We start from the raw sequence: 57,671 nt of genomic DNA, 5'->3' as shown, positions 1-57,671 counted from the left end.
TTTCCATTCAAATTATCCCCCCGAAACCGGAATGGCGAGTCACCACTTCACTCCCCTCCAAGTCTGGACGTCCCCACACCTTTACCGCCCCGGATTTCGATACCTTGGTGGATAGCCCCTTTGAAATTGGCACGCACCAATCCTATTATTTTGAAGTCGAACATAAACCCCATGAATTAGCCATTTGGGGCCAGGGAAATCTCCAAGCTGAACGGCTGATTTCTGATATTGAAAAAATCATCGAAACCGAAAGTCGGCTATTTGGGGGTTTACCTTACGATCGCTATTTATTTATCCTCCATCTCTCTTCCCAAGGCTATGGTGGATTGGAACATAAAAATAGCTGTTCTTTAAACTATCCCCGCTTTGGCTTTAGAAATACTGAAAAATACAACCGCTTCATCCAATTAGTCGCCCACGAGTTCTTCCACTTGTGGAATGTCAAACGCATTCGTCCCAAACCCTTGGAAGTGTTTAACTATGAAGGGGAAACCTACATAAATTCTCTCTGGTTTTGTGAAGGAACCACCAGTTATTATGATATTTTGCTGCCATTGTGGGCGGGAATTTATGATGCGAAAGTCGCCTTACAAGGGTTAAGTAAAGATATTACTCGGTTGCAAACGCTTCCGGGACGACGTTATCAACCCCTGAGTGAATCCAGTTGGGATGCTTGGATTAAACTGTATCGCCGGGATGCGAATAGCGATAATTCCCAAATTTCCTATTATTTGAAAGGAGAATTAGTCTCCCTGTTGTTGGATTTGCGGATTCGGGCAAACTCAGGCAACGCGCGATCGCTGGATCAGGTGATGCAGCAAATGTGGCAACGGTTTGGTCCCGAAGAAATTGGCTTCACCGACGAGGAACTCAAAGAAATTATCGAATCCGTTGCAGAAGAAGATTTAACCGACTTCTTTAACGACTACATCCACGGAACTGCTGAATTACCTCTGGATGAATATCTGCAACCCTTTGGGTTAAAAGTGCAACCTGTTGAAAATAATGATGCAGCACCGTTTTTGGGCTTGACAGTTAAGACAGAAAATGGTAAAGCGGTGATTAAATTTGTAGAAATGGGCTCACCGGCACAACGGGCGGGAATCGATGCCGAGGATGAGTTACTGGCGATCGATGGAATGCGCGTTACTGCCGAAGATTTGGGCGATCGCCTGAAAGACTATCAAACCGGGTCCAAAATCCAAATTACTGTCTTCCATCAAGAACAATTACGAACCGTTGAGGCAGTGCTCACCCAACCCCGTCCTACGACTTACAATATCGTCCCCATTCAGAATCCCACCGCGACTCAACAGAATAATCTCAAAGGTTGGTTAGGGACTTCGGTGACGCAACTGAAAGGGTAAATTGGCGAAGAGGAGATAACGCCTGAAGGCGTTACTACGAACAAGAGGCGCAAGTTTTCTGTTTTTGTTCGTAGTGACGCCTTCAGGCGTCTCTTCCGGCACCCCATTTCCTAAGATAACCTTACGTTAGAGGGCGAACCCGGCGATCGCATGATAAGGTTTTGCCACAACTTCCCATCGTTTGAGGAAACAACAATGGTAATGCAACCCCCACCTCCACCTTCCATCACCCCGCGTCAGATGAACCTGTTACGAGTTGTCACAGCAATGGCATGGGCGGATGGTGAACTCGCAGCAGAAGAAGTCGATATCATGCTCGATCGCTTTAGTCGGTTATTTTCCGTCAGTCCCCAACAACAAGACAAACTCAAAGAAGAACTGCGGGACTACATGATGCAAAACATCCCCCTTGAAGAATTAATCCCTAAACTCGCCACCCAACCGGAACGGGAACTGGTTCTGCAACTCGGCTATGAAGTCATCGCTTCCAGTGCTCGCACTCCCGATGAACCTAATATTAATGCTGACGAAGCTGAAGCCTACAAAAAACTCGTGTCCCTCCTGAATTTGCCCGAGGATGTCATTCCGCGCATCGAAGCCGAAGCTGAAAAAAGTTTACAAAATGAGGAAGGAGTTATCGAGAACCTTGCATCTCATCTTCAAGCCTTTTTGAATCAATAATAAGTAGCAACAACCGCTGGGGGTTAAAACCCCCAGCTAATAGCTAAAGTCGGTTAAAACCGACTGCTCATCATTATCCCGTGGTGTTTTGAGTCAGACAACCGCTGGGGGTTAAAACCCCCAGCTAATAGCTAAAGTCGGTTAAAACCGACTGCTCATCATTATCCCGTGGTATTTTGAGTCAGTTTTAATCCGGGCCTTGCCACTCATACAAAATTTGGGTTCCAACCGACAACTAAAAATCTTATCCGATGGTGTTTGCAGTCGGTTTTAACCGACTTTAGCTATTAGGCGGGGGTTTTAACCCCCGCCGGTTGTCTTGATTATGCGCTCATTTCTAGCATTCGTTGAATCGGGCGCAAGGCTGCCATGCGCGTGTCCTCCGGTAAGGTAATCTCCGGGGCACGATTTTTCATTGCTAGATATAATTTCTCTAACGTATTCAGCCTCATGTGAGGGCATTCATTACAAGCACAACTATTCATCGGTGGCGCAGGAATAAACAGTTTATCTGGCGCTTGTTTTTGCATTTGATGAATGATTCCCGGTTCCGTGGCCACAATAAACACGCTGCTGTCACTATTTTGAACATAATTTAACAACGCACTGGTTGAACCCACATAATTAGCATGGCGCAACACCGGGGGTTCACACTCGGGATGAGCAATGATTTCCGCTGCGGGATGTTGAATTTTGAGCTGAACAATTTTCTTTTCAGAAAAGGTTTCATGCACCATGCAACTGCCTTGCCAAAGGACCATATCCCGGCCCGTTTGCTCCATCACATACCGGCCTAAATTGCGGTCGGGGGCAAAAATAATCGGCTGATTTTCGGGAATTTGGAGCACCAGTTTGACGGCATTAGAACTGGTGCAAATAATGTCGCTCATGGCTTTAATCGCCGCCGAGCAGTTAATGTAAGAGATGACTATATGATCCGGATGAGCGGCTTTAAATTCCCCAAAGGCATCGGGAGGACAACTATCAGCGAGGGAACAACCGGCATCCAAATCTGGCAGCAACACCAGTTTATTGGGATTGAGGATTTTGGCCGTTTCTGCCATGAAGTGAACTCCGGCAAAGACGATGACATCGGCGTTGGTATTAGCGGCTTTGCGCGCTAGTTCCAGGGAGTCACCGATATAGTCTGCAATATCCTGAATGTCCGGTTCTTGGTAGTAGTGGGCGAGAATCACGGCATTGAGTTCCTGCTTGAGGTCTTCAATGGCGGCAAATAAATCGTCTGGAATCGCGGAGGTTTGGGCAGAATTGGGCGGGGATAAAGTAGCAGTAAACACAGTTTTCAGGGGGTGAACTTGCCGTTCTTTAGGGTGTTATTCCTAATTATAGTATTTTTTACCAAAAAGAGGAACAAGGGCCTAGAGCAACAACCGGCGGGGGATAAATCCCCCGCCTCATAGCTAAAGTCGGTTAAAACCGACTAAATAGATCAGGCGATCGGACTTTCTATGGGGTGAAAAAAGCCTGAAAACACCACCAGGCAAGATTTTCAGTCGGTTTCAACCGACTTGAGCTGTTAGGCGGGGGATTTATCCCCCGCCGGTTGTTGTTGGAGTTTCCTCGCATTCAGGCGCTTGATTGCCTATCCTAGATAAAGAGCAGCGAGAGAAACAGGGATGTTCGGACACAATTATCAGAAAAGTCAGATTAAAATTGCCATTGTTGGAGATGTACATGAACAATGGGAGGCCGCCGATGGGGAAGCGCTAACCCAGCTAGGGGTTGATTTAGCGCTGTTTGTGGGGGATTTTGGCAATGAGTCGGTCCCGATTGTTCGGGCGATCGCCGCCTTGGACATTCCCAAAGCGGTGACGTTTGGAAACCATGACGCTTGGTTCACCGCGACGGACTGGGGTCGCAAAACCTGCCCTTACAATCGCCGGAGTGAGGATTGGGTCCAGTCCCAACTGGATATCCTCGGCGAGACTCATGTGGGGTATGGCAAGTTAGATTTTCCCCAGTTTGGACTCACGGTGGTGGGGTCCCGGCCCTTTAGCTGGGGAGGGTCGGAATGGAAATATGCAGATTTTTATAGCGATCGCTGCGATGTCAGCAGTTTTGTGGAGTCTACCGATCGCATTATGGCAGCCGTCAAACGCGCCAGCTTCGATACGATCATTTTTCTAGGACATAATGGACCTAAAGGCTTAGGCGATCGCCCAGAAGACCCCTGCGGCAAAGACTGGAAACCCCTAGGCGGCGACTTTGGAGACCCCGATTTTGCCGATGCGATCGCCCAAACCCGCAAAATGGGCAAAACCATCCCCCTAGTCACCTTCGGACATATGCACCACCGCCTCCGCCACACGAAAACCGAGTTGCGGAAATCCCTGCATACCACCAGCGATGGCACCGTTTACCTGAATGCGGCCCGCGTCCCCCGGATTGTCCCCACAGAAAAGGGGCAATTACGCAATTTCTCCCTTGTTGAATTACAAGGGAACACCGTAACTCGCGCCTCCCTGGTTTGGGTAGATCAAAATTTTGCCATCGCCTCCGAAGAGGTGCTGTATCAACAACACCCAGAATCGGTTGCCACCCTTGCCTAGAGGCGATCGGATTTTTTCCCAAATTGACTCTTTCAATTCCAGACAACTCGGGGTAAGATAAAACAGAGCCGCACTGGAGAGGTGGCAGAGTGGTCGATTGCGTCTGACTTGAAATCAGATGAATCCGCAAGGGTTCCGGGAGTTCGAATCTCCCCCTCTCCGTTGATTAATCCTCAAGAGAAGCCCACACCGTAAACGCTGGGGCTACAGGAACAAAGCCCGCCTACGCGGGCTAAAGAGAAACTAAACTTTTAAGCGCTGGACTTAGGATCAGTCGTTCTTCTTCGTTCTTAGTAACGACTTCAGTCGTTAATCCCCCATCCAAATCAAACTCTACTGCTTCCCTTAACATTCCTCACCAGTTGGGGTCAATTTTGCCCTACCATAAAAAGAGTAAAATCATAAAAAAACCCGATGACTGATAACCGGATCAGGGCTTATATCCAACTCATTCAAAAATTATTAGATTGTCCCGAAGGAGAAGAAGTCGAGATTCTCCGACAGAATGAAGATTTAGTTGATGCTCAATTTATCTACATTTTAGAACAAGCAGCCGCCCGAGCAGAAAAAGAAGGGGAAGAAGACGCGGCTAGTTTTTTAGGGGATTTAGCCCAACAGTTACAACTCGCCTTTGGACAAGCGACAGAAATGATGAACCCCGATCGCAGCGATCGGACCCAAGCTTATATTCAACTCATTGAAGGAATCTTAGCCTGTGAACGTGGGGAAGATGTCGCCCTACTTTTAGATAATAATTCTGATTTAGTAGACCGAGGATTTGTACAAGTTTTGGCCCAAATTGCTCAAATGCTAACCGAAAATGGAAAACCTGATTCCGCTGCATTTCTAATCAATATGGCAACGGAAATCTCCGCCGTCATCGAGGAAGGTTAACATCATTCAACGGTCAAAGGCTGTAAGGAGTACGAGCATCTTGCTCGCTTTTTTAACAATAGCGAGCAAGATGCTCGCACTCCCAAGAATGTGCGCGAATAACTGTAGAAATTGTATTAAGAGTATTAAGAGGCGATCGCTCGCACCCTGCCACCCCTAGCCCCAAACCGTTACAAAAATTTATTAAACCCCTCACCCTTTCATGATAAATTATTAAAATCGGAGTAGGTGTGGACATATAGGCTCATGCGTTGTTTAAACTGTCATGCCGACGGCATCCCGTCAACCCATCAATATTGCCCCAAATGCGGCGCTCACTTCCCCGCACTCCAGCAAAACCTCCTCCCGGAAAAGACCCGCTTAAAAGCCGACACCTACGAAATCGAATATGCCCTAGGACGCGGTGGATTTGGCATCACCTATCTCGCGCATCATATTGGCTTAGAACAACCCGTCGCCATCAAAGAATACTATCCCCAAGAACTCGCCCATCGCCACAGCAACAATGGGGGATTAACCGTCCCCCAAAACAAAACAGAAATGTATCAGCGTTGGTTAACGCGATTTTTGCGAGAAGGGCAGATTTTAGCCAAACTGAATCATCCCAGTTTAGTGCGAGTGCAAGACTTATTTCAAGAAAGAAACACCGCCTATTTGGTGATGGAACTGTTATCGGGAAAAACCCTAGGGCAAGAGTTGGACGAGCAGCCCGGGAAAAAATTAGACCCGCAACGAGTTAGGGAAATCATGACCGCTTTAGTGAGTGCCTTAGTGGTAACTCATCAATCTGGAGTCTATCATCTCGACCTCAAACCGGACAATATTCTCCTAACCCCAGAAGGGCGAATCGTCTTAATCGATTTTGGGGCAGCTAAACAAGAAAGCGCCGCGATCGGGCCCACCCGGAGTACCCGAGCATTTACACCGGATTATGCCCCACCGGAACTGATTGGCAACCAGGCGATCGGGCCAGAAAGCGATATTTTTGAACTGGGGATGCTCTTACATCAAATGCTTACCGGGACCCTACCGCCCCCTGCTTTGAGTCGCCTCATCGGAGAACCCTGGGAACCCCAATTAGAGGAACCCTGGCAGAGTTTAGTCGCTTCTGCCTTACCGCTACAGAAAAATCAGCGACCTAACCATATCAATGAGTGGTGGAAAACAGGGGCATCTCAGGTAAATAGCTCTCCAAATATTTCTGCTACAAAACACCCACTCCCCAAAAGTCAGCTTTCACCCTCAGTTTTAAAGCCCCAACCAACAAGTACATCAGGTACAGGCAAAGGCGCAGTAGATCTACGCGGCTATTTTATCTTGCCCGAGCTGCAAGCACAGGGCATGGTGCGGCGTTTTGGGCGTGGAACAATTAAAAATGTAATCCTGCTGAATCAGGAATTGGCGGTTGTCTGTGCCGGGGGTGGCGGGGCATTGTTTAATCTGAGTAGTGGGGAGACACTCTGGGAAATCGACTGCCCTACTACTGTTATAGACTCCTATGGTAATTCGAGTGCCGTGAGTCGGGACGGAAAACTGTTAGCTTTAGGGGGGGAACAAGCTATTTACCTCTGGGATTTAACGACGGGGCAATTCCTACGTCAACTTAAGGGAGATACTCATAAAGTGAAAAGCGTGGCCTTCAGTCCCGATGCCAAATTCCTCGCTTCTGGGAGTTCGGATAATACTGTGCGGCTCTGGGATACGGCTATGGGAAGAGAACTGCTTCAACTCTCTGGACATACCCGCTTGGTGTATAGCGTGGCCTTCAGTCCCGATGGTAAATTCCTCGCTTCTGGGAGTCATGATAAAACCGTGCGGCTGTGGGATCCGGCTACGGGAAGAGAACTGCTTCAACTCTGTGGACATACCTGCTCGGTATATAGCGTTGCTTTTAGTCCCGATGCCAAATTCCTCGCTTCTGGGAGTTCGGATAATACTGTGCGGCTGTGGGATCCGGCTACGGGAAGGGAACTGCATCAACTCTGTGGACATACCTCCTCAGTATATAGCGTGGCCTTCAGTCTCGATGGCAAATTCCTCGCTTCTGGGAGTGGAAATTATACCGTGCGGCTGTGGGATTCGGCTACGGGAAGGGACCTGCGCCAACTCTACGGACATAGCAGCCGGGTGAATAGCGTGGCCTTCAGTCCCGATAGCAAATTCCTGGTTTCTGGGAGTGGGGATAATACCGTGCGGCTGTGGGATCCGGCTACGGGAAGGGACCTGCGCCAACTCTCTGGACATACCGGCTGGGTGAATAGCGTAGCCTTCAGTCTTGATGGCAAATTCCTCGCTTCTGGGAATGGGGATTATACCGTGCGTTTGTGGGATACAGCTACGGGAAGGGAACTGCTCCAACTCTCTGGACATAAGGCCCGGGTGAATAGCGTGGCCTTCAGTCCTGATGGCAAATTCCTGGCTTCTGGGAGTTCGGATAATACTGTGCAGTTATGGGATACGGCTACGGGAAGGAAACTGCGCCAACTCTCTGGACATACCGGCTGGGTGAATAGTGTAGCCTTCAGTCTTGATGGCAAATTCCTCGCTTCTGGAAGTTCGGATAAGACCGTGCGGCTGTGGGATACGGCTACGGGAAGGGAACTGCGCCAACTCTGTGGAGATACCTACTCGGTGGAAAGCGTAGCCTTCAGTGTTGATGGCAAATTCCTCGCTTCTGGGAGTGGGGATTATACCGGGCGGCTGTGGGATACGGCTACGGGAAGGGTACTACGCCAATTCTATGGAGATATTAGCTTGATTAAAAATAGCTTGGCCTTTAGTCCCGATGGCAAATTCCTAGCTTCTGGGGGTTGTGGGAATACCGTACAGTTATGGGATACGGCTACGGGAAGGGGACTGCGCCAACTGAAGGGGCATACAAGCGAGGTGAATAGCGTCGCCTTTAGTCCCGATGGCAAATTCCTCGCTTCTGGAAGTTCGGATAATACTGTGCAGTTATGGGATACGGCTACGGGAAGGGAACTGCGCCAACTCTCTGGACATACCGGCTGGGTGAAGAGCGTAGCCTTCAGTGCCGATCGCAAATATCTCGCCTCCGCAGGTCGTGATGGTGTAGTGCGCTTGTGGGATCTTAGAGATCTCCAGAGTTAAAGAGAACCCGGAAAACTCATCCCATCACTGGCTTAAATTCAAACATCAGCCGGTGATGAAACAATAGATTTAATCTTCCTTCCCCTTCGTCAACAGGGTTACTTTCTCAACTAACTCTAACGGCAATTCCACCGTCTGGGCAATCTCTTCTAAACTGACCCCTTTCCGAATCAAGTGTTTGATCAACACAATCTGGCCTTGCTTCCACCCGTCAAACCAACCTTCAATCCAGCCTTCTGCAAAACATTCTTGATAGGAGCGATTGTCTTTCCAACTTCCTAGTTCAAACATGGGGGATATCTCCTTTTAACCTTAAATCTGGGATAAAACCCCCTCGATTCATTGCATGAGGACTTACACTTTACCCCTAAATGTAGAGGCGATTCGCGAATCGCTTCTACATTTATAAGGGGTTCTCAAAATAGGCGGAAGTCCTGTTAATGATGCAGGCATGACAACAGAGGGGTCATGGATTGGAGGGGGTCGAGTGGTTTATGTGACCCTACGGATTTCTCCCGGCATTGAGTGGGGTTAATTCTCCGGACTATTGCTATCTTCGGCAGCTTCCCGAACTAAATTTAGTGGCAATTCTAACGATTCAGCAATAGCTTCTAAACTTAAGCCATGACGCATTAAAGGTTTAACAGCCTTAATTCTGGCCTGCATCTGACCCTCTGCAACGCTTTCTTGATAGAAGCGATTGTCTTTCCAACTTCCTAGTTCTAACATAGCGGCTATCTCCTCTCGACTTTTGGTGGTTAGCTTGTAAATAATGATGGTTTCAATGAGTTCGATGAGGTCCCGTTGGTGGTTGGGATTGATGAGTTCGATCGCGGCTTGGGCGATTAGGCGTTTGGCTGTTTCTACCGCAGCCGTTTCCGGTTCTACGATTAGTTTAACAACTCCGAGACCTAATGTGCTTTCCCCTGCCGGTTCGAGTTCCTCCAGGTAGATGCGGGTGACCCGATCGCAGTTGAGCAGTTCTTGAAATTGTAACTGGTCTTTGGGCTCGATGCGCCGATTGGGGTAAATGATGACGACTTGCCAGGGATTTGCCGGTTTGTATTGCCGCAGGTAGATAAAGAGTTCCGCAAAAATCCGATAGTAAAGCTCATCATCGGGTTGAAATTGCACTTCGGTGAGGTAAAAGGGTCGGTTGGGTTCCTCATCGGTGGGCATGAATACCCCATCAATCCGAAAAGCCAATTGTTTGACTTCAATGGAGGTGAAATCATAAGCACTGGCTTCTTCAATCGGACGATGGAGTAATTCAAAGAAGATAGAGGGATATTTTTGGAATATGGTATAAAAAATTGTGTCGGTTCTCATCGGCAGTGAAACAAGGGTGGATTGGACATATAACGGCTTTTAAACTTAGGAATAACAGATATTGAAGGAGTGCGAGCATCTTGCTCGCTTTCTTCAAAAATAGCGAGCAAGATGCTCGCACTCCTCCAAGGTACGGTACAACTAGAGTACCCTCTAGGGTTGGGTTTTTGGGTTTAAATTTATTCTTGTTTATTTTATCATCATTATTTTTTAAAACCTATTAAATATTTTTATGTGCTAGTTAAACTTAGATTGAAAAGTTAGGAATTACCCGCAGCAACCGAGGGACCCTTTTGAGGGCAGGGTGTTGTACGTTAGACTGAGGTTATGGAGTCGGGAACACCTGTGGATTGGGGGGATTCAATCCCATTGACGATCGCTCGTAATTGAGAGGGTAAAACTTGTGAAACGTACTCAAATAATCGGCTGGGATTCATCAGGAAAATTCTCGGTAAATTTTGGGCTTAATCGCCGGTTTAGACGGTGGCATCACCGGGCGATCGCACCCCTGATTGCTGCAATGCTGGCAGTCGCATCGGGTGCAAATGTGGCGACTCTGGCGGCTGAAAGTTTGACCTTTCGTCTCGGTCCTTGGCAAGGCTCGATCGCCATTTCTGATTTAGAACAGTATGCCAGAACCGGCAAACTTCCCGGCAACCTCGCCCCCATAGGTCCCTTTTTACCTGCCGGATTGCAAGAGGTGTTGGCGCAACGGGTGGAAATTGACCCCGACATTGGCGATCGCGCCCTGGATCGCCTTATCAAATCTCCCCAAGGAAACCGCTTTGTTCGCGCTATTTTCTTACTCGTTCCTGATAGCACCATTGAGCAAATTAAAGATGCCATTAAACTCGTTGCCACCCAAGGCAATGGTTTGAGTTTATTAGGCATTTTAAAAGCCTTACCCGGGGATAATATTGTCTTTGATGCCACCTCCGCTATTGGCGTCGCATCTCGGCTGAATCTTCCCTATTTAGAAGGGCAAATTTTGCGATCGCGCTTAGAAAGTGACCTAGAACTCGAAACCGAACCCTTTTACTCTAGTTTCGACCCCGCCTTACCCGGTTCGCAAATGGTTTCTCAGCAAACCCTCACCTTTCGCGATCGCCAACGCAATCGAGAGATTACTGCTGAACTTTATTTTGGGACCAATCCTCAAGGACCTCTAGCCGTTCTTTCCCACGGATTAGGGTCCGATCGCTTCTTATTGAACTATTTATCTCAACATCTCGCCTCCCACGGCATCACCGTCGTTGCCATTGAACATCCTGACATTAATGAGGCATCGGTTGAAAATCTCCCGGTTACCTTAGATCCAACTAATTTAATCCCCGCTTCCGTCTTCTTAGAACTCCCCAAAGATATCAGTTTCGTGCTGGATGAACTCGCCGAAATGAATCGTCAACCGGGTTCTCTCACGGGGAAATTAAACACCCAAGAAACGGTAATTATTGGACATTCTTTAGGCGGATATGCAGCATTAGCGGTAGCGGGAGGCGAGTTAAATTTAAACGAGTTGCGAGACTTTTGTAGCGAGGGTCGTAAATTAGGCCGATCGCCTGCGGATTTATTGCAATGTTCCGCCACCGAATTACCGGGAAATCAAATCACCTTGCGCGATCGCAGGATTAAACAGGCAGTCGCCCTCAATCCCAATATTGGGAGTTTATTCGGGGAAAAAGGACTGAGTAAAATTGAAATTCCGATTCTGTTAGTGGCAGGGAGTGACGATGCTTGGGCCCCTGCGGTTACCCATCAATTGCGACCCTTTACCCAACTGGGAAACCCGAAATATCTCCTCACGGCGATCGGGGGGACTCATTTTAGCGTCACCGACCCCGACTATCCCAGTTTGTTAGAACGTCAAACCGCCTTACCCGATGACCCCACTCGGGAACAGACGGAAAACCTGCGGCAATTACTGCGCGGGGTCACCTTGGCATTTGTCAAACAGCAGACCCCGGAAGCGAGCACTTATGCCCCATTTTTAAGCGCTGCCTACGCCCAATCCCTGGGAACGGAAGAAACAGCCCTGCGCCTGAATGAAACCCTTCCCACGCGCTTGGCGCGGTGGTTGGCAACCAGTGAAGCGGCCCTCGGGCGGTTGGATTGAGGCATGGGTAAAGGCGATCGCATCTTCAACTCATGATGCGATCGCCCTTCTACGGATGCTGAACCTTCACAAACCGATTAAACTAGAGGTAATACCTTTCTAAAAGATTTTTGCGTACTATTCCTGAACCCAAAGAGTCGGTTTGGGTTCAGGAATGAAATTCCGGCAAGGATTCTCTAAGCGGGGGATAAAATTTCAGCCGGTTTCGAGATTATTTTTTGCAGTTATCATGAATTATGAATACATTTTTTGCCTTCATCGTTCCCCTAATTTTTGGCATTCTCGGTTATACCGTTAGCGCGGTTAAAGTCATTAATGAAGGAAACGAAGCCTTAGTCGAACGGTTGGGCCGATTTAATCGAAAATTGAGTCCCGGTCCTAATTTTGTGTTTCCTTATGTGGAAAGTATTGTAGTAGAAGATACCACTCGGGAACAGGTTTTAGATGTCCCCCCTCAAAATGCCATTACCAAAGATAACGTCGCCATTAAATTAGATGCGGTGGTCTATTGGAAAATTATGGATTTACAAAAAGCTTATTATGAAATTAATAATATTAATTTAGCGATTAAAAACCTGGTTTTAACGACTTTACGCTCTACCATTGGTCACATGGAATTAGAGCAAACTTTTTATTCCACTGAAGAAATTAATCGACGGGTGTTAAAAAGTTTAGATGAAGCTACGTTTAGTTGGGGAATTAAAGTGTTGCGAGTGGAAGTGCAAGACCTTGACCCGCCCAAAACGGTTTTAGAATCGATGGAAATGCAACGGGCTTCCGAGATTCGCAAACGGGCCACAATTGTTGATGCAGAAGCAACTGCGGAGTCTGTGCAACTGATTTTAGACTTGCTGCAACCGCAGATGACTACCACAGAAGTGATGAAATATTTACTGGCTAAACGCTATGTGGATGCAAATGAAAAATTGAGCGAAAGTCCTAACTCTAAGGTGATTTTCATGGATCCGAAGGCGTTAAATGATACCCTGTCGGAGCTAATTTATATGCCGGAAATCGGCCAACACCTGAATAACCTGAATAATCCTCCCCCAGGTGGAAATCCTCCCCCAAATCAGCCGGGAAAGGGCTCGAATCCCCCTTAAGTTTTGGGTCGATAAAGGGCATCGGCAACTCGACAAACGTCGTGCATTTCGGCCACGTCATGGATGCGGAGGATGTCGGTACTGCCGGTGGCGATCGCAGCACAACAAGCAGCGGCAGTTCCCCAGACGCGCTGTTTGGGGTCCGGTTGGTTGAGCAGATGTCCGATAAAACTTTTGCGGGAAGGGCCGACTAAGAGGGGACAGCCTAATGTTTGAAATTGGGACAGGTTTCTAATGAGGTCCAGATTTTGCTCATAGGTTTTAGCAAACCCAATCCCCGGATCGAGAATAATCTGATGGGGTTGAATCCCGGCAGCGGTTGCCTTCTGAATTTGAACGGTGAAAAATTCGGTGATGTCGCCGATTAAATCCTGATAATCGGTGAGTTTTTGCATGGTTTCGGGAGTGCCTCGACTATGCATGAGGATGAAGGGGACGCCTAATGCGGCGACGACGGAGAACATTTCGGGGTCCCCGGTTCCCCCGGTGACATCGTTGATGAGATCTGCACCCGCTTCTACGGCAGCTTTTGCGACAGGCGATCGCGAGGTATCGATGGAAATGGGACAGGTGGCAAAAGTGGGGTTTTTGCGGAGCGATCGCACTACCGGAACCACACGATTGAGTTCTTCTGTTAGGGAGACTTCTAAGGCCCCGGGTCTTGTGGACTGGCCCCCAATATCGAGGATATCGGCACCGGCGTTGATTAATGCCTTGGCATGAGTAACGGCTGTTTCAAGGGTGTTGAAGTCACCGCCATCACTAAAACTATCCGGGGTGACGTTAAGGACCGCCATCAAATAGGTGCGCTGACCCCAGATAAACGGGCGATCGCGAATTGTCAGCGGCAAGGGTTGATGATTCATCCGGGATTAAGGACTTTTGAGAGTTAGGGATTGACTATGAATGGGGGATAACGACTGAAGTCGTTACTACGAACATGAGAAACGACTGAAGTCGTTACTACGAACATGAGAAACGACTGAAGTCGTTACTACGAACATTAGAAACGACTGAAGTCGTTACTACGAACATGAGAAACGACTGAAGTCGTTACTACGAACATTAGAAACGACTGATAACTACCAACATTAGAAATGACTGATACGCAATTTGGTTTTTAAAATTTTTCTCTTTAGCCCGCACAGGCGGGCTTCGTTCGTGTAGCCCCACCCTTCTAGGGTGCGGGCTTCTTGATTTTAGCCCGCCTGCTTAGAATGGATTCCGGTTCGCAAATGAACCGTTATCCGTTCCACCTAAGCGCGATAATTGACAATTTTGCCCCAGCTTTCCGGGGTGAGACTGGCCCCACCGACCAACACCCCATCAATTTCTGGCTTTGCCATCAATTCATCGATATTGTCCGGTTTGACCGATCCGCCATACTGAATCGTGATATCTTTATTGTCCAATTTCGAGCGAATCAAACCGATGACGCGGTTTGCTTCGTCGGATTCACAGGTTTCCCCGGTCCCGATCGCCCAAATCGGTTCGTAGGCAATCACCAACTGGGTTTGGTCGATATCTACCAGGTCTTTTTCCAGTTGACCTAAAATGTGAGATTCCGTCTCCTTAGCGGCGCGTTGTTCCTTCGTTTCACCCACACAGAGGATGGGAATCAGTCCATATTTCTGGGCTGCTTTCAGGCGCAGGTTGACCGTTTCATCGGTTTCCCCAAAATATTGACGGCGTTCGCTATGCCCGATAATCACATAGCGCACGCCGATTTCCGTCAGCATCGGGCCAGAAATTTCACCTGTATAGGCACCGGCTTCTTCCCAATGAATATTTTGGGCACCGAGGCGAATACGACTCCCGTGCAAATTCTTGGACAGAGCACTTAAAGCAGTGAATGGCACGCACAGAACCACTTCCCGATTCTCCGGGGCGTCCTCTGCGTTGGGTTTGAACCCCTCTAAAAACTCCAGGGCTTCTGCCTGGGTTTTGTACATTTTCCAATTACCGGCCAGAATGATTTTTCGCACGGTTAACTCAGTCAGATACAGAATTCGACAAAATACTGACTATGAGTGTAAAGCGAATTGGGATCGTTTCACGCCAATTTTGCTAAAAAGTCGCAAAAACTCTGCGGGGGGCCGTCGGCTGTTTAGGGCCTCCCGGGTGATTCCCCACTCTGGGTCTGGAGTTTTCTGTTAATAATCCTGGATGATCCATATTAATTTTAATGAAGAGAGGGTGGAAGTGGTCACTACAAAAACCGGGGAGAACCGCTGAAGTCATTTCTCTGAAATTGGAAAACTCATGGAGTCGTCCTTCCCGGTTATCCCTCTTTTGTGGTAACGACTTCAGTCGTTCTGCGGTCCTCAAAAGTGAAGGAGTATGACCCAAGCTAAACCCTACTTTCACAGGAAGCTAGGGATCTTAAGTCCTGATTCAAATTGATAAAAGGCTATAGAAATTGTTATGGTTCGGGGATGATTTGCGGGGGCAATCTGTAGCCGAAACCGCCTTTTTAACTATAAAATTAAGGGACTCTCCTACCGCCCTGAAGGGGATAGCGGTTTTCAATATGGTTCAAGCTACGATCTCATATACCATAGGCTTTATCAAACAAGAAGCGCGTCAACTCGTCAAAAAAGGCATTCTTAGCCGTCAGCAACCGATTTATACCCTTTGCAAGTACATTCCGGCTCGCGAATGGGGAAACATCGAGCTAGAGTTAGAACACAATGACTTTTTGCTGCGCGATCGCATTTGTGATTTGTTAGGTCGGGAAGATTGGTTCGACGACTAACATTAAATTAGGTCCACCCTCACCGTTGTGGTTTGATTTGCTTTCTTAGCATGAACCCCACCGCCTGGGTACATCCTGGGTGGGGTTTCTGTTCTGCCATCAGAACGGCGATCGCCTGCTTGAAATGCAAAAAGCTTCTGATTCCAGAAGCTTTCTATCACCCATTCTCACTTATAACCGATAATAAATCCCTGTAGGCAGGCCATGAGCGACCCCTCCAGGTCAAATTGGAGGGATAAAGCTAGACTTTTCTAGGCGAGTCCCGCTGCTTCCCGCGCAGCCTGTGCCTCATCGGGATGAATGTTCAGACGAGTGAGATTGATCCGCCCTTTGTTATCAATATCGCGCACTTTAATCACGACTTGATCACCCACGGCGAGTTCATCTTCTACCTTGCCGACTCGATAATCCGCAATTTGAGAAATATGAACCATCCCTTCTTTTCCAGGGAGGAATTCCACAAACGCACCAATCGGAATAATCCGCGTAACGGTCCCCAGATAAACATCTCCCGCTGATAACTTGCGGGTCATGTTTTGGATAATCGTTACCGCACGCTGTGCCTTTTCACTTTCGATCGCCGAAACTGTGACGGTTCCATCATCCTGGATATCGATCTTGGCCCCGGTTTCCTCGGTAATGCTCTTGATCATCTTACCGCCCGGTCCAATCACCATGCCAATGAATTCCGGATCAATCTTGATCGTCAACAGGCGTGGCGCGTAGGGTGAGAGTTCGTCACGAGGCGTATCAATCGTCTCTAGCATTTTTTCCAGGATATGCAGTCGCGCGGGTTTCGCTTGCTGAATCGCCAGGGCGATCGTCTCCATCGACAACCCAGAGATTTTCATATCCATCTGCAAAGCCGTGATCCCCGTGTCGGTTCCGGCTACCTTGAAGTCCATATCTCCTAGGAAATCTTCGATCCCTTGGATATCGGTCAAAATCCGAACTTCATCCCCTTCTTTGATTAAACCCATTGCTGCACCGGAAACGGGTTTTTTGATGGGGACACCGGCATCCATGAGACCCAAAGTCGAACCGCACACCGAACCCATCGAGGTAGAACCGTTGGACGAGAGGACCTCAGAGACGACGCGAATCACATAGGGGAATTTGTCATAATCCGGTAACACCGGCAATAAGGCGCGTTCTGCTAAAGCGCCATGACCAATTTCCCGGCGTCCAGGCGATCGCATCGGTCGAGTCTCTCCCACGGAAAATGGCGGGAAGTTGTAATGGTGCAGATACCGCTTTTCATCTTCGGGATGCAAGTCATCGGCTAAATCTTGGGCATCTCCTGGCGTTCCCAAGGTGACCAACGATAACACCTGAGTTAATCCTCGGTTGAATAACGCGCTACCATGAACCCGTTGGGGCAACAGTCCGACGCGACAAGAAACGGGCCGTACTTCGTCGAGTTTACGACCATCGACGCGCACCCCATCTTCGACAATCTGCCGCCGCATCAGTTTCTTGGTCACTTCTTTAAAGACTTTCCCCACCGCTTTGCTATCAGAAGTTGCCGCAACCCTCACAGGTTCTTCCTCGGGCATCTGAGCAATTTGTCCTTGAATGGTGTCTTTAATCTCATCTAAGCGCGTATCCCGGAGGTTTTTGTCTAAATGCTGAGACAAAATCTCTTTAATCCCTTCCGTCGTCCGTTCCTGAATGAACGTTTCCAGGGTTTGATCCATCTCAGGCGGTGGTTCAATCACCTGCTCAATTCCTAATTCTTCCATGATTTCCCGCTGCGCTTGAATCAAGTCGCAGGTGGCTTCATAGCCGAAATCAATGGCTTCGATGATATCCTGTTCTGGAAGCTGATTTGCACCGGCTTCCACCATGATCACCCCATCGGGACTCCCGGCTACGACGAGATCCAAATCTCCCGAGGTGATTTCTTTATAGGTGGGATTAATGATAAAATCATCGCCCACCAAACCGACGCGCACGGCTGCCATTGGACCATAGAAGGGAATTCCGGCTAACTGCACGGCCACTGAAGCACCCGTCACCGCTAATACATCCGGGGGTACTTGGGGGTCCATTGACCAGGTTGTAGCGACAATTTGAATATCATCCCGAATCCACTGGGGAATCAAAGGCCGCAACGGACGGTCAATCAATCGACAGGTTAGGGTGACCTTTTCCGGTGGTCTTCCTTCACGTCTTAAGAAGCCCCCGGGAATTTTTCCCCCTGCATAGAGGCGTTCTTCGTAATCGACCAACAAGGGGAGAAAATCAATCCCCTCTCTGCCCTGAGAACGGGTCGCTGTCACGAATACAGCCGTATCTCCCGACTGAATCAATACCGCACCACCTGCCTGGGGTGCAAACAACCCAATAGTGAGTCGAATATCCCGTCCATCAAAGGATATTGACTTTTCAATTTCTTTCATGCAGTCCTTTTTCCTTCTAATTCGCTCTCTTTTCTTTTCTGTGGCAATCGTAACACTTCTAAAGTGCGATCGCGTCAGACACAATCAGGGGTTCGGATTGATCCGCCAACAGCAATCTCTTCGCCACTTTCCCTGATGATGTCGCCCGGTATGAGCGCAGCGGTTTTGGCTTGAGTGCTTCTCTCCTACTTTGGGTCCGCCGCCCCTGCTTGTTGGATGCTTTCTTTGGGTACTCGTCCCCTTGAGCAAGCCTTTTGATCCATTTTAGCCCACGATCGCAGCTTTAAAACCCAGACATCCTCCCGGGAATCCCCTAAAATCTTCACCGAATCCGACTAAATTTTTCACGCCTAACTGCACCTCCAGTCCCCTCCCCTTGGCAAGGGGAGGGTTAGGGTGGGGTCCTCTTGGTCCTCTTGACAAGGCGATCGCCCCCAGTCCCAAGGCCGATCGCCTCCTGCCGTTCCCACCTGAAGCGGTTCTCCGGATTCACCCTGGTTGACCCCCATCCCTGACCGATTCCTGACCCGAGGGGCGATCGACCTAAATCCGATGTTTGGGTTGCGCGAAAAATGTTAAATTGAGTCCAGTCTCCTTCCAGGGCATTGAAATTTAGGCGGAAAAGTACAACTTGTTCTATGTAATCGTCCGGGTCCAACTATTATCAATTCCCTCTTTTTCAACCTAAAATTTAACGCAAACGTTTTAAACCAACCCATTTTACAATAACTAATCAATCAGAGGATTTTTCACGCGCATGGCAATTTTACATGGCAGTTGGATTCAATCAGGGGATTCAACGGAAGGCAAATCAGTCGGTGAATATTTACTAATTTGGGGAGAAACTTGGCGGCGCTTGATACCCGATGAAATGGCAAATTTGGAAAAGGCACTCGCCCATCCTTTAGCCATGAATTCCCTAGAATTAATCGAATTTATTAACAGATTAACTGCACAAAATCGGTTGTCCTGGGAATTACCCGACTGGGCGAACCCGACTCCGGCAAAAAGCAAAAAACAAAAGAAGACCGACAAAAAACTAGAAATTGCACCTTGGCAGAAGGTGGCGATCGCCCTACCAACGGATCTCAGTTCCACTCAGGGTCCCATTCCCCTCCATTCTGGGAGTCAACCCTCAGAAGAAGAGGTGGCATTATATCCGTGGCAAGTTGAGGGACTCTGCCTCAACCCCGCAGATGCGATCGCCTTTTTATCCGCCCTCCCCTTGGGAACCCTCGACCCTGCGGACAATTTTATTGGGTCTGACTTGCGTTTTTGGTCCCACATTGCCCGGTGGAGTTTGGACCTCCAGGCGCGATGTAAGTTTCTTCCCCAAATCCAACGCCCTCTCACCGGGGGGGCGATCGCCCATTGGCAACCCCTCTTGGATAGCGACACCGATCGCAAACGCCTCAACCGCTTCACCAAACAGATGCCAGTCGCCTGCCGGACCTACCAACTCGGGGACCCTGAAGCATTGGCGGTCCAATTCCCTTTAGAACCGCAGGAGTTGTTACAAGGATTTCTCTCTCAGGCCCTAGATATTCGTATCCGCAAGGCGAGTGGGGAGGATTCGATACCAAATTTGGTCTCGCCGGTGAAAGAATGGCTGCAAGGGTTAGTTTCTGAGGCGGGGATGATTTCCGGGGAACCGGATGCGATCGCCAAAATCGAATCGGCGATCGCCTCCTGGACTGCCCCAGTGGCCCCCCATCTCGCCGGACAGCAACCCTTTCGCGCCGCTTTTGAACTCGTCCCGCCAGAATACGGCGATAATCGTTGGACGTTGCAATATTTCTTGCAATCTGTGGATGATGCTTACTGTTTAGTTGATGCAAAAACTATCTGGAATAATCCAGTGGAACAGTTTGTATATCAAGGTCGCACCATTGAACAACCCCAGGAAACGTTATTGCGGGGATTAGGATTAGCTTCTCGCCTATTTCCTCCCTTGGAAACCAGTTTAGATACTCAATGTCCTCAATCCTGTGCGATCGCGCCACTACAAGCCTATCACTTTATTAAATCCGTCACTTGGCGCTTTGAAGATAGTGGATTAGGGGTCATTTTACCCGACAGTTTGTCTCCTCGGGACGGATGGGCGACTCGCTTAGGATTATCCGTTCGCGCCGATAGTCCAACTCGTCCCCAAGGGGGATTAGGATTACAAAATCTCCTGAATTTCAAGTGGGAATTAACCATTGGCGGCCAAACGATTTCCAAGAAAGAATTTGACCGTTTAATCGCCCTCAATTCTCCTTTAGTTGAAATTAATGGAGAATGGGTGGAACTGCGGGACCAGGATATTCGCGCTGCCACGGACTTCTTTAAATCCCGTAAAAATCAGATGTCTTTGACCTTAGAAGATGCCTTAAGATTGGCAACGGGAGATACCCAGGTCATGGAAAAACTGCCGGTGGTTAAATTTGAAGCCGGGGGACATTTGGAAGAATTACTCAATACCATCACCAACAAGCGAACTTTAGAAGATTTAGAAGTTTCTGCCAACTTCAAAGGCGAACTGCGACCCTATCAATTACGCGGGGTCAGTTGGCTGGCTTTCTTGCAAAAATGGGGATTAGGCGCTTGTTTAGCCGATGATATGGGATTGGGTAAATCCATTGAAACCATTGCATTCTTGCTGTATTTGCAGGACCAGAAAGAATTAAATAATCCCGTTTTATTAGTTTGTCCCACCTCAGTTTTAGGCAACTGGGAACGAGAGGTTAAAAAATTTGGACCCAAACTCAAAGTGATGGTTCATCATGGCGACAAACGGGCTAAAGGGAAAGCCTTTGCCAAAGCCCTGGAAGGGAAAAATTTAGCCATTACCAGTTATCCCTTGGTTTATCGGGATGAAAAAGAATTGCGGAGTATTCCCTGGGATGGCATCATTTTAGATGAAGCGCAAAATATTAAGAATCCCCAGGCGAAACAGTCGAAAGCGGTCCGAGATTTGATTGATGAAGAAACCCAACCGTTTCGGATTGCTTTAACCGGAACTCCGGTAGAAAACCGACTGCAAGAACTGTGGTCAATTATGGACTTTTTGAATCCGGGTTATTTGGGGGCCCGACAATTTTTCCAACGACGATTTGCTACACCCATTGAGAAATATGGGGATACAGATTCTTTGGAGGCATTGCGATCGCTGGTTCGTCCTTTTGTCCTGCGTCGCCTCAAAAGTGATAAAACCATCATTCAAGATTTGCCCGAAAAACAGGAGAATCCGGTCTTTTGTGGACTATCTGCGGAACAGGCAAAATTGTATCAAGAAACCGTGGATAGTACCTTGGCGGACATTGATGCAGCCGAAGGGATTCAACGGCATGGTTTGATTTTGGCATTGCTGGTTAAATTAAAGCAAATTTGCAATCATCCGGCGCAGTTTTTAAAAGAAAAGACTCTCAAGCAACCGTTGCGATCGGGTAAATTGGTGCGCTTAGAGGAAATGTTAGAAGAGATGCTGGCAGAAGGCGATCGGGGGTTAATCTTCACCCAATTTGCGGAATGGGGGAAACTCCTGCAACCCTATCTCTCCCAAAAATTAGGCCGAGAAGTTCTCTTTTTATATGGCGGAACCCGCAAAAATCAACGGGAGGAAATGGTCGATCGCTTCCAACAAGACCCCCAAGGACCACCGATTATGATACTATCCATCAAAGCCGGTGGGGTGGGTTTGAATTTAACCCGCGCCAATCATGTATTCCATTATGACCGCTGGTGGAATCCTGCCGTAGAAAATCAAGCCACGGACCGCGTGTTTAGAATTGGACAAACCCAAAATGTGCAAGTGCATAAATTCATCAGTACCGGCACATTAGAGGAAAAAATTCACGATTTAATTGAAAGTAAGAAAGAGTTAGCCGAACAAGTCGTAGGCGCAGGTGAACAATGGTTAGCCGACTTAGATAGCGATAATTTACGGAACTTACTCATCCTCGATCGCAATGCCGTCATTGATGAAGATGACTTATAACAAGGACAAATGACAAATGACAAATGACCCAGGACCAATGACCCAGGATAAAGAATGGTGGACGCAACAATGGCTAGACTTGCTGAATTCCTATCGTTTTAAAAAGCGGTTAGAACGGGCAAGGGTTTATGCTAGAGAGGGAAATGTTTTAAGTATTGACTTTGAAGAACAAAAAGTATTAGCCAAAGTCCAAGGAACCGACCCGGAACCGTACAAAGTTTCTCTCTGGTTAGATCCGTTAACTGATGAAGATTGGACTTATGTCATTCAAACAATGGCAGAAAGGGCAATTTTTTCCGCAAAACTGCTTTCGGGGGAAATGCCACAAAACATCGAAGAAGTGTTTGCTGCCAATGGGGTGAGATTGTTTCCATTTACCCTAGAACAAGTCAATTCTCGCTGTAGTTGTCCGGATAAAGCCAATCCCTGCAAACATATTGCAGCGGTGTATTACTTGTTAGGCGATCGCTTTAGTGATGACCCGTTTGTATTGTTTCAATTACGGGGAAGAACTCAAGCCCAAATTCTCGCTACTTTACGGCAGATCCGGGGGACGGATACGAATGCAGAACCAGCGGACTCTAAAGTAAAAGAGTCTAAATCAAAACTGCATAAATCTCCTCTAAAAGTAGAGAAATTTTGGCAGTATGACGACCAGTTAGAATCCGGATTAGTGGTAATTGCCCCTGCGCCCAGTAGTGAAACGGTGTTAGATGTTTTAGGACCGATTCCCATTAAACCGGCAGCAACAGGACAAGCGGTGATGCAGTCATTAACCAGCATTTATCAAACCGTCAGTCAGCAGGCAATTTTATCAGCATTAAGTCGCGACGGATGAATAGAATTGTCGCTTTTATACAGCCCTAACCCCTGAAGGGGTTACTACAAACGTTCGTAGTGACTCCTTCAGGAGTCATCTTGATTTAACCCCTGAAGGGGTTACTACAAACGTTTGTAAATTCTACTGTAAAAATGCTACCGGATCCTAACTGGCTTTCTACGGAAAGATTAGCTTGATGTTTTTGCCCGATCGCCTGTACAATAGCTAAACCCAATCCCGTCCCCCCAGTTTTACGGCTGCGATCGCTATCTACACGGTAGAAGCGTTCAAAAATTCGGGTTTGTTCCTGGGGTGCAATGCCAATTCCGGTATCTTTTACGGTAATCACTGCAAGGCGATCGCGTCGCGTTAACTCAATCACAACATCCCCGCCACTGGGGGTATATTGAATCGCATTGGCAATTAAATTCGACACCAACCGATAAAGCTGGGATTCATGTCCTAAAACATAAATTTCTGCCTCGGGAATATGACTCACTAGATGCAATTCTGCGATGATGGCTAACTCTAAAAATTCTTCAGTTAAATCACTGATTAAATCATTTAAACAGCAAGGTTTAAAAGGGATTGGGGATGAATTTTGCTCCAAACTGGTTAATAAAAGTAAATCAGAAATTAAATGACTCAACCGCCGTCCCTGCCTCTCCACGGTTTGCAGCATCAGGGGAATTTCCGGCTGATTTGAGGGGGGTAATCGTAAAATTGCCTCAACTGTTGCTAACAGACTCGCCAGAGGCGATCGCAATTCGTGGGCAGCATTTGCCGTAAACTGTTGCTGTTGCTGATACGATTGATAAATCGGCTGCATGGCTAATCCTGATAGCCACCAACTGGAAATCATCACTAACCCTAATGCAATGGAAAACCCTATCCCTAAAATCCATTGCATCCCCTGCACTTCCCCATCAAATGCTTCTAAAGTTCGACCAATTTGTAAATATCCCCAAGAGTGATGAGAATGATGCAGGGAGGAAGACTCACTCGGATCATGATTGTGTAAAATAATTGTAAATTGGTGATAGCGAATTCCCTGGGGACTCTGAAACGTTTGCCAGGGTTCAGGGTGGAATGTTCGAGAAATGCCCTGGGGAGGATTGGGAGAAAAAGCTAGGAGTTTGCCTTGGTGATTAAACAGCCGAATATAATAAGTATTGCGATCGCTAATTCCGATGGTATGGCGTTCAATTAACGTCGGACTGATAGTACAAGATTCCCCCGCCACACAGAGTTCCGGCAAAATCCGCTTTAAAATTGTTGTTGCTTCCCCAGAAGGTGGTAACATCGGTTCCAAACTATCATGCAATGTCCCGGCGATCGACTCCATTTCCCGTTCCATTGCATCCCAATTGGACTGAATCAGCGATCGATACAAACTCAAACCGGACAAACTTAAAATCACCGCCATCACTCCGGCATACCAAAAGGCAAGACGGAATCGACTGCGGCGAAATAATTGATGGCTATTCATTCCCGGAGAAACTCATCGAGAGGTATTAAATCGATATCCTTGACCCGGAATGGTTTCAATGGGACAAGGACAGTTATAATTAGCTAACTTTCGGCGCAATAATCGCATTTGTGCCGCTACCACATTACTAATCGGTTCCTCATCCAAATCCCAGAGTTGATACCGAATCTTACTCCCAGAAATAATGCGATCGCAATTTTGCATCAAATAGGCAAACAGTTGAAATTCTTTCACCGTTAACGGAATCAATTGAGGCGGTTGAGTCATCCCGAAACTGAGGACATTATTGCCATAATCTAAGGTAAATCCACCCACTGTCAGGGTTTGGGGTTGGAGTTGAGGCGATCGCCGCTGTAATGCACGCAAACGCGCCAGTAATTCTTCCATCACAAACGGTTTCACCAAATAATCATCCGCCCCAGCATCCAGTCCCGCCACCCGATTTTCCGGCTGTCCCAACGCCGTCAACATCAACACAGGTAATGGATTTTGATGCAATCTCAATCGCTGACATAACTTTAACCCAGATAACTTCGGCACCAACCAATCCACGATCGCCACTGTATAATCCGTCCACTGACTTTCCAGACAATCCCAAGCCTGTACCCCATCCTGAACCCAATCTACAACATACTTTTCATTCACTAACACCTGCTTAATCGCCTGTCCTAAATCCGTCTCATCTTCCACCAGCAAAATTCTCATCGGTGTTTAGGAAATTAACCACAGGTTTGATTTTAGCGAAGTTGCAACAACCGGCGGGGGTTCAAACCCCCGCCTCATAGCTAAAGTCGTCTAAAGACGACTGCCAGTCTTATCCCGTGGTGTTTTCAGTCGGTTTCAACCGACTTTAGCTGTTAGGCGGGGGTTTGAACCCCCGCCGGTTGTTGCCACTCGATTTCATCTCAATTTCATCTACCCTTTGCCAGACTAGGGAGGATTTTTTATCCCTTACGGCGAGTGAATCATGGGTTACTCACATCAATCTTTAATTCGGACTGTCCTGATCACAACGGTTGTTTTATCCCTTCCCAAACTGGCTTTATCCCATGTGGGACATGGGGATGAATTCCAAGCCACGGGCGGGATTGAACGGGTAGAAGTGAACCCGGAAACTGACCCCATGTTAGGCATCGTCGTCACCCCGATCGCCCCGGCTGCCGATGGTAGCGCCTCCATCCTGGTTCCCATCACCGCCTTAGTGAATGCAGAGGATCAGCCACTCGTTTTTGTCCAATATCAAAACTTCTATGAACCTGTTCCCGTTACCACCGGCGCAACTCAAGGGGAACTGATAGAAGTCATAGAGGGATTATCCGTGGGGGAAAATCTTGTCACCGAAGGGAGTTTGTCTCTCTATGCGGAATCTCGCAAAACCCAAACCCCAGAGACTGCCGCCACTCCCGAGGCGACTGCCACTCCAGAACCCGTAGTCACCCAGAGTACCCCCTTGATTGAGGATCCGGCCCCTCAACCCCTGGAAACGGCGCAACAACCCCTAGCAACCCCCGCAACTGAAAGCGGATTTCCGATAGGTTGGTTAGTCGGTATTGCGATCGCAGTAATTCTCGTGGTAACCCCGATCGCCTTAATTAGTACCCGCAAAAAAAGCAGCGTTCTTTCCAATGACAAGGGAGATAGTTAAGCAGGCAAATGTTAAACTCCCTTCTCAATCTCATCCTCAAAAACTCCATTACTCAACGATGGATTATCCTCATTTGTGCCCTTTTTGTCACCATTTGGGGTATCTTCACCATCACCCAGATGCCTCTGGATGTCTTTCCTGAATTTGCACCCCCGCAAGTTGATATTCAAACTCAAGCGGCAGGATTGGCACCGGAGGAAGTGGAATCTCAAATTACTGTTCCTATTGAAAGCGCGGTTAATGGGTTGCCGGGAGTGACAACCGTGCGATCGTCTTCCAAGGTTGGACTTTCAATGGTTCAAGTCGTATTTGACCCCAATGCAGATATTTATCGCGCCAGACAAGCGGTTACCGAACGACTTCAACAGATTACCAATCAACTTCCCGCAGGAATTCATCCCCCAGAAATTTCCCCCTTAGCTTCCCCCTTAGCCACGATTTTGCAATATGCCTTTACCGTCACCGAAGAAGGGGAAACCTCGTTAATGGACCTCCGGCATTTTGTCGATAGTACCCTCACCCAGCAAATTTTATCCGTGCCAGGGGTGACCCAAATTACGGTGTATGGCGGTGAGGAACGACAAGAACAAGTGCTGGTTGATCCGGCTAAATTGCGATCGCTGAATGTCTCTTTAACAGAAGTCGCCCAAGCGGCTAGAGGCGCTAATTCCAATGCACCGGGAGGCTTTTTGATTGGTGGGGGTCAGGAATTATTGGTCCGGGGAATGGGTCAGATTAAATCCATCGAAGACTTACAGCAATCGGTAGTCAAAGTCCAAGAAGGCTCCCCAATTTTACTGAAAGATGTGGCAGAGGTGAAAACCGGATCAGCCCTCAAACGGGGCGATGCCAGTTTTAACGGAGAATCCGCTGTGGTGATGATGATTAATAAACAGCCTAATGTGGATACTCCCACGGTTACCAAAGCGGTGGAATCCCGGATGCAGTTGCTACAGGAAACCTTTCCGGCAGATATCCAAATTGCCCGCACTTTTCGCCAATCGAATTTCATTGATTCCGCTATTAGTAATGTTAGCGGTTCTCTGATTCAAGGCATTATCATTGTCTCGGTGATTATGCTGCTATTTTTGATGAATTGGCGGACCGCTGTGATTACCTTAAGTGCCATTCCTCTCTCATTAGTAATTGGCTTATTGTTCATGAAAGCCTTGGGCTTGGGCATTAATACCATGACGTTGGGAGGATTAGTCGTTGCCATTGGTTCCGTCGTAGATGATTCCATTGTTGATATGGAAAACTGCTATCGTGGACTCCGCACGAATCAAGCACAAGGTAATCCGAAACATCCCTTTCAAGTGGTTTATGATACCTCCGTTGAAGTCCGGCTGTCCGTGGTTTTCTCCACAGTTATTATCATTGTTGTCTTTGCGCCGATTTTTAGTTTAACCGGGGTAGAAGGACGGATTTTTGTACCAATGGGGTTGGCTTATTTACTCTCGATCGCCGCCTCAACCCTCGTCGCCATGACCCTTTCCCCCGCCCTTTGTGCCATTCTCTTAGCCAATCAAACCCTTCCCCAGGAAGGTACTTTTGTTTCCCGGTTAGCAGAAAGACTGTATCGCCCATTGCTAAATTTATCCTTGCGATCACCTCAAATTATTCTGGCGATCGCCCTCGCGAGTTTAGTAGCAACCCTGGCAATTGTTCCCACCTTGGGACAAGTTTTTCTCCCCGAATTTCGAGAAAAATCAATGGTTAACTCAATGGTTTTATATCCAGGAGTCTCCCTGGATATGACCCATCGCGCCGGTATCGCCCTCTCCAAATCCCTGCAAAACAATCCCCTCTATGACTGGGTACAAGTCCGCGCCGGAAGGACTCCCGGAGATGCCGATGGCGCTGGAGTGAGTATGGCTCATGTGGATGTAGAATTGAGTGATTTAGGGTTAAAAGACCGAGAAACTAGCGTTCAATTGCTGCGGGAAAGTTTCCTCAAATTGCCCGGTGTTGCGCCGAATATTGGCGGATTTATTTCTCATCGCATGGATGAAGTGCTCTCGGGAGTCAGAAGTGCAGTCGCCGTCAAAATTTTTGGACCCGATTTAAAGGAACTCCGCCGCATTGGTGAACAAGTTCGAGATGCGATCGCGCCCATTTCTGGAGTAGTTGATTTACAACTAGAACCTCAACTCCCCATTCGTCAAGTCCAAATTGAATACAACCGCCAAGCGGCAGCAACTTATGGATTAAGGATGGAACAATTGTCAGAAGTTGTCGAAACCGCCCTCAATGGTCGAGTTGTGTCTCAAGTGCCCGAAAATCAACAACTGATTGATATTTTTATCACCCTCCCTGACAAAGCGCGCAATAGCTTAGATGCAATGGGTGCAATTCCCATTTCTACCCCAACTGGAGAGATTATCCCACTGCGAACCGTTGCCCGTTTAAGTTACGGCATGGGCGCTAATGTTGTCAATCGGGAAAATGTCTCCCGGCTGATTGTGGTTTCGGCAAATGTAGCGAATCGAGATTTAGGCAGTGTTGTCGGCGATATTCAAGCTCAAATTCAGGAAAAAGTGACCTTACCCCCGGGCTATTTTATCCAATATGGCGGACAATTTGAATCAGAACAACGGGCGAGTAATAGTTTATTAGGGTTTAGTATTTTAGCGGCGACTGCCATTGCTGTGCTGATGTTTTTCTCGGTTAAATCTCTCCCGGCAACTATTGCAATTATGCTGAATTTACCCTTAGCCTTAGTCGGGGGTATTCTCTCCATTGCTTTAACCGGCGGCGTCATTTCCATTGCCTCGCTGATTGGATTTATTACCCTATTTGGGGTGGCAGTCCGTAATGGCTTGTTGCTGGTGGATAATTACAATACTAAATTTGCCGAGGGAATGTCTCTCAAAGATGTGATTATCAACGGTTCCCTAGACCGAGTGAATGCCATTTTGATGACTGCTTTAACTTCAGCATTAGGAATGTTTCCCTTGGCGATCGCCACCGGCGCAGGAAATGAGATTTTACAACCCTTAGCGATTGTGGTTTTGGGAGGGTTATTTACCTCTACCGCCTTAACTCTGTTAGTGATTCCAGCCCTTTATGCCCAATTTGGGAAACGATTAATGCCTCACCCCAAACCGGCAAACCTAGAAATTCAGTCCGGATGGAAAACCCCAAACTCCCTCCCTCACTGACCAAATTCTAACCGCGCCCTTTCCACAATCTCCGGCGTCACCACATCCAGTTCCGCTTCTCGCGCCAACTGGATGATGCGTTGCCTTGCCTGCGATCGCACGAAATAAGGGATATTCTTCAGCTTAACTTTCGCTTCTTCCGTCCATTCCAAGTCATCAAACAAATCACGATTAGACATAAATAATATCCGATTAAATGTTAAATTTTTGAATTTGAATAGGTCAATCTACAACAGTCCCATTTATTTTATTGTAATAGCAAATCCCACTTCTCTACTAAATTCGGCCATGAAAAGTCAGTTTTCTGGAATTAGCCCGCGCAGGGCTCTGGTGAGCCCGTCGAACCACGGGCTTCGTCCGTATAGCCCCAGGCTTCAGCCTGCGGGTTTTGATGTGATCATCACCTCCAACAAAAAAAGCTCCTGCATATAGCAGGAGCCTCTAATGATGAACTGATTACTCGAAATTCATCCTTCCATTCAGAAGAAATTAATCGAGTTCAGTCATAGCCAACACTGGCTCATCTTCACGGTCAATACCGCGTTCAAATCCAGCAGCAGCGGCGCGAGCGCGGCCAGCGTGCCAGAGGTGACCCACTAAGAAGAAGAAGGCCAAGATGAAGTGAGAACCAGCCAACCAAGCGCGGGGGTTCACATAGTTGAAGCCGTTGGCTTCAGTGATAATCCCACCCACAGAGTTGATGGAACCGTTAGGAGCGTGAGTCATGTACTCAGCAGCCCGACGGATTTGCCAGGGTTGAATGTCATTTTTCAGCTTACGCAGATCCAAGCCATTCGGTCCACGGAGGGGTTCCAACCAGGGGCCACGGAAATCCCAGAAGCGCATGGTTTCACCACCGAAGATGATTTCCCCAGTCGGAGAGCGCATCAGATATTTACCTAGACCCGTGGGGCCTTGAGCGGTACCGATGCTGGCACCTAAGCGTTGGTCACGAACCAAGAAGGTGAAGGCTTGAGCCTGAGAAGATTCGGCGTTGGTGGGGCCGTAAAATTCGCTGGGATAAGCCGTGTTGTTAAACCAAACGAAGGAAGCAGCCACAAAGCCCATCAGAGACAGAGCGCCTAAGCTGTAGGACAGATAAGCTTCTCCAGACCAGATGAAGGCGCGACGCACCCAACCAAAAGGCTTGGTGAGGATGTGATAGACACCGCCAATAATGCAGGTGAAGCCAACCCAAATGTGCCCACCGATAATGTCTTCCATGTTATCGACACCGATCAACCAGCCTTCGCCACCGAAGGGAGAGCGGGTTAGATAACCGAAGATCACAGCGGGGTTCAGGGTCGGGTTCGTGATTACGCGAACGTCACCGCCACCGGGTGCCCAGGTGTCATACACGCCACCAAAGAACATGGCTTTGAGCACCAGCAATAAGGCACCCAATCCCAGAACGATGAGGTGGAAGCCTAAGATGGTGGTCATCTTGTTTTTGTCGCGCCAGTCATAGCCGAAGAAAGAAGAGTATTCTTCTAAGGTTTCTGGACCGCGAACGGCGTGGTAGATACCACCGAGACCGAGAACGGCAGAAGAAATCAGGTGCAGAACACCAATAACAAAGTAGGGGAAAGTATCGATGACTTCTCCACCCGGACCTACACCCCAGCCCAGGGTACCCAGGTGAGGCAGGAGGATTAAGCCTTGCTCATACATCGGCTTTTCAGGAATGAAGTGACCGACTTCAAATAAAGTCATCGCTCCAGCCCAGAAGACAATCAATCCAGCGTGAGCAACGTGAGCGCCCAGCAGTTTCCCGGATAAGTTGATCAGACGGGCGTTTCCAGACCACCAGGCAAACCCGGAGGTTTCTTGGTCACGTCCGCCCATGACCATCGAACTATTGAAAGATGTTTGCACGGATGAGAACCTCTTTTTGCGATCGACAACAGATGATATCGCTTGTTTAGATTTTAGGTTTTAGAGGGGAATTAAATCCAATCCAAAATCAAAAATCTACAATTAAATTTTCTACAGAGCGTTACCGCGAGGTAGAACTTCTTCAGGGAACTCGAAGTTTTCATGAGGCTGGTCAACCGGAGCCATCCAAGCCCGAATCCCTTCATTCAGAAGAATATTCTTGGTGTAGAAGGTTTCAAATTCCGGGTCTTCCGCAGCGCGGAGTTCTTGAGACACGAAGTCATAAGCGCGCAGGTTTAACCCTAAGCCAACGACCCCGATCGCGCTCATCCACAAGCCAGTTACTGGCACGAACAACATAAAGAAGTGTAACCAGCGCTTGTTGGAGAAAGCCACCCCAAAGATTTGAGACCAAAAACGGTTAGCGGTAACCATCGAGTAGGTTTCTTCCGCCTGAGTCGGTTCAAAGGCGCGGAAGGTGTTAGACCCTTCGCCATCTTCAAACAAGGTGTTTTCCACGGTGGCTCCGTGAATGGCGCATAGCAGTGCACCGCCCAGGATACCGGCCACTCCCATCATGTGGAAGGGGTTGAGGGTCCAGTTATGGAACCCTTGGAAGAACAACAAGAAGCGGAAGATAGCAGCAACGCCAAAGCTAGGAGCAAAGAACCAGCCGGATTGACCCAAGGGATACATCAAGAACACGCTAACGAACACCGCAATGGGTCCGGTAAAGGCGAGTCCGTTGTAAGGACGGATCCCTAAGAGGCGGGCAATTTCCAACTGACGCAGGCAGAAGCCAATCAGACCAAAGGCCCCATGAAGGGCGACGAAGGTCCAGAGACCGCCGAGTTGACACCACCGGGTGAAGTCCCCTTGGGCTTCAGGACCCCAGAGGAACAGGAGGGAATGTCCCAGACTGTTCGGGGGAGTTGAAACAGCCACGGTGAGGAAGTTGCAACCTTCTAAATAGGAGGAAGCGAGTCCGTGGGTGTACCAAGAGGTGACGAAGGTGGTGCCGGTCAGCCAGCCTCCCACTGCGAGATAGGCGCAGGGGAAGAGTAATAGGCCAGACCAACCGATAAATACGAAGCGATCGCGCTTGAGCCAGTCGTCGAGGACGTCAAACCATCCCCGTTCTGTCTGTGCGCGTCCAACTGCTATTGTCATAAAATTTGCGGGAGTTGGGTGCTGGTTTTAAGTCGTCTTGCTTTACAAGAATCGCAAGCTTTCTAAGTAAGTTAACATAACTATATATTACATGGGGGAAAATTTGCAAAACCCTTAGCCCAAGGCTACCCGTTTTCCTGAATCCGGCCAGTCTTTGTGCCCTGGGGCATTGCCTCGCCTCCATCAGCTCAACCCCTGTAATCACAAGGGATGTGGCCTGCTCTCCCTACGGCAGCAGACTGGAGTTCCCAGTTCAGATGAGAACGAGAATTCGTTTATTTGAGGGTCGGTTTCCTGTTGTTCTCAGGTCGTCTGAATGTCTCCCGTCTCGATGGTCTGTCTATAACCCCTAGATCATTAATCCGGTGGGATTAAGGCAGAGATGGCCTCAATCCGAAATCGAAACAGTCAGAACTTACCCTTTCCCCCCAGATTCCCTAGGCCGGTCACCGGGTGGCCCCCAGGGGCTGCTTCAAAAAAGTTAGAATTTCCCCTAAACTCTGGCCCATTGTCCACCTCAGAGAAGGATACTAAGATAGGACCTATTGCTTAGGTGCCTTGCCCTTACGATTAGAGTGGTCTGGAAATTCTTGACCAGCTATCTCTAATTCAAGGTTCTGTTCTCTCCCTTACCCAGCTTATTTTTCGATGACTGCAAAAAGCATCTCTACTAGCGATCGCGTACTTCGCAAAGAAATTATCGGCTCTCGCCGATTCAGCAACTACCTTCTAGTCGTTGTCGTTAACTTAGGAGGGATCGGCTTTCTCTTAGCCAGCCTTTCCAGTTATCTGAAAGTCAATTTTTTGCCATTTGCAGACCCAACCCAGCTCATCTTTCTCCCCCAAGGCTTAGTCATGGGTTTCTACGGAGTAGCCGCTTTGCTGCTCTCCCTTTATCTGTGGCTGACCATTCTCTGGAATGTGGGGGCTGGCTACAACGAATTTAATAAAGAAACCGGCAAAGTTCACATCTTCCGGTGGGGATTTCCGGGCAAAAATCGTAAAATTGATATTTCCTACCCCCTGGAAGATGTCCAATCCATTCGGGTCGAAGTCAAAGAAGGACTCAATCCTAAACGAGCCATGTATATGCGAACCAAAGGTCGGAATCCCCTGCCGTTGAGTCGCGTCGGTCAACCCATCCCCTTGGCGGAACTGGAAAACGAAGGTGCAGAATTAGCTCGGTTTTTGGGGGTTCCCCTCGAAGGGTTGTAAGCCGGGGTAATTCTCTTAGACCCTGAGATTTTTTTCTGCTGTGGAGTCCACAATTTCTGACGAAAAGAGTGGAATTGAGCCGTGAAAATCGGCATTGTCCTCTTCGGCCTTGGACAAACAGCTCAGGACTTAGGCATCACTTCTATCGGTGAAGAGAGGCAATTCATAGACTGCTTCTCCTCACCGATCGCCTGAAATCCTCAAAGAAACTTGAAAGGGTGAACCTAAAACTAGGTCCCAATTCCTGCGATACCCGGAGCCACAAAATTAGCTTAGGTAAGATGGGCATCATGATCTCATATCACTCGCGAGGTTAGCATATTGTATTGGAAACTGAACATGGAAATTAACATCCGGCAGTGGATCGTATCGGTGATGATTCTAGGTGCTTTGCTGATGGGAGGTTGCGCTCAACAGGACGCGACATCCCAACCGTCTAACTTGCCAACGGAACCCCCGGTAACGGCACAAGCCCCCGATGCCTTCAGCAATCTCCCCCGTTTGGAGGGAAAAGCCACGGTGAAAATGGTGATTAAGGGCCAAAACGTCCTCATTGAAGTGGATGGCACTAATGCGCCGATTACGGCGGGGAATTTTGTGGATTTGGTTCAGCGTCAGGTCTATGACGGGGTAGTATTCCACCGGGTGGTGCGTGACCCGCAACCCTTTGTGGCTCAAGGGGGAGACCCGCAAAGTAAGAACCCCCAAGCTGATCCTCAAAAGTTCGGCACCGGAGGTTTTATTGACCCGACAACAGGTCAAGAACGCTCTATTCCGTTAGAAATTACTCCCGAAGGCACCCCGAGTCCGGTTTATGGTTCACCCTTGCAATCAGCCGGAATTAATCAACCTCCGGTCTTGAAACATAAGCGCGGCGCGGTAGCAATGGCCCGATCGCAAGCACCGAATTCGGCATCGGCTCAGTTTTACTTTGCCTTGAGCGATCTAGAGTTTTTAGATGGTAATTATGCCGTTTTTGGTGAGGTCATTGAAGGCATGGATGTGGTAGACGGGATTCAACAAGGCGATCGCATTGACTCGGCTCAGGTGGTTGAGGGCCTGGAAAATCTTCGTTCTAACGGTCCTTCCTAAACGTGAAAACCGGCCATCAAGGGGTGCAAATTGTGGTCACCGGAATGGGTCTGGTTTGTGCCTTGGGCGATAGTTTGGAGCAGGTTTGGGGGAGGTTGCTGGGGTCGGAGTCGGCGATCGCCCTAGGCCAACCTTTCCCCGAACTGCCACCCCGTCCCCTGGCTCAAATTGGACCCCATCCCGCTCGCCTAGACCAACTCCTCGAACCCGTGGTAACCAGCGCCCTCAAGGATGCCGGTTTGGTTCCACCCCTGCCGGATTGTGGGGTAGTGATTGGCTCCAGTCGCGCTCACCAAGGCCAGTTGGAGCAACTGGCAAGGCAATTTTGTCAAAATCCCCGACCTGGCGACGGCAATTGGGGGGTGAATTGGTTGGACCTTTTACCCCATACTCCGGCAATGGCTACGGCGCGACAGATTGGGGCCACTGGACCCGTGATGGCACCGATGGCCGCTTGTGCTACGGGGCTTTGGGCCCTGGCCCAAGGATTTGAACTGATCCGCACAGGTCAATGTCAGCAGGTTGTGGTCGGTGCCGCAGAAGCCCCGATCACCCCCCTGGCCCTCACCGGATTTACTCAAATGAGTGCTTATGCTAAAACCGGCTGTTATCCGTTTGACCGTCATCGGGAAGGGTTAGTCTTGGGTGAAGCCGCCGCCGTTTTTGTCCTAGAATCAGCGGATTTCGCTCACCACCGTGGGGCTAAGAAAATTTATGGCAAAATTCTCGGTTTTGGGATTACCAATGATGCGCGCTATGCCAATGCGCCGGATGAGGATGCAACAGCGGCGATCGCTGCTGTCGAGCAGTGTCTGAGGCGATCGCAGTTGCACCCTTCAGAAATTGACTATATTCACGCTCATGGCACTAGCACCCACCTCAACGACTGCACGGAAGCCAAATTAATTGCCTCCCTCTTTCCCCAATCGGTGCCCGTAAGTTCGACCAAAGGAGCTACAGGTCATAGTTTAGGCGCTTCTGGGGCTTTGGGTGCGGCCTTTTGTCTCCTGGCGATGCGCGATCGCTGTTTACCCTCTTGTGTGGGGTTGACTGTCCCGGAATTTGACCTGGATTTCGTGCGGCGATCGCGTCCCACCCCGGTAGAACACACCCTCTGTTTTAGTTTTGGCTTTGGCGGACAGAATGCTGTGTTAGCTTTAGGACAATAATACCTTTCGCGATCGTCTCTCTTGTCCCCCCGGGGTTCCTCTGGAAAAAGGAAAAAGCGCTGCACCATCCTAAAAACTTTTTTTAGAGCCATTTACCCCATCCCTAAACTTTCGTAGGATAGAGTCAACCCCCCTAGTCTATTCCCGATGCAGGTAACTTAACATGGATTTGGAATCGCATCGATTTATTTCATATTTTCTCCCTGACCAAAGACCCGAATTGTGCCACAGTGCGACTATAGAAAAATTTCCCCCAGGTACGGTTATTTTTGAAGAAAACGAAAAACCTGATGCTTTATATCTCGTTTTAGACGGCAAAATTGAATTTAGCAAACGAGGAGGATTAGGCCAATATCAGAATGTCGCCTGGGCTGAGGAAAATGACTTTTTTGGCGAGTTTGGTGTTTTAGATGGACAACCGCGCAGTGCTAGAGCTGTGACTTGTACTTCCGCAACCATTGCTAAGATTCCGCGCGATCGCTTGATGGATATTTTGGAACGCTCTCCGGGAAAGGTGGTATTGCAATTATTTCACCATATTATCCATTATCTGCGTCTGACGACTGAACAATATGTGAATCAAATGGTTCACAAACATAAAATGATGGCTGTGGGAGAGATGGCGAATACTATTATTCATGATTTAAAAAGTCCTTTCACTGGGATTTCTCTAGCTAATTCCATGTTAAAAGATTTGCATCAAGATGAAGAGACTCAGGAATGGTGCAATTTAATTCAGGCTCAAATTACTCAAATGGTAGTCATGACTGAGGAAATTTTAGAATTCACTCGGGGCAAGGCCACTTTAAACCAAAAAACATTTAATTTAGGGGAAAGTCTCGAAAAATTTCAACGACTCAACTTTATTTATTGGAATCAACATAATATCAATTTTATTCTGCGATGTGATAATATTATTTTGAATGGTGATGAAAATAAACTGATGCGCGTCTGGCAGAACTTAGTCGGAAATGCGGTAGAAGCCTTAGATGAGCAGGGGGGACAAATTGTCCTGATCGCCGCCAAGCTGGGCCAGGATGCCCTGATCAAAATTTCTGACAGCGGACCGGGCATTCCCGAAGCCATTCAAAGCCGATTATTTGATCCCTTTGTCACCTACGGAAAGCGCGGGGGAACGGGACTGGGAACGGCGATCGCTCTTTCGATTGTGGAAGCACATGGGGGCGATATTACCTTTGAATCTCAAGCTGGAAAAGGAACAACATTTTACATCCGCTTACCCCTTTGTTGAGTCGCAATTTGAGTTTAAACCATGACCCTGACTGAACGCATACTCTCTCAACTACCCGGTGATGCTCTCACAGGACTCCATCGCAGCGATCGCCTTTGGCAATCCCTTAAAAAAAATCCCCAAGTGATTCCCTCGGTGATTAGCGAACAGTCACAACCTCTCAACCACTTGGACTGGGATATTTTAGTCTGTGGTGGCACGTTAGGAATTTTTATCGGGGCGGCTTTAGCGATAAAAGGCTGGCGGGTCGCTTTAATTGAGCGCGGTATCTTGCGGGGTCGCGATCAAGAATGGAACATTTCCCGAGAAGAATTAACGGTATTTTTAGAACTGGATTTACTTTCAGAAGCCGAGTTAGAACAGGCGATCGCCACCCAATACAACCCCGCCCGCATTCAATTTAATGGCGGTCCCGAATTCTGGGTCCGCGACGTTCTTAACATCGGCGTCGATCCGGTGTATCTCCTCGATACCCTCAAAGCCCGCTTTTTACAAGCTGGGGGTCAAATTTTTGAAAAAACCCCCTTTGAAAGTGCCAGCGTTCACCCCAATGGCATCATCGTCAAAAGCAGCAACGGACAATCTTTTACAGCCCGTTTACTCCTCGATGTAATGGGACATTTTTCCCCCATTGTCCGCCAAATTCGTCAAGGACAAAAGCCCGATAGTGTCTGTCTAGTTGTCGGCAGTTGTGCGAAAGGATTTCCTCAGAACGAAACCGGAGATTTAATCACATCATTTACCCCAATTCAAAAGCAATGTCAGTATTTTTGGGAAGCTTTTCCAGCAAGAGATGGGCGAACCACTTATTTATTCACTTATTTAGATACCCATCCGAGTCGCCTGAGTTTAACGGAATTATTTGAAGATTACTTAAAGTTGTTACCTGAATATCAAAATGTGGACTTAGCCCAGTTACAATTTGTGCGGGCGCTGTTTGGGTTTTTTCCCGCCTATCGAGACAGTCCAGTGCGATCGCCCTGGGACCGGATTCTGGCGGTTGGGGATAGTAGCGGCATCCAATCTCCCCTCAGTTTCGGGGGATTTGGAGCCATGCTGCGCCATCTCAATCGCCTCACTCAAGGCATTAATGAGGCATTAGAACGAGAGATGCTCTCCCATAATGCCTTAGCCCGATTACAACCCTATCAGCCCAATATTTCGGTCACTTGGTTGTTTCAACGGGCGATGAGTGTTGGGATAGAACAACAACTCGCACCCAATCAAATTAATGAACTCCTCTCCGGTGTTTTCACTTGTATGGAACAGTTAGGAGATCCAGTCCTGAAACCCTTTTTACAAGATGTGATCCAATTTGGGGGACTTTCCCAAACCTTATTTAAAACAGCGATCGCCCAAACCCATTCCGTTTTTCGAGTCATTCCCCAAGTCGGACTCCCGGCTTTGGTAGACTGGATGCAGCATTACCTTAACCTCGGCATTTATAGTGCCTTGTCCCCGATCGGACAACGGTGTGAAACCTGGGTTAATCGCTTACCCCCCGCCCAACAATATTATTGCCATCGCTGGATTCAAGCTTGGCAATACGGATCCGGGGGCGACTGCGAAAATTAAGCGGTTTGGCTGACAATCTTTGCCGTTTCTTCATCAGAAAACGGTGCATCTATCTTCCGTCAGACGCTCCGGAAACTCATGGGGTGCATCTACTAAGAACTCAAAAATATCTTTGTGTTGAGCCTGAATTTCAGGAAATATTATGAAGAAATGGCAAGGATTAAATCAATCCTGGCGGAGTTTAAATATCACCGCCAAATTTAGCTCGGCTTTTATTGGCCTCATGTTAATTTTAGGCGGTGTCGCCACCACCGGATGGCTGTCTCTAAACTTTGTGCGAAGCGAAACTCAAGCAACAATTGTTAGTAGCATTAAACTGCAACGATTGGTGTTTGAAATGAATGATGCTTTAGAAAAAGCCCGTCGCCTAGAACGCGACTTTTTTGAACAGTGGTCAAAAACCGGGTTTTTAGATGCCCGGGAGGAATATGGTAAAGCCTACAGCGAACAGATTGACATGGTGCTCTTGATTAGCGATCTTCTGCAATCGTTACTCTCCACGGATCAAGTCAGTGCCACCTTACGTCAGAGCAATCCAGCGGTCGTTTCTTATGAAGAAATGGTGCAACAGTACGCTAGTAGTTTTCGAGAAGCCGTAGGACTGGTGGGGGAGTTAGGGATGGACAAAACAGGCATCCTGGCTCAGTTACAGCAAAATTCCCAACGATTGGGGGATATTCTCCTACTTGCTGATGATCCGAAGTTGATAGAGCTATATATGCAACTCCAATTTCGGGAAGAAGACTATCTAAACGATCGCCAAAATCCCGAACGCACTGCCCTGTATCAAGCCATTGATGAATTACAGACCGCCATTAAGCAGTCTCCTAACTTAAGTTTAGAACGACAAGTGAGCGCCATCAATGCCCTCAATGATTATCAAGATCTGGCAAAAAAAATTATCCGCTTAGATCTGGAAATTCGAGAGCAAATTTCTCAGTTTGATCGCCAAGCCAATGAACTCTCGGCTCAACTGCTGGAAATCGCCCGCCAAGAAGTTAAGCGGGGGGAAGATCGCATTAACCAAACCAGTCGGGCGGCGACGGGATTGCTGGTAGCTGCGTTATTGTTAGCCCTAGTTTTTGCCAGTGCGATCGCCCAAGAATTTATCTATGCCTTAAAGCAATTAGAAATCGAACAAGCCAAATCCGAAAGTCTCCTCCTGAATATATTACCCAAAACCATCGCCGATCGCCTCAAAGAAGAAACCACCACCATTGCCGACCAATTTACCGATGTCACCGTCTTATTTGCCGATATTGTCGGCTTTACCAATCTCTCCTCCCGCATTTCTCCCCGGGAACTGGTGACCCTCCTCAACGAAATTTTTTCTGAATTTGACCGCCTCGCCGATCTACATGGGTTAGAAAAAATTAAAACCATTGGCGATGCTTATATGCTTGTGGGTGGACTACCTGAACCCAAAGCCGATTGTGCCAAAGATGTCGCAGAAATGGCTTTGGATATGCAGCAGGCGATCGTCCAATTTAATCTCAATCATCAGGAAAATATTAATATTAGAATTGGCATTAACACCGGAGGCGTTGTCGCCGGAGTCATCGGGCAGAAAAAATTTATCTATGACCTTTGGGGGGATGCGGTTAATATTGCCAGCCGGATGGAATCTCACGGTTTACCCGGTTCGATTCAAGTCAGCGAAGACACTTATCAATTGTTAGCTAAATACTATCAATTTGAAGAACGTGGTTCTATTATGATTAAAGGAAAAGGAGAGATGAAAACTTATTTTCTCCTGGGTAGGAATTCTGAAAAAGTAGAGAAAGAACGCAAGTTACTTCCCTTTCCCGATCCAAGTAACAATACCAGCTATGGCATTGGGACTGGATTAGATAGATAGGACAATATTCATCCAGTCTGGACCCTCTAGCTGGGATAAATTGTGGCGGCGATTTCCCCTCCCCAGAGTTGCTAAACTAAAGTAGGGGTTAACTGACATCTTGCACCATTCTCAACAACCGGCGGGGGATAAATCCCCCGCCTAACAGAATCAAGTCGGTTGAAACCGACTGAAAATACCACGGGATAAGACTTGCAGTCGTCTTTAGACGACTTTAGGTATTAGGCCGCCAATCGTTTTAACCCCCGCCGGTTGTTGCCACTGGTGCAAGATCTCAGGGTTAACGGAACTGACCATCCCGGGTGCTTTCTGTATCCTAGAAACCGCCCTCAATTGTTCTGCAACTGTATTACCCACAAATCCCGATCGCCTAGACCCCCTACCCTTAGAGTTGTATCTATCATGACGACTAACCCTCAACCTACCGCTGAACAACCCGCCACAGCAACAGTGGAACAAGGGAAACCTGGAAAATCTTCCCCGGAGAAAAAACCTCTATTGGGACTCTCGTTACCGGAATTAACCGAATGGGTGCAACAGCAACAACAACCCGCCTATCGGGGAAAACAACTGCATAACTGGATTTACGACAAAGGCGCGCGATCGCTGTCTGACATTACGGTATTTTCCAAACAGTGGCGCGAACAAATTGCCGACTATCCCCTGGGGCGCTCGACCATTTCTCACAAATCCATTGCATCTGATGGCACTATTAAATATTTACTGAAATTAAGCGATGGTCAAATCATTGAATCTGTAGGAATTCCCACCGAAAAACGCCTCACCGTTTGCGTTTCTTCTCAAGTGGGATGTCCAATGGGTTGTGACTTTTGTGCCACGGGAAAAGGCGGATTTACCCGCAATTTGGCGACTCATGAAATTGTGGATCAAGTTTTAACGGTGCAGGAAGACTTTGGACGCCGGGTGAGTCACATTGTGTTTATGGGAATGGGAGAACCGTTACTCAATACCGAGAATGTGTTAGCGGCAGTGCGATCGCTCAATGAAGATATCGGAATTGGTCAACGCTGTATCACGATTTCCACCGTCGGCATCCGCGATCGCATCCCCCAACTCGCCAAACATCGCGGTCAATTTACCCTCGCCGTCAGTCTCCATGCTTCTAATCAGAAACTGCGGGAAAAACTGATTCCCAATGCGGGAGGATATCCCATCGAAAGAATCATCGCCGATTGTCGGGAGTATGTGAAAATTTCCGGACGCCGAGTGACGTTTGAATATATCTTACTCGCCGAATTTAACGATCGCCCTGAAAATGCCGAAGAACTCGCCAGTTTATTGCGCGGGTTTCAAAGTCATGTGAACTTGATACCCTATAACCCGATTGAGGAAGTAGACTTTAAACGACCCGATCGCCAGCGCGTGCAAGCGTTTGTAGAAGCGTTAGAAAAGCGACATATTGCAGTCAGCGTCCGGTATTCCCGGGGATTAGAAGCCGATGCAGCTTGCGGGCAATTGAGGGCATCCAAAGCCTAAAAAAGGGGCGATCGCGTTTTGGAATGCGATCGCCCGAATAAAGCAGCAAGAATGTTAGTAAGGAAGAGAGAATAAACCGATTGGATTTTCTAAATTAATGGGACCGACGAATCGAGAGACCCGGAGCATAAGCTTCCACGACGCGACCCGTTGTTACACAACTCACCATCAAATAGTCACAACTCGGACATTGGGTCTGACTGAAATCACGTTTTGAAAAGTAATACCGTTCCGCCAGACTTCCACAATTGGGGCATCGGATCGCTTGAAGTGTTTGCATTTTAAACCCTCTCGGTTAAATGATGAAACGACAAAAAACAGGAAGTAAAAAACAAGAAAAAATTTGAAGAATTAGGGTGAACCTGAGCCAGAAAATTTGAAAATCGCTGTTTAGCCTTTAACCTAGGTCAACAGAATGGGCTTGCACCCTTGACTTCAGGAAAATGAAACCGGCGACTGCCTCCTGCCTACAGAGCATCCAAAAAAAACAATCTTTTTGAGTGAAAACCCATTGCGTTCTAGGGAACTCATCGGGTAGAATCGAGAGAATTTATTCTCTGTCTTCCATTAAAATCATCCCTGAAAACGCCACAGAGGGAAGTGATCCCCATCCGCCTTACCCGTGATCCCCATCACTTTTTGCCCAATTCTCAAGGGGATGCCCCAAAATTCAGCGAATCGTAGAGGCGATCGGTCACCCCCCCAACTCAAACCCCATCAACCCAATCAACCAAAGCGATTATTGCATAACCCTTCATTATAAAACACAAAGGGGACAGAAAAATTCTCCACATCTCAATCCCCACTCCAACCCCACCCCCAACCAACTCTCATCCTCGTGACATCGCTTGAACCCTGTCCCAAAAAATCAGCAGATTAAGCACCTGTAACACTTCAAGAACATCAGAGAATCCCTATCCCCTGATATCCATCTCCAAGGCCGACACTTCAATAATGTTGCTATAATCATTTTATCATAGACTCCCCTCAAAAAAACGCAAATTTCCCTAATTTTAGTATCTAATTACAACTCAAATACCCAAAGGAGGTCACAATGGTTACAGAAACGACAACCACTCCCAAATCCTCAATCATCTACCCCGAAAGCGACGGTCAACCGATGGCAGATAACACCGAACAATTCCAATGGATTGTCACCATTCAAGGAGGAATTGACTCCCTGTTTAAAGAAGACCCCAACGTATTTGTCGCCGGAGACTTACTCTGGTATCCCGTCGAAGGCAACAATAAACTACGAGTCGCCCCCGATGTGATGGTCGCCTTTGGACGCCCCAAAGGAAAGCGCGGGTCTTATCTGCAATGGAAAGAAGACAACATCCCTCCCCAAGTCGTCTTTGAGGTCTTATACCCCGGGAATACCTTAACCGAAATGGCGAAAAAACTGGAATTTTATCAACGCTATGGCGTCGAAGAATACTATCTCTATGACCCGGATAAAATTGACTTGGTAGGTTGGATTCGCACCGAGAATCAACTCACCAGCATTGAAACCATCAATGGCTGGGTTTCTCCCCGGTTAGGCGTGCGATTTGAACTGTCCGAAGAAGGGTTAGAACTCTACCGTCCCGATGGTCGAAAATTCTCCACTTATATTGAATTAGACACCGAACGCCAACAAGCCGAAGAACGTGCTAACCGCCTCGCGGAAAAACTTCGGGAATTAGGCCTTGACCCTGATGCGATGTAATCTCCTTGACCCACCAATACACCCAGAAAATAAAAGGTTCTTCTCCTAGTTTTCCTGGGTGTATTGATTCAAGTCTTAAAACTCATCCCCACCCGAGATAGTTTGGGATAAAATGAATCCACCTAGAATACCCAGTTATCCTGATTGATTGTCGATATCTAATTCGAGACAAAACACCGAACGGAGGCCACAATGGTTACAGAAACAACAACCACTCCAAAATCCTCAATCATCTACCCCGAAAGCGACGGTCAACCGATGGCAGATAACACCAAACAATTTCGTTGGATTGTCACCATTCAAGGAGGAATTGACTCCCTGTTTGAAGAAGACCCCAACGTATTTGTGGCCGGAGACCTACTTTGGTATCCCGTCGAAGGCAACAATAAACTGCGAGTCGCCCCAGATGTGATGGTCGCTTTTGGACGCCCCAAAGGCGATCGCGGGTCTTATCTGCAATGGAAAGAAGACAACATCCCTCCCCAAGTCGTCTTTGAAGTCTTGTCTCCCGGAAATACCGTGATAGAAATGATAAAAAAACTGGAATTTTATCAACGCTATGGCGTCGAAGAATACTATCTCTATGACCCGGATAAAATTGACTTCCTAGGTTGGATTCGCACGGAGAATCAACTCACCCGCATTGAAACCATCAATGGCTGGGTTTCTCCCCGGTTAGGCGTGAGATTTGAAATGCCCGAGTCCGGGTTAGAAATCTATCGTCCCGATGGTCGAAAATTCTCGACTTATCTTGAAGAAGCTCAACGGGCCCAACAAGCCGAAGAACGCGCCCAGCAAGAAGCTCAACGCGCCCAACAAGCCGAAGAACGCGCCCACCGCCTTGCGGAACAAATGCGGGAATTAGGCATTGACCCTGATGCGATGTAAGTGAAACAGGACTAGCCCTGTCCAGTTGTATTTTATAGTAGGGGCGCAAGCATTGCGCCCCTACGTGAAATCATACCCAATCCGGTTTTGAAAAGTCCTTTTCTTTCTGACGCCGCGCAGGGCTCTGGTGAACACCGTCGAACCACGGGCTTCATCCGTATAGCCCTTTCTTAGCCCGCGCAGGCGGGCTTCGTCCGTATAGCCCCAGGCTTTAGCCTGCGGGGGTTTTTGCCAATTTCTTCCCCCTGCCACCGACAGACCCCCACCCCACCCTGCATAAAAAACAGTGCCAGAATCGATATAACAGTGTAGGCAAATTCGGGAGAACAAATCTCCGAGGAGTTGGGAATATGGCGACAACCTTAGCAGAGGTGGCGGGTTTTCTGGACAATCGCGGATGGCACTACCGCAGCGACACGGACCGAAATCGCATCATTACCGCAGTCGAGTCCGAACAGGTCGAGAATTTTACGATTGTGATTCAGGTGCAAGAAGACGGGGAATATTTGGCCCTGGTTGCGCCGCAGCTATTGGAACTCAAAGACCATATATATAAAGGAGTGGCGTTTCAGACCCTGTTAGCCATCGCCTGGGAGGTGCAACTGTTGCGGTGGGAATATGACCCCAGGGATGGAGAAGTGCGAACCAGTACCGGAATAGCCTTGGCAGATGCAACTCTGACAGAAAAACAGTTTAACCGCCTGCTGTCGGGGTTAATTCAATTCACCAATGACGGTGTGGAACGGTTGCAGGGGGTGTTGGCGACGGGAAATGACCCTGGAGGAAAGACCACCCCCGCCCAAATGATGGCGGCGTTGCGGGAGATGTTGTCCGATGAGGGGTTGGCAGAACTTCAGGCGCAACTCCAACAGTTACAAGGTGAGGGGGATTCGGTTGGATAACCCTTTGAATCCATCGCCAGCACAGCCAGTTTCCCCTCGGGACTGTCCTCTGTGCATCTGTTTCTTAGAATTTCAATCCAAAAAACGAGGACATAATGAAACCATTATTTGAACAAATTTGTGGCTTTTTAGATGATCGGAACTGGCACTATCAACCGGACTGGGAACAGCAATACCTGATTTTGGAGGTGGAGGGTTTAACCGTAGTTGTAGAAGCATCAGAAAACGGGGAATTTGTCAAGATATTTCTGCCCCAATTGTTGACGATTAGTACCGACCATCCCCACTATGAGGCGGCTTTGCAAACCTTGCTGCATCTGGGTTGGCAATATAAACTGGCAAGGTGGCAACGAGACCCGGATGATGGGGAAGTGCGGTTGCAGGCGGATTTACCGTTAGAAGATGGCGAACTGACCGAAAAGCAGTTTTGGCAGACACTGGAGGGAACCCTGCAAATTGCCCAACAGGGACGAGAACAACTGCGGCGAATATTGGAGATGGGGAAAGATAGCCCGGAGAGAACAGCATTATTTGAAGCCTTGCTGCAAGCCGAAATCAAGGGATGTGCTGAAGCGGTTTATCAGGAATTGGATCAACGGGGTCGCAGACTTGACCCTCAATTACCTGATGCAGCTAGAACCTTTCTTCAAAAATTCCGCACCACAGGAAATCAGGAGTTAGAAGCAGCCGTCGTGGCACTGATTGAAAACATCGCTATTCGTCTTGATAGCTATCCCCGAGGTCGCCGAGAACAGAATGTAGCTATTGCCATTCAACTCTACTGGTTGGTACTGGACGCACGACCCCCAGAACGCCTCCCGGACAAGTGGGCGCAAACCCAAAACAACCTGGGTTTAGCCTACTCTAACCTGCCCACGGGCGATCGCGCCGCCAACCTGCAACAGGCCATCGACTGCTACGAAAGGACCCTCACCATAAGGAAGCCCGACACTGCCCCCTTAGAATGGGCGATGACCCAAAACAACCTGGGGAATGCCTACAAAAACCTCCCCACGGGCGATCGCGCCGCTAACCTGCAACAGGCCATCGATTGCTACCAAAGCGCCCTCAAGGTCTGGAAGTCCGACACCGCCCCCCTAGATTGGGCGATGACCCAAAACAACCTGGGTTCTGCCTACTTATCCCTCCCCACGGGCGATCGCGCCGACAATCTGCAACAAGCTATCGACTGCTACCAAAGCGCCCTCAAGGTCTGCAAGTCCGACACTGCCCCCCTAGATTGGGCGATGATCCAAAACAACCTGGGGAATGCCTACAAAAACCTCCCCACGGGCGATCTCGCCGCTAACCTGCAACAGGCCATCAACTGCTACCAAAGCGCCCTCACCATCAGGAAGCCCGACACTGCCCCCTTAGAATGGGCGATGACCCAAAACAACCTGGGGACTGCCTACTCTGACCTGCCCACGGGCGATCTCGCCGCTAACCTGCAACAAGCCATCGATTGCTACCAAAGCGCCCTCAAGGTCTGGAAGTCCGACACCGCCCCCCTAGATTGGGCGATGACCCAAAACAACCTGGGGAATGCCTACAAAAACCTCCCCACGGGCGATCTCGCCTCCAACCTGCAACAGGCTATCGACTGCTACCAAAGCGCCCTCACCGTCTGGAAGCCCGACACTGCCCCCTTAGAATGGGCGATGACCCAAAACAACCTGGGGACTGCCTACTCTGACCTGCCCACGGGCGATCTCGCCGCCAACCTGCAACAGGCTATCGACTGCTACCAAAGCGCCCTCACCGTCTGGAAGCCGGACACCGCCCCCTTAGATTGGGCGAGGACCCAAAACAACCTGGGTAATGCCTACTTATGCCTGCCCACGGGCGATCGCGCCGTCAACCTGCAACAGGCTATCAAATGCTACCAAAGCGTCCTCACCGTCAGGAAGCCGGACACCGCCCCCTCAGATTATTGGGCGATGACCCAAAACAACCTGGGTAATGCCTACTTATACCTGCCCACGGGCGATCGCGCCGTTAACCTGCAACAGGCTATCAAATGCTACCAAAGCGCCCTCAAGGTGTGGAAGCCGGACACCGCCCCCTCAGATTGGGCGATGACCCAAAACAACCTGGGTTCTGCCTACTTATACCTGTCCACGGGCGATCGCGCCGCCAACCTGCAACGGGCGATTCAATACTACGAAGATGCCCTCAAGGTGTGGAAGCCCGAGACCACCCCCTCAGATTGGGCGATGACCCAAAACAACCTGGGTGCTGCCTACTCTAACCTGCCCACCGGCGATCTCGCCGCTAACCTGCAACGGGCGATTCAATGCTACGAAAATGCCCTCACCGTCAGGAAGCCGGACACCGCCCCCTTAGATTGGGCGACGACCCAAAACAACCTGGGGACTGCCTACTCTGACCTCCCCACGGGCGATCTCGCCGCTAACCTGCAACGGGCGATTCAATGCTACGAAAATGCCTTCACCGTCTGGAAAACAGACACCGCCCCCTTAGATTGGGCGACGACCCAAAACAACCTGGGGAATGCCTACTCTGACCTGCCCACAGGCGATCGCGCCGCCAACCTGCAACGGGCGATTCAATGCTACGAAAATGCCCTCACCGTCAGGAAGCCCGACACCGCCCCCTTAGATTGTCTACAAACCGCTCGCAATTGGGCTAACTTGGAATTTAATCAAGGGCATTGGCAACAAGCCTTAAAGCAGTATCAGACTGCCATTGAAGCCATTGAACAATCTCGCCGTTTTGCCTTGAGTGAAGACCGTCGCCAGCAGATTGTCCGGGAGTCGATTTATGTTTATGAAAATGCCATCCAAGCCGCCATCAACCTCGACGACATCCCCACCGCCCTGGAAATTGTCGAACGGGTGAGGGCGAAACGCCTGGTAGACTTGATGGCAACCGCTGACCTCTACGCTGACGGCAATATTCCCCCCCAGGTGCAGCAGTGGCTACAACAACTCGATCGCCTCGATGACCAAATCGCCCAAAAACGCAACGAATTTAAAGACGACTCCGGGGAAACGAAAGAAGACGGACTCAAAACCCGCCAACTCCGCGCCGCCACCACCGTCTCCGCTGAAATTGCCGAAATCGAACGCCAAAAACAAGGCATCCTCGACCAACTTTCCAGCGTTGATGAAGTGGTTGCCAAACTGCGGCAAGTTCAACCCCCGAAACTCTCGGACTTTCAACCCCTGCTATCGGAAAAAACCGCAATTCTCAACTTTTATACCACCGACGACGATACCCATATTTTCATCCTGCGTTCGGGAGAGTCCCAACCCCGTCGTTTCACCTGCAAAGGACAGGGCAAAAAAACCCTACAACGGTGGTTAGGAGAAACTTGGGCGATGCCCTATCTCAGCGACAAAACCCAGTGGCGGAAACAAATGCCGGACACCCTGGCGGAAATTGCCCACCGCCTGGAACTCAACCGCCTGATCACCGAACACCTGCAAGACATGGAGGAATTAGTAATCGTTCCCCATCTCTTTCTACATCAAATCCCCTTCGTGGCGTTACCCATCCATCTCTCTTCGCCCACTGGGAAAGGGGCCGGGGGTGAGGGTTATCTCGGCGACAAATTCCTGATCCGATACGCCCCCAGTCTGCAAGTTCTCGGCTTCTGTCACCATCGGAGTCAGGTCTCCAGTACCGATTATGGCACCGCAGAAAACGCCAACGATGACCTGCCATTCAGCGGTTTCGAGGGGTTAAAAGTCGCGGAACTGTTCAAAATTGACCCCCAACGCCGCCTCATCGGTGCCGCAGCTACCCGCCAAAACTACCGGAAATTACTGGAAAACATCAACTGCCTGGTAAGCAGTCACCATGCCCAAAGTCGCTTTGACAATTCTCAGGAGTCGGGATTATACCTCAGCGACGGCACCATCAGCGTCAGCCAACTGTTTTCTCCCGGTTGGCGTTTCCCGCAATTAGAGGAAGTGTTCCTCTCCTGTTGCGAAACGGGGCTATTTCTGCCGGATAGTGCCATTGATGAACCCGTCGCCTTGAGTACCGGATTTCTCTGTGCCGGGGCGCGGGGTGTAATCGCCAGTCAGTGGTCAATTTACGACTGTTCAGCGGCGCTGTTATCGATTCTCTATCACGAACAACGGAAACAAGGGTTCAACCGGGTTCGCGCTTTGCAAACCGCACAACAAAAAATGCGCCAAATGACAGGGGCGGAGTTTAAGCAGCAGTATAAAGAGCCCGTGGAAGAGCATTTGAACGCTGAGAAGAATCGACTCCTTAATCGTCCCTTGACCTCCACCCGCGTCTACGATGCGAAACGACTGATTAAACAGTATGCCAACGACAAAGGTTGTCCGTTTGAGCATCCGGTACATTGGGGGGCGTTGGGATGTTACGGATTGGGGTGAAGATTTCCTGATGATGGGGCTGCAACCCAGTCACAAAGGGAACTCCAACAAATAAAACCGCCAAAAACCCCACAGGCTGAAGCCTGGGGCTACACGCACTTCGACAAGCTCAGCAGAAGCCCGCCTACGCGGGCTAAGAGTGTCTTGTTAGGTGCGATCGCATCGGATATGGATGATTTATTTGTTGGAATACCCAAAGAACCCTAAATCTGTAGGGGCGATTCGCGAATCGCCTCTACATTTCCCTTCGTGCGGTAGTGACGCAATCTTGTAGGTAAAGATTAATGACTTCCTGATAAGACAAGCCTTCTTCTTGCGCCATCTTCTCAAAATATTCGATTACATCAATTCCCAGAGAAATTGTGACTTCTTTTTTTAAAGGTTTGGCAAAAGGATTCGGTCTCCTTTTCATTTGCAAAAGTGGGTATTCTGGTTCCATGAGTTTATCTGCGATTAAAACTGATTCAGATTCTTCAAAAGAAACACCATGATTTTGGGGATTAATCGAGATATTATAGGACTGCACATTTTCCCATGTTACTATGGTATGTCAAGCTCAGAAAAAAGTCAAGCCCTGGGAACTCCCGACCGCCGATTAAGAACTGTGCAAAAAAGGCGATCGCCCCCCGGGAAATGTGGGATAATCTGATTAGGTCTAGCGAGTTGAGGAATGTAGCGGTGACAGAAGATTCTAAATGTCCCCATGAGCAGTTAAAAAACATTTTTCGTCAGGCGCTCAAAGCCAAATCTGCTAAAGAACGCAAACGCCTGCGACGGGAGGGAATGCGAATGATGATGGCGGCACCAGAACGCTGTTTTTGGAAGGGAGAACCGCCCCAATATCGCGATGATTTACTGTATATTGAAGCAGCAGCGGTGGCTTGGGATTATATAGAACGCAAAATTCATGGAAATGTCCGGGGTGGGGAAGTTTACGACCCCGATATTGAAAAGGCTGCCAGTCCCATAACGCTGTGGAATACCCGCTGCAAAGGGGAATATCAAGACCGACTCAACCGAGAGCGTCAATTAATCGATAATAACCCCAAAAGACCCGATCCAGAAAAACCTTACAATATTGATGATGAACCTCCGCCCCCTGTAGATATTCCCCGGTTAGAACGGATTCGCCGAGAAATTGAAAATGACCCCACAGGGGAGTTAAGCGGTTCTTTTGTCCGCCAAAATCCACCGCCTCCGATTACCGTTCAAGATGCTTTGCTGGTGATTTACGATCGCGTCTCTCGGGGCGAAAAATACACGCTCAAATTAGTTGCCGAACATTTTAATATCCCGCCGGGAGTCGTCAACGCGGCTTGGAGTCGCACCATCAGTCCCCTGTTGAGAAAAATGGGCGATCGCCTGTCTCGGGAACTGGATTTAGAAATGGATATTTTCCCTGACCAAATTTGTTAACTAGAACCAGATATTAAAACCATGAACACTCAAGAATTATTCGGTCAACTAATTCCGATTCCACCCCAAATCAATCTCCATTTACAAAGGCTGGCGGCGACCCTGGAACCCTCCCAATTCCAAGGGATTGCGGAAAGAGCGATGGCGGTTTGGGTGGTGCATCGCTATCTGCAACGGTTCGATTATCAATCTGATTTTCGCACCAGTAGCGCCTGGAATGTCGCCGCCCAGGTTTTAACGGATTTGGCGGATTTAGAAATCTTTGAAGATAGCCGCAGTTTGGGAATTGTAGAATGTATCCCCCTCGCTGCGGATGCGGAAAGTTTGGAGATTCCTGAACAGGCGGTAATGGGCGATCGCATCGCCTATATTGCGGTAGAAATGAATGCCGAAAAGACTTGGGGAAAAATCATCGGATTTACTCCCGCCCTAGAAACCGAATATCCAGAATTGAGTATCGATCGCCAAGACTTGTTAGAATGCGATCGGCTGTTGGATTTATTGGAACTCGCTGCACCTCTGGCAGACGCATCCCGATTTTCTGAATTAGAATCCTATTGGTCAGGTTGGAGTGAATGCTTTGAGGAACAACGCCAAGCGGTTGTCGCCCAATTGGAAAAAGCTTTATTATTAGAAACCCTCGAACCTCTGCAAGTGGAGTCTGCCGCCCAGGAACTGGAAGCGTTAATCGCCCAATCGGTGGCGGATTCGGGGCGAGAATTGGCAGTTCGAGAAGATGCCGAAGATGAGTCCCGCCAAGAATTGCGATCGATTTTGCGGCGGTTGTTTGAGTCTTTGCGGCAACTGGAAGACTAATTGCTACCGCCCTGACTGTAACGCTTTAGTCTATAAAAACCCGCAGGCTCAAGCCTGGGGCTATACGGACAAAGCCCGCCTGCGCGGGCTGATCCAGGAAATGGACTTTTAACAATCGGATGGGGTATGAGCCCTCGCATAAAAAATCACGGTTTGACCGTTAGTGATGTATGGGATGTGAATTGCCACCTCTTGAAGGTTAGGTTGCACTCTCAACCCCAGCCACAACTATCGAACTCAAGGCAAAATCATGGAACCTATTGCTAACATTTTACCCAATGTCATTCCCAATGTCATCACCGCCCAAAACGGCTTATATCCGATGGTGCAAAATGCGATCGCCTCTTCTCAAATCCGGGTGGAAACCTTGCCCTACGCGGTTCGGTGGCATCTGCCCGCTCACAAATATGATCAAGCAAAACCCTTGATCAAGGAATTAACACGACCCGCTGGGGGCAACAATGCGACTTTTTCTCATGGGAATTGGTGGAATCCGGTGACTAAAACTTGGGTTGGAGAACCCATTGTTTTGGTCAAATCCTTCATGACTGCGGAAGTGTTGCAACACAACCTCGGCGCGATGCTGCGGGGTTCCTATCGCATGGGTCAAGAACTCGGAGAAAGTGCGATCGCTCTCGAAATTCTCAGCAATAATATGATGCTGATCATCCCCACTGATTAAGTGCGATCGTCACCCTACCCGCCTACTTTTACCAGGCGGGTTGCATTTATTCAAAGACAATGAGCGCGCCAACGTGACTAGCAAAAACCCACAGCGTCAAGGGCTATACGGACAAAGCCAGCGGGCGCGGGCTAAAGAGTAAAGACGACTTTTGAACTCCGGATTTAGTATTAACCTGGGCAAATTTCAGTGCAGCGAATCTCTATCAGGCGAATCTCCGGGGTGTCAATCTCACGTCAGCAAATTTAGACTCGGCGAATCTCGAACATTGCATCAAGGGCGATACTCCCTTAAGGATGCTGCGTTTATCTGTAGGCACAGGCATCATTAGCACGAAACCTTTATAGCGGTTCCCGGCTTCTCATGGTACAAAAGCTATCAAAGGCTATCAGGAGTGCGAGCATCTTGCTCGCTATTATCCAGAGCGAGCAAGATGTAAGTGCGTTCCGCACAGGCTCCGCCAACGCACTCCCAAAAATGTCCTTACCAGATTAAGCGCTTATCTGCCATTAAATTTTGTTAACCTGGGCTGACCGAAAAATCAGGCTTGATCAACCTGCAATAACCAACAAGATTTAGAAACGGAGAGGGGGGGATTCGAACCCCCGATGGCTGTGACACCATAACAGATTTCGAGTCTGCCGCATTCAACCGCTCTGCCACCTCTCCAATTGCTCATATTACCCTATCGCACCCGGTTTGGGAAGCCCTAAAGGAAAAGATTTTCATTGTCCCGAGGATCTAAGGTTGATCCAAAGCCATCCCGGGCGTTCCACTGAATTGCCCCCTCGCGACCGATCGCGTAAATTTGAATATTCCGTCGCCGCAGCAATCGTTCTGTCTCCGGGTCGATCTCATCATTCGAGGCGATCGCCACAGACGGTTCCAGCGCCTCTATTAAATAAGGAGCCAATTGTTCCCCGGACCACCACAACACCCTTAAAGGTGACTCATCATTCTCTGTTGCCAACAACGAACCCGCCGTGGCTAAATGGCTTTGCTCCGATGGATTCAGGTCCCCCAGTAAAAACCACATCTGATTCTGAATCTGGAACTGCACCACCGGGGGCCTCAGACTCACCACCTGAACCGCTGTTTTCCCCACTGCCAAGGTTTGCCCGATGGGTAACGGATGATAAGACCCTTTGCGATCGCTTAAATTGGCCAGCAAAGGACGATCGCTGGTCTCATTAGGGCCAATTTGCGGGGAAGAAAACAGCCGCACTCGCAAACTATCCAAAACCTGATACCACCCACTCCGGTAATTCACTGGCGTGGTGGCGATCGCCCAATCAATCTGATTCACCCCCTGCTGACGCAGAAACGGCAACACCGAATATCGTGCCGTCGCGTCATCCCCACTATTAATCACAATCGCTTTCCCGCGATCTTGCACCACCAACACCGGATCGCCCCGAGTTGCTAGGGCCGTAATCTGAAATACCGTAGTTCGGGCATAAAACACCGGAACCACCACCAAACCTACCGCAAATAGCAACCCCAACAGCCATCGCCGTTTTTGATGTAACCACGGAATCAGCCACACCGACACCACAATTCCATAGAGAATCACCAACTGCACAATTGAAAGGGTTCCTGTGGCAATGGAATTCCCGGGTAATTGGCTGACAAATTCCACAATGGCGATGGTGAATTTGAGGGGATAATACAGTAACCAGGCGATCGCTGTTCCAGCTAGAGGCCAGATTGCAGCAGCGATCGCACTGATAAATCCCCCCAGAGTAATCCCCGCCAAAGGTAACGACAGCACAATATTTAATCCAATACTATAAGGAGCTAACACCCCAAAATTATAAAGTTGCAGGGGTAGCACCCACACCGATACAGCGATCGGCACCGCAATCAAAGAGGCGATCGTGGGCGGTAACCAATCCAACCGCTTCAAAACGGGGGGAGTGGATACCAACAATCCCAGAGTCGCCAAAAAACTCATTTGAAATCCTAAATCCCAAATCCACAGGGGATTCCAAATCAGCAAAAAGGTCGCTGCCAATAGCAGAGACCCCAAAGCATTGACCTGACGCTGCATTAAGGGAGCCAGTAACGCCGCACAACCCATTAATGCGGCTCGTAAAACCGATGGTGAACCCCCAGTTACGAACACATAGATGATTAAAACTGCTGCGCCATATCCAAATTGGGCTTTCTCAGAAAACCGGCGGGTGACGGCCCGCACTAATCCTAAAATGACCGCCACATGAAACCCGGAAGCAGCTAGAACATGGGCTAAACCCACCTGTATAAATCGTTCGCGAATGTCATGACCCAGATCAACGGCGCGTCTGCCTAACACCATTGCACTGAGCAACGGACCTTCTGGTACTCCCAATCCCCGGACTTGAGCACGCAGAATCCGCCGTCGCAGTTGCCACATTCCCCAATTCTGGGGGCGATCGCTCGGCAAAAAATTCACCTGCCGTCCTGCTAACCCGGCAAAAGTCCCTTCTCTAGCCAAATAAGCCTGAAAGTCAAACCCTCCCGGATTCGCTGCCGGTTGAGGCAAATACAATCGACCCGTTACCTCCACCCGTTGACCCGGATATAAGCCAGTCCCTTGAAGTAAGGGAACCGTGACATAGAGCTTGCCGGTAACGGTTTGGGTTTTTGCCGTATCGCTTCCCCCACTTCCAGAAGTCCCGACAATTTCAATCACTTGGTTCGGCTCAAACCAGAATTGAATGCGGTTGCTGCGGGTTAATCGGGGTTCACTGGTGACTTTGCCGAAGACGTTCACCAGTTGCTGCTGACTGGGGGCATCTGCGGGAGCCACAAACCGGCTGATATCATTCACGCCAATTTGTGGCTCCCGCAGGGGTAAATAGAGGGTTGCCAGAAACCCGATTGCTCCTGCAATTAGCCAAATTCTCGGTTGTAACCCGGCTTTTAGGACTTCAATGCGTCTGGGAAATGGCACTTTTAGCAAGAGTACAGCGGCGATCGCTCCCGTTAAAGTCAGGACCACCACTCCTCCCCAGGTAAAAGCGGTGCAGAGCAATCCTAAAATGTAGGCTAAACACAGAACGACTAAAGGGGCAGAAGTCATCAGGTTGCGCTTCCCTCTTCTTCTATATAGATAGACCCAATTTTAATCCCAGCAGAGCATGAACTAACATTAGCCCTAGGGCCACGGTTCCTAAATAGGCATGAGCGGCCCGGAGGGTGAGGCGATCGCCTTGAAATCCCAAAGACATCGCACCATTGAGAGCTAACAACACCAATAATATAGAACCCGTCCAGAAATGAGGGCTTTCTAAAATCGGCTGTCGTTGCATCACCAGAGATAAAACCCCTCCGGTATAACCCAGTGCCATAAATAGAAACATCCAAGGGGCAAGTTTGCGGTGGTCGCTGCGGCCCTTAATTGCGGCGTCCTTATCCGCTGCCACTCGTCCCTGCCATCCGGACCAACCGACATAACTGCCCAGTACAAATATCACAATCCCCATCATGAGGGGATGTCCCCAATGGACAATCGGCTCAGGCATTCCCAAACTGCGAAACTGACTGGCGATCGGTTCAAGGACTTCGCTGAGATCCATCATTCCTTCTCCTATTCTTGACTCTTTAGTTCCAGATCACGGGTTAAACCCACTTAAGCAGCCGAGGCTTTATCCGAGGCGTCACCTTTCAGAAGCGGGAACCCGAGTTTCTCCCGTTGCTCCAGATACAGATGAGCCACCCGTCGCGCCAAATTGCGGATCCGCCCAATATAACGAGTCCGCTCCGTCACAGAAATGACGCCTCTGGCATCTAATAGATTAAAGGTATGAGAACACTTCAGGACATAATCCAGGGTAGGGGCCACCAATCCTCGCGCCGTTAGTTGTTCTGCCTCTTCTTCATAAAGTGCAAAGAGCTTGAACAGTAAATCTGGATTAGAAGCCTCGAAGTTATAGATGCACTGTTCCACCTCTCCCTGGAGGTGAACATCTCCATAAGTCACCTCATCGGTCCAGTTAATCTTAGTAAAGGCATCCTTTTCCTGGAGATACATCGTTAAGCGTTCCAGTCCATAAGTAATCTCAATGGAGACGGGACGGCAATCGATGCCTCCACATTGTTGGAAGTAGGTAAATTGAGTAATCTCCATGCCATCGAGCCAAACTTCCCAGCCGACACCCCAGGCCCCTAGGGTTGGAGACTCCCAGTTATCCTCCACAAACCGAATATCCCGGTCTTCCGGACGGATCCCTAAAGCCCGCAGAGAATCCAGATATAGATCCTGGATATTGTCTGGGGAGGGTTTGATGATGACTTGATACTGATAATAGTGTTGGTAGCGGTTGGGGTTCTCGCCATAGCGGCCATCGGTGGGACGACGGCAAGGTTCGACATAAGCCACAGACCAAGGCTCGGGACCGATCGCCCGTAAGAAGGTATGGGGATTCATGGTGCCTGCGCCTTTTTCAATATCGTAGGGCTGGGCAATCAGACAACCGCGATCGGCCCAAAACTGATTTAACGTGGCAATCACTGACTGAAAATTCACGGTTCGCTTTCCTCTGCAAGCAAGTTCATTATTTATTCTCGCCTAAAACTCCCCCCGTGAAAGGCTTCCAGAGGTTTTTCAAAAAAAGTTTAAAAATTTTTCCAAAAACGCTTGACAAACCCTAGTGGGTTAGTTAAAGTAGTAAAGCGCGGTGAGGAAAGGCAACGAACCGACTCGCGCCTGAACCAAGACAATTAAAGAGTTTGAAAGCCAATAGAAACCTGGTCTCGTCAAGAAATCAGAAGTCTCTA

The 57,671-nt window shown here is 48.8% G+C and carries 43 protein-coding genes, 2 tRNA genes and 1 pseudogene (1 of these 46 running past the window's edge); 28 read left to right on the top strand and 18 right to left on the bottom strand.

The window, feature by feature from the left end:
- Together NG795_RS16780 and NG795_RS16775 are read left to right on the top strand one after the other, a co-directional pair.
- Positions 1-1,367 carry the 3' portion of a M61 family metallopeptidase gene (locus tag NG795_RS16780; protein WP_367289796.1) on the top strand. Its footprint begins 427 nt before the window's first position, so the window shows 1,367 of its 1,794 coding nt (coding positions 428-1,794); the start codon falls outside the window, past its left edge; its stop codon occupies positions 1,365-1,367.
- A gap of 195 nt (positions 1,368-1,562) precedes the next feature.
- Complete coding sequence (locus tag NG795_RS16775; RefSeq protein WP_367289795.1) at positions 1,563-2,048, top strand: tellurite resistance TerB family protein; 486 nt, start codon at positions 1,563-1,565, stop codon at positions 2,046-2,048.
- 323 nt (positions 2,049-2,371) lie between these two features.
- Here the strand turns inward: NG795_RS16775 and nadA are convergent, their stop codons facing one another.
- On the bottom strand, positions 2,372-3,346 hold the full coding sequence (gene nadA / locus NG795_RS16770; protein ID WP_367289794.1) for a quinolinate synthase NadA: 975 nt from the start codon (positions 3,344-3,346) through the stop codon (positions 2,372-2,374).
- A gap of 339 nt (positions 3,347-3,685) precedes the next feature.
- Here nadA and NG795_RS16765 point away from each other — a divergent pair, with 339 nt between their 5' ends.
- The 4 genes from NG795_RS16765 (at position 3,686) to NG795_RS16750 (ending at position 8,623) form a co-directional block, all read left to right on the top strand.
- Complete coding sequence (locus NG795_RS16765; protein ID WP_367289793.1) at positions 3,686-4,618, top strand: TIGR04168 family protein; 933 nt, start codon at positions 3,686-3,688, stop codon at positions 4,616-4,618.
- Between the two features lie 75 nt (positions 4,619-4,693).
- A tRNA-Ser gene (locus NG795_RS16760) sits at positions 4,694-4,780 on the top strand.
- 252 nt (positions 4,781-5,032) lie between these two features.
- Positions 5,033-5,512 (top strand): hypothetical protein, encoded by a 480-nt coding sequence (locus tag NG795_RS16755; protein ID WP_367289792.1) that lies wholly within the window; start codon positions 5,033-5,035, stop codon positions 5,510-5,512.
- Positions 5,513-5,758: 246 nt separating this feature from the next.
- Positions 5,759-8,623, top strand: coding sequence for a WD40 domain-containing protein (locus tag NG795_RS16750; RefSeq protein ID WP_367289791.1), 2,865 nt, complete (start codon positions 5,759-5,761; stop codon positions 8,621-8,623).
- 69 nt (positions 8,624-8,692) lie between these two features.
- Here NG795_RS16750 and NG795_RS16745 read toward each other — a convergent pair whose 3' ends face one another.
- Positions 8,693-8,914 (bottom strand): hypothetical protein, encoded by a 222-nt coding sequence (locus tag NG795_RS16745; protein ID WP_367289790.1) that lies wholly within the window; start codon positions 8,912-8,914, stop codon positions 8,693-8,695.
- A 240-nt stretch (positions 8,915-9,154) separates the two neighbouring features.
- A complete protein-coding gene (locus NG795_RS16740) occupies positions 9,155-9,952 on the bottom strand; it encodes an Rpn family recombination-promoting nuclease/putative transposase (protein WP_367289789.1) in 798 nt (265 codons plus the stop codon).
- A gap of 403 nt (positions 9,953-10,355) precedes the next feature.
- Between NG795_RS16740 and NG795_RS16735 the strand changes: the two genes are divergently transcribed.
- Both NG795_RS16735 and NG795_RS16730 read left to right on the top strand, forming a co-directional pair.
- Positions 10,356-12,065, top strand: a complete 1,710-nt coding sequence (locus NG795_RS16735) for an alpha/beta hydrolase (RefSeq protein WP_367289788.1) — start codon at positions 10,356-10,358, stop codon at positions 12,063-12,065.
- A gap of 236 nt (positions 12,066-12,301) precedes the next feature.
- Positions 12,302-13,168: an SPFH domain-containing protein gene (locus tag NG795_RS16730; RefSeq protein ID WP_367289787.1), complete on the top strand. Its 867-nt coding sequence runs from the start codon at positions 12,302-12,304 to the stop codon at positions 13,166-13,168.
- On the opposite strand, the gene folP is transcribed toward NG795_RS16730, so the two are convergent.
- Together folP and tpiA are read right to left on the bottom strand one after the other, a co-directional pair.
- On the bottom strand, positions 13,165-14,034 hold the full coding sequence (gene folP, locus NG795_RS16725) for a dihydropteroate synthase (protein WP_367289786.1): 870 nt from the start codon (positions 14,032-14,034) through the stop codon (positions 13,165-13,167). The genes NG795_RS16730 and folP overlap by 4 nt on opposite strands.
- A gap of 390 nt (positions 14,035-14,424) precedes the next feature.
- Positions 14,425-15,153, bottom strand: coding sequence for a triose-phosphate isomerase (tpiA, locus tag NG795_RS16720; RefSeq protein ID WP_367289785.1), 729 nt, complete (start codon positions 15,151-15,153; stop codon positions 14,425-14,427).
- A 545-nt stretch (positions 15,154-15,698) separates the two neighbouring features.
- Here tpiA and NG795_RS16715 point away from each other — a divergent pair.
- Complete coding sequence (locus NG795_RS16715; protein ID WP_367289784.1) at positions 15,699-15,923, top strand: DUF4327 family protein; 225 nt, start codon at positions 15,699-15,701, stop codon at positions 15,921-15,923.
- 251 nt (positions 15,924-16,174) lie between these two features.
- On the opposite strand, the gene NG795_RS16710 is transcribed toward NG795_RS16715, so the two are convergent.
- Complete coding sequence (locus NG795_RS16710) at positions 16,175-18,325, bottom strand: polyribonucleotide nucleotidyltransferase (protein WP_367289783.1); 2,151 nt, start codon at positions 18,323-18,325, stop codon at positions 16,175-16,177.
- Between the two features lie 350 nt (positions 18,326-18,675).
- Positions 18,676-18,834 carry a hypothetical protein gene (locus tag NG795_RS16705; RefSeq protein ID WP_367289782.1) on the bottom strand — a complete coding sequence of 53 codons (159 nt, stop codon included), beginning with the start codon at positions 18,832-18,834 and terminating at the stop codon, positions 18,676-18,678.
- 248 nt (positions 18,835-19,082) lie between these two features.
- Between NG795_RS16705 and NG795_RS16700 the strand changes: the two genes are divergently transcribed.
- Both NG795_RS16700 and NG795_RS16695 read left to right on the top strand, forming a co-directional pair.
- On the top strand, positions 19,083-22,304 hold the full coding sequence (locus NG795_RS16700; protein ID WP_367289781.1) for a sll1366 family intein-prone helicase: 3,222 nt from the start codon (positions 19,083-19,085) through the stop codon (positions 22,302-22,304).
- A 16-nt stretch (positions 22,305-22,320) separates the two neighbouring features.
- A complete protein-coding gene (locus NG795_RS16695; protein ID WP_367289780.1) occupies positions 22,321-23,142 on the top strand; it encodes an SWIM zinc finger family protein in 822 nt (273 codons plus the stop codon).
- Between the two features lie 85 nt (positions 23,143-23,227).
- On the opposite strand, the gene rppB is transcribed toward NG795_RS16695, so the two are convergent.
- Both rppB and rppA read right to left on the bottom strand, forming a co-directional pair.
- Positions 23,228-24,613 carry a two-component system sensor histidine kinase RppB gene (gene rppB, locus NG795_RS16690; RefSeq protein WP_367289779.1) on the bottom strand — a complete coding sequence of 462 codons (1,386 nt, stop codon included), beginning with the start codon at positions 24,611-24,613 and terminating at the stop codon, positions 23,228-23,230.
- Between the two features lie 12 nt (positions 24,614-24,625).
- Entirely contained in the window at positions 24,626-25,318 is a 693-nt protein-coding gene (gene rppA, locus NG795_RS16685; protein ID WP_367289778.1) for a two-component system response regulator RppA, read from the bottom strand.
- 262 nt (positions 25,319-25,580) lie between these two features.
- Here rppA and NG795_RS16680 point away from each other — a divergent pair, with 262 nt between their 5' ends.
- Both NG795_RS16680 and NG795_RS16675 read left to right on the top strand, forming a co-directional pair.
- Complete coding sequence (locus tag NG795_RS16680; RefSeq protein ID WP_367289777.1) at positions 25,581-26,258, top strand: permuted SH3 domain-containing protein; 678 nt, start codon at positions 25,581-25,583, stop codon at positions 26,256-26,258.
- Positions 26,259-26,266: 8 nt separating this feature from the next.
- Entirely contained in the window at positions 26,267-29,419 is a 3,153-nt protein-coding gene (locus tag NG795_RS16675) for an efflux RND transporter permease subunit (RefSeq protein WP_367289776.1), read from the top strand.
- Here the strand turns inward: NG795_RS16675 and NG795_RS16670 are convergent.
- The 3 genes from NG795_RS16670 to psbD all read right to left on the bottom strand — a co-directional run bounded on the left by NG795_RS16670 (position 29,413) and on the right by psbD (position 32,464).
- The gene (locus NG795_RS16670) at positions 29,413-29,598 is read right to left on the bottom strand and encodes a PCP reductase family protein (protein WP_367289775.1); all 186 of its coding nucleotides are present in this window, start codon (positions 29,596-29,598) and stop codon (positions 29,413-29,415) included. The two genes, NG795_RS16675 and NG795_RS16670, sit on opposite strands and share 7 nt — an antisense overlap.
- Before the next feature lie 310 nt (positions 29,599-29,908).
- Entirely contained in the window at positions 29,909-31,270 is a 1,362-nt protein-coding gene (psbC, locus tag NG795_RS16665) for a photosystem II reaction center protein CP43 (RefSeq protein ID WP_367289867.1), read from the bottom strand.
- A 135-nt stretch (positions 31,271-31,405) separates the two neighbouring features.
- The gene (gene psbD / locus NG795_RS16660) at positions 31,406-32,464 is read right to left on the bottom strand and encodes a photosystem II D2 protein (photosystem q(a) protein) (RefSeq protein ID WP_254566405.1); all 1,059 of its coding nucleotides are present in this window, start codon (positions 32,462-32,464) and stop codon (positions 31,406-31,408) included.
- Positions 32,465-33,112: 648 nt separating this feature from the next.
- Here psbD and NG795_RS16655 point away from each other — a divergent pair.
- The 7 genes from NG795_RS16655 (at position 33,113) to rlmN (ending at position 42,122) form a co-directional block, all read left to right on the top strand.
- Positions 33,113-33,679, top strand: a complete 567-nt coding sequence (locus NG795_RS16655) for a photosystem I assembly protein Ycf4 (protein WP_367289774.1) — start codon at positions 33,113-33,115, stop codon at positions 33,677-33,679.
- 339 nt (positions 33,680-34,018) lie between these two features.
- The gene (locus NG795_RS16650) at positions 34,019-34,771 is read left to right on the top strand and encodes a peptidylprolyl isomerase (RefSeq protein ID WP_367289773.1); all 753 of its coding nucleotides are present in this window, start codon (positions 34,019-34,021) and stop codon (positions 34,769-34,771) included.
- 2 nt (positions 34,772-34,773) lie between these two features.
- On the top strand, positions 34,774-35,940 hold the full coding sequence (locus NG795_RS16645; protein ID WP_367289772.1) for a beta-ketoacyl-ACP synthase: 1,167 nt from the start codon (positions 34,774-34,776) through the stop codon (positions 35,938-35,940).
- 163 nt (positions 35,941-36,103) lie between these two features.
- Positions 36,104-37,192 carry an ATP-binding protein gene (locus NG795_RS16640; protein ID WP_367289771.1) on the top strand — a complete coding sequence of 363 codons (1,089 nt, stop codon included), beginning with the start codon at positions 36,104-36,106 and terminating at the stop codon, positions 37,190-37,192.
- A 21-nt stretch (positions 37,193-37,213) separates the two neighbouring features.
- On the top strand, positions 37,214-38,767 hold the full coding sequence (locus NG795_RS16635) for an FAD-dependent oxidoreductase (RefSeq protein ID WP_367289770.1): 1,554 nt from the start codon (positions 37,214-37,216) through the stop codon (positions 38,765-38,767).
- Positions 38,768-38,909: 142 nt separating this feature from the next.
- A complete protein-coding gene (locus NG795_RS16630) occupies positions 38,910-40,625 on the top strand; it encodes an adenylate/guanylate cyclase domain-containing protein (protein ID WP_367289769.1) in 1,716 nt (571 codons plus the stop codon).
- 402 nt (positions 40,626-41,027) lie between these two features.
- Positions 41,028-42,122 carry a dual-specificity RNA methyltransferase RlmN gene (gene rlmN / locus NG795_RS16625; RefSeq protein WP_367289768.1) on the top strand — a complete coding sequence of 365 codons (1,095 nt, stop codon included), beginning with the start codon at positions 41,028-41,030 and terminating at the stop codon, positions 42,120-42,122.
- Between the two features lie 94 nt (positions 42,123-42,216).
- Here the strand turns inward: rlmN and NG795_RS16620 are convergent, their stop codons facing one another.
- A complete protein-coding gene (locus tag NG795_RS16620; RefSeq protein WP_367289767.1) occupies positions 42,217-42,402 on the bottom strand; it encodes a replication restart DNA helicase PriA in 186 nt (61 codons plus the stop codon).
- A 774-nt stretch (positions 42,403-43,176) separates the two neighbouring features.
- Here NG795_RS16620 and NG795_RS16615 point away from each other — a divergent pair.
- The 4 genes from NG795_RS16615 (at position 43,177) to NG795_RS16600 (ending at position 49,996) form a co-directional block, all read left to right on the top strand.
- Positions 43,177-43,830 (top strand): Uma2 family endonuclease, encoded by a 654-nt coding sequence (locus NG795_RS16615; protein WP_367289766.1) that lies wholly within the window; start codon positions 43,177-43,179, stop codon positions 43,828-43,830.
- Between the two features lie 192 nt (positions 43,831-44,022).
- A complete protein-coding gene (locus NG795_RS16610; protein ID WP_367289765.1) occupies positions 44,023-44,718 on the top strand; it encodes a Uma2 family endonuclease in 696 nt (231 codons plus the stop codon).
- 350 nt (positions 44,719-45,068) lie between these two features.
- Complete coding sequence (locus NG795_RS16605) at positions 45,069-45,620, top strand: type III secretion system chaperone family protein (RefSeq protein ID WP_367289764.1); 552 nt, start codon at positions 45,069-45,071, stop codon at positions 45,618-45,620.
- A gap of 95 nt (positions 45,621-45,715) precedes the next feature.
- Positions 45,716-49,996 (top strand): CHAT domain-containing protein, encoded by a 4,281-nt coding sequence (locus tag NG795_RS16600; RefSeq protein WP_367289763.1) that lies wholly within the window; start codon positions 45,716-45,718, stop codon positions 49,994-49,996.
- Positions 49,997-50,231: 235 nt separating this feature from the next.
- Here NG795_RS16600 and NG795_RS16595 read toward each other — a convergent pair whose 3' ends face one another.
- Positions 50,232-50,522 (bottom strand): antitoxin, encoded by a 291-nt coding sequence (locus NG795_RS16595; protein ID WP_367289762.1) that lies wholly within the window; start codon positions 50,520-50,522, stop codon positions 50,232-50,234.
- Positions 50,523-50,674: 152 nt separating this feature from the next.
- Between NG795_RS16595 and NG795_RS16590 the strand changes: the two genes are divergently transcribed.
- From NG795_RS16590 to NG795_RS16575, 4 genes and pseudogenes are all read left to right on the top strand, one after another.
- Positions 50,675-51,412, top strand: coding sequence for a hypothetical protein (locus tag NG795_RS16590; RefSeq protein ID WP_367289761.1), 738 nt, complete (start codon positions 50,675-50,677; stop codon positions 51,410-51,412).
- A gap of 21 nt (positions 51,413-51,433) precedes the next feature.
- On the top strand, positions 51,434-52,228 hold the full coding sequence (locus NG795_RS16585) for a DUF1822 family protein (protein WP_367289760.1): 795 nt from the start codon (positions 51,434-51,436) through the stop codon (positions 52,226-52,228).
- 250 nt (positions 52,229-52,478) lie between these two features.
- A complete protein-coding gene (locus NG795_RS16580) occupies positions 52,479-52,910 on the top strand; it encodes a hypothetical protein (protein ID WP_367289759.1) in 432 nt (143 codons plus the stop codon).
- A gap of 182 nt (positions 52,911-53,092) precedes the next feature.
- Positions 53,093-53,257 (top strand): annotated as a pseudogene (locus NG795_RS16575) (pentapeptide repeat-containing protein); the annotation flags it as partial.
- 235 nt (positions 53,258-53,492) lie between these two features.
- Here NG795_RS16575 and NG795_RS16570 read toward each other — a convergent pair.
- From NG795_RS16570 to glyQ, 4 genes are all read right to left on the bottom strand, one after another.
- Positions 53,493-53,579, bottom strand: a tRNA-Ser gene (locus NG795_RS16570).
- A gap of 40 nt (positions 53,580-53,619) precedes the next feature.
- Complete coding sequence (locus NG795_RS16565; RefSeq protein ID WP_367289758.1) at positions 53,620-55,974, bottom strand: ComEC/Rec2 family competence protein; 2,355 nt, start codon at positions 55,972-55,974, stop codon at positions 53,620-53,622.
- Positions 55,975-55,996: 22 nt separating this feature from the next.
- Positions 55,997-56,470, bottom strand: a complete 474-nt coding sequence (locus tag NG795_RS16560; protein ID WP_436836059.1) for a DUF4079 domain-containing protein — start codon at positions 56,468-56,470, stop codon at positions 55,997-55,999.
- Positions 56,471-56,523: 53 nt separating this feature from the next.
- Complete coding sequence (glyQ, locus tag NG795_RS16555) at positions 56,524-57,420, bottom strand: glycine--tRNA ligase subunit alpha (RefSeq protein ID WP_367289756.1); 897 nt, start codon at positions 57,418-57,420, stop codon at positions 56,524-56,526.
- Positions 57,421-57,671 lie beyond the last annotated feature (251 nt).

The sequence above is a fragment of the Laspinema palackyanum D2c genome, assembly GCF_025370875.1.
In the GTDB taxonomy this organism is placed as follows: Bacteria; Cyanobacteriota; Cyanobacteriia; order Cyanobacteriales; family Laspinemataceae; genus Laspinema; species Laspinema palackyanum.
Note: the sequence above shows the minus strand (reverse complement) of the source record. Positions and strands in the feature narration are given on the sequence as shown.

Coding starts and splice junctions, on each gene's coding strand:
- NG795_RS16775 (WP_367289795.1), top strand. CDS start 1,563: ATGGTAATGCAACCCCCACCTCCACCTTCCATCACCCCGCGTCAGATG.
- NG795_RS16765 (WP_367289793.1), top strand. CDS start 3,686: ATGTTCGGACACAATTATCAGAAAAGTCAGATTAAAATTGCCATTGTT.
- NG795_RS16755 (WP_367289792.1), top strand. CDS start 5,033: ATGACTGATAACCGGATCAGGGCTTATATCCAACTCATTCAAAAATTA.
- NG795_RS16750 (WP_367289791.1), top strand. CDS start 5,759: ATGCGTTGTTTAAACTGTCATGCCGACGGCATCCCGTCAACCCATCAA.
- NG795_RS16745 (WP_367289790.1), bottom strand. CDS start 8,914: ATGTTTGAACTAGGAAGTTGGAAAGACAATCGCTCCTATCAAGAATGT.
- NG795_RS16740 (WP_367289789.1), bottom strand. CDS start 9,952: ATGAGAACCGACACAATTTTTTATACCATATTCCAAAAATATCCCTCT.
- NG795_RS16730 (WP_367289787.1), top strand. CDS start 12,302: ATGAATACATTTTTTGCCTTCATCGTTCCCCTAATTTTTGGCATTCTC.
- folP (WP_367289786.1), bottom strand. CDS start 14,034: ATGAATCATCAACCCTTGCCGCTGACAATTCGCGATCGCCCGTTTATC.
- NG795_RS16715 (WP_367289784.1), top strand. CDS start 15,699: ATGGTTCAAGCTACGATCTCATATACCATAGGCTTTATCAAACAAGAA.
- NG795_RS16710 (WP_367289783.1), bottom strand. CDS start 18,325: ATGAAAGAAATTGAAAAGTCAATATCCTTTGATGGACGGGATATTCGA.
- NG795_RS16705 (WP_367289782.1), bottom strand. CDS start 18,834: ATGGGGGTCAACCAGGGTGAATCCGGAGAACCGCTTCAGGTGGGAACG.
- NG795_RS16700 (WP_367289781.1), top strand. CDS start 19,083: ATGGCAATTTTACATGGCAGTTGGATTCAATCAGGGGATTCAACGGAA.
- NG795_RS16695 (WP_367289780.1), top strand. CDS start 22,321: ATGACAAATGACCCAGGACCAATGACCCAGGATAAAGAATGGTGGACG.
- rppB (WP_367289779.1), bottom strand. CDS start 24,613: ATGAATAGCCATCAATTATTTCGCCGCAGTCGATTCCGTCTTGCCTTT.
- rppA (WP_367289778.1), bottom strand. CDS start 25,318: ATGAGAATTTTGCTGGTGGAAGATGAGACGGATTTAGGACAGGCGATT.
- NG795_RS16680 (WP_367289777.1), top strand. CDS start 25,581: ATGGGTTACTCACATCAATCTTTAATTCGGACTGTCCTGATCACAACG.
- NG795_RS16675 (WP_367289776.1), top strand. CDS start 26,267: ATGTTAAACTCCCTTCTCAATCTCATCCTCAAAAACTCCATTACTCAA.
- NG795_RS16670 (WP_367289775.1), bottom strand. CDS start 29,598: ATGTCTAATCGTGATTTGTTTGATGACTTGGAATGGACGGAAGAAGCG.
- psbC (WP_367289867.1), bottom strand. CDS start 31,270: ATGGTCATGGGCGGACGTGACCAAGAAACCTCCGGGTTTGCCTGGTGG.
- psbD (WP_254566405.1), bottom strand. CDS start 32,464: ATGACAATAGCAGTTGGACGCGCACAGACAGAACGGGGATGGTTTGAC.
- NG795_RS16655 (WP_367289774.1), top strand. CDS start 33,113: ATGACTGCAAAAAGCATCTCTACTAGCGATCGCGTACTTCGCAAAGAA.
- NG795_RS16650 (WP_367289773.1), top strand. CDS start 34,019: ATGGAAATTAACATCCGGCAGTGGATCGTATCGGTGATGATTCTAGGT.
- NG795_RS16640 (WP_367289771.1), top strand. CDS start 36,104: ATGGATTTGGAATCGCATCGATTTATTTCATATTTTCTCCCTGACCAA.
- NG795_RS16635 (WP_367289770.1), top strand. CDS start 37,214: ATGACCCTGACTGAACGCATACTCTCTCAACTACCCGGTGATGCTCTC.
- NG795_RS16630 (WP_367289769.1), top strand. CDS start 38,910: ATGAAGAAATGGCAAGGATTAAATCAATCCTGGCGGAGTTTAAATATC.
- rlmN (WP_367289768.1), top strand. CDS start 41,028: ATGACGACTAACCCTCAACCTACCGCTGAACAACCCGCCACAGCAACA.
- NG795_RS16620 (WP_367289767.1), bottom strand. CDS start 42,402: ATGCAAACACTTCAAGCGATCCGATGCCCCAATTGTGGAAGTCTGGCG.
- NG795_RS16615 (WP_367289766.1), top strand. CDS start 43,177: ATGGTTACAGAAACGACAACCACTCCCAAATCCTCAATCATCTACCCC.
- NG795_RS16610 (WP_367289765.1), top strand. CDS start 44,023: ATGGTTACAGAAACAACAACCACTCCAAAATCCTCAATCATCTACCCC.
- NG795_RS16605 (WP_367289764.1), top strand. CDS start 45,069: ATGGCGACAACCTTAGCAGAGGTGGCGGGTTTTCTGGACAATCGCGGA.
- NG795_RS16600 (WP_367289763.1), top strand. CDS start 45,716: ATGAAACCATTATTTGAACAAATTTGTGGCTTTTTAGATGATCGGAAC.
- NG795_RS16585 (WP_367289760.1), top strand. CDS start 51,434: ATGAACACTCAAGAATTATTCGGTCAACTAATTCCGATTCCACCCCAA.
- NG795_RS16580 (WP_367289759.1), top strand. CDS start 52,479: ATGGAACCTATTGCTAACATTTTACCCAATGTCATTCCCAATGTCATC.
- NG795_RS16565 (WP_367289758.1), bottom strand. CDS start 55,974: ATGACTTCTGCCCCTTTAGTCGTTCTGTGTTTAGCCTACATTTTAGGA.
- NG795_RS16560 (WP_436836059.1), bottom strand. CDS start 56,470: ATGGATCTCAGCGAAGTCCTTGAACCGATCGCCAGTCAGTTTCGCAGT.